We start from the raw sequence: 55,731 nt of genomic DNA, 5'->3' as shown, positions 1-55,731 counted from the left end.
CGGCCGCCGTCCATCACCACCACATGGTCGGCATGCTGGACGGTCGACAGGCGGTGGGCGACGACCAGGACCGCGCGGTCGCGCGCCAGGGTGTCGACGAGGTCGCGCAGGCGCAGTTCGTTGATGCCGTCGAGCTGGGAGGTCGGCTCGTCGAGCAGGATCACCTCGGCGTCGCTCAGCAGGGCCCGGGCCAGGGCGATGCGCTGGCGCTGGCCGCCGGAGACGTCGACCTCACGGCCGAGGGTGGTGTCGAGGCCGTGCGGCAGCGCCGCGATGTCCGCGGTCAGGCCGACGGCGTCCACCGCCGCCCAGAGCGTCTCGTCGGCGACGGGGTGGTCGGCGCCGGCCCCGAGCAGGAGGTTCTCGCGGACGCTGCCCTCGACGAGGGTGAAGGTCTGGTCGACGTACGCCACCCGCCTGCGCAGTTCATCGAGCGGCCAGGCGGCGGCATCGTGGCCGAGCACCGTGACCCGGCCACTCGTCGGACTGACGAACCGTTCGATCAGGGCGAGGGCCGTGGACTTGCCGGCGCCGGAGTGACCGACGAGGGCGGTCAGGCCGCGGCGCGGGGCACGGAAGGTGACCTCGTTCAGCACGCGGCGGCCCGCAAGGTCGACGGGGCCGTCGTACGAGAACGACACGTCCTCGAACGCCACCGCGTTGCCGTCGTCGACCGGCTCGGGGACGCGGGCGGCGAAGTCCGGCTCGACCGGGATCGCCAGCAGTTCCTCGAAGCGGCCCTTGGCGGCCAGGCCCGTCTGGAGCCTGCTCAGGCCGGTGACGACGACGGTGATGGGGGTGACGAGCTGGAGCAGATAGAGCAGGAACGCGACGAAGTCGGCGAGCGTCAGGTCGCCCTGCGTGATCCGCACGCCGCCGACGATGACGATGCCGGCCAGCGCGATCTCCTGGCCGAGGCTCATCACCGGGATCACGGCGGACTGCAGGCGCGCGGCGGCGAGCATCCTGCCGGTGATCTGCGCCGCGTCCTCGGTGAGCGCCTCGGTGGTGTGCCGCTCGGCCCGGTAGGCCTTGATGGTCGTCAGGTTCGTCAGGGTGGTGGTGAAGCGCTGGGCGAGCCCGCCGGTGGCGATCTGGATGGACTCGTAGCCCTGGCGCACCCGGCGCAGCAGCAGCCAGATGACGGCGCCCGCGATCACGAACGCGCCCAGGGTGAGCAGCACCAGCACCCAGTCCAGGTACGCCATGACGCCGATGGTCACCAGCGCGGTCACCACCGCCACCGGCAGCTGGACCACGCCGACGTCGATGACCGAGCGCAGCAGCATGGCGTCCGAGGTGATCCGGGCGACCAGGTTGCCGGGGCCCTGCGCCTTCACGACCTGGAGCGGCAGGCGCAGGGTGTGTTCCATCACCCGGGCCCGCAGCCGCAGCACGAACCGCTCGCCGAGGCGCGCCAGCAGGTACGCCGATGCCGCGGACGCCAGCGCGCTGCCCACCGCCAGCGCCGCCATGAAGGCCACCCGGTGGGCGACGCCCTCGCGCTGGGCGACGGCCTCGATGAGTTCCTTGACCAGCAGGGGCACACCGAGGGTCGCGGCGGTCGCGGCCAGCGCGAGCAGCACGGAGAGCAGGACCTGCGGAAGGTTTCCGCGGACCAGTTCGGGGACGATGCGCAGTCGGTGGGTGGGGCCGGGGGTCTCGCTCATCACGGGGTCCTTGCTCATCACAGGGTCCTTCCGGGCTGTCCGTCGTGCGGCCGGAACGGGGCCGGCTCCCGGACGCCTCGAGGGCGGTCCGGGAGCCGGAGAGGGGTGTCAGCAGTTGCCGGCGACCGTGCCGCCCGCGCTCGCGCTGGTGACGACACCGGCGGAGAAGATGGCGCACTCGACCGACGAGGCGGCGCTGAAGATGCTCACCGGGCTGATGGCCGGAGCATCGGCAGCGGCGCCGGCGCCGATCTCGTCGGAGGTCGTGTAGACGGCGTAGCCGGCCATGAGCTGGTCAGCGGTGTTCATTCATTCCTCCAGGTGGAGTTCCGATCTGGTGAGAAGATTTCTAACACCTCGGAAGCGGGGCAAGGAATGCGTTTCTTTTCCGGTGCGTGGGGTTTCCCCTGGTGCTTTTGGGCGGACGGCCCGTAAATTCAATTTATTGGCGCCGGGCGAAGAGGTCGAAATCTTGGGAAGCCAGGCCTGAGGGGTCGCCGACAATGACACCGGAAAAGCGGGAGGGAGCATAGAACTCCTGGGCGGCCCGCGCCACTTCCCCGAGGGTTACCTCGGCGAGCCGCTGCGGAAACGTGCGCAGCCAGTCCGGGGAGAGGCCGTACTGCAGCAGGTTCATGAGGGCGCCGGCGAGACCGGCCTGGGAGGCGGCGCCGAGGGCCGTCATGCCGGTGAAGAACTCGCGGGCCGCGTCCGTCTCGGCGGCCGACGGCGGCCGCTCGGCCAGCCGCAGCAGCTCGTCGCGAATCTGGCGTACGGCTGCCTCGGTGGCGTCGGTGCGGGTGTCGGCATCCAGGAAGACGAGCTCCTCGTCCAGCAGCTCGTCCAGCACGGCGTCGATGCGGTAGGCGAGCCCGCGCTCCTCGCGGACGGCGACCGTCAGGCGGGAGGAGAAGAACCCGCCCAGCACACAGTTGGCGAGACTGAGCGCCGCGAAGCCCGGATCGTCACGCGGCAACCCGGGCGCGACCAGCATGATCTGCGACTGCACGGCCCCGGGCCGACCGACGACGGCGACACCGGCCGACCGCATCCGGCGTGGGGGTAGCGGGAGTGTCGGCGTGAGTGCAGATGGGGCTGCCGTGCCGGGACTGGACGCGGGCGGGGCGGAGTCCGGGGGCCGGGGGTGTGGGGAGGGCTGGGGGGACGCCAGGGGCTGGGGGGATGCCAGGGGGTGGGGGGATGCCAGGGGGTGGGGGGATGCGGAGGACCCTGCGGACGCGGAGGGCCGGGCGGACGCGGAGGGCCGGGCGGGCGCGGAGGGCTGGGGGGACGCGGAGGGCTGGGGGGACTCCGAGGCCTGAGCGGACACCAACGACCCAGCGGACGCCGAGGGCTGAGCGGACTCCGAGAGCTGAGCGGACACCAACGACCCAGCGGACGCCAAAGACCCAGCGGACGCCGAGGACCCGGCGGACGCGCAGGGCCAGGTGGCTGTCGGCGGCCAGGTGGACAGGGCGGTGGTGGCGTGGTTGACCGCTGCCGTGGGGTCGAGGTCGCCCACGAGGACCACGAGGGCGCCGCGGGGGCGCATGCCCTGGTGGTGCAGCTGTCGTACGCGGTCGGCGGTGACGGCGGCCAGGGTCTGCTCATCGGGGAGGAGGGGCGGGACGTCGGGGCCGTAGCAGTGGCGGCGCAGCGCGTCCTGGGCCAGGATCCGCGGCTGCGCGCGCAGCGGGCCGAGCTGTGCGGTCAGGCGGCGCACGGCGTGCTCGCACGCCCGGTCGGGATGGGCCGCACCGGTCAGCGCCCCGGCCACCAGGTCCAGTACCTCGGGGAAGGCGGCGGCCGTCATCGAGGCCGACACCGACAGCTGACCGCCGTCCACCCCGGCCCCGAGCGTGGCGCCCGCCCGTCCCAGCAGGTCATCGGCGCCTTCCGCGTCCGCGAACAGCGTGTCGGCGAGGACCTGGGCGAGGGCGGGCCCCTCGGCGGCCTCCGGCAACGGGACGCGCATCCACAGCTCCACCATCGGCACGGAGGGCGCCCGAGCGGCGACCACGCGCAGCCCGTTGGGCAATACGGCGTCCACCAGGGGCGGCAGGGGGAAGGCCCGGCCCACCTCCAGGGCGGGCAGCTCACGCACGGGCGGCACAGGGGTCATGGGCGTCCTCGTCAGCAGTCAGGGGGCAGGAAGGCAGGCCACCAGGTCACGGCACGCCTCCCGGGATCAGCGTCAGGACCGCGCGGCCCGCCGTCCGTAGGGTCTTGGCCGCGTGGGCCACCGACTCCGCGGTGACCTGGGGCAGCAGGGTGGGCAGGTCGGTCACCAGGTTCGGGCTGGCGTGGAGCAGTGCGAAGGCGCCTGCGTGGCGGGTGCGGGTCAGGGGTTCGTCGTAGGAGCGGCAGAGCGCGGTGGAGGCGCGGGCGGTGGCGTGGGAGAGCTCGCGGGGGTGGGGGCCGGTGGCCGCCAGGCGGTCCAGTTCCTCGTCCACCGCGGACGGCACCGCCTCGGGGGCGGTGGTGGGCGGGTGGTGGGCGACCAGGAGGAAAGTGTCGGGGTCCCGGGCCTGCAGGGGGCCGAAGAAGCCGCAGCTCGCCCGCACCGACGTGACCGTGCCGTCGTGGACCAGGCGCCGCCGCAGCCGGGCGTCGTCCCCTCCGGCGAGCAGCCGGGCCAGGACCATGTGGGCCAGGTAGTCGCCGAGGTCCGCGGCGGGGTCGGGCATCCGGTACCCGAGGGCGACCGCGGGCAGGGGCGCGTGCGGGTCCCGGTGCTCCCCGCGGCGCTCGCCGCACGGCGGTGGCTCCGCCAGTCGGGGCCGGGGCGCGGCGGGGTGGGCGGGGATGTCGCCGAAGTGGCGGTGGACGAGGGTGAGGGCGTGATCGGGGTCGACGGGACCGCTGATGGTGAGCACCGCGTTCGCCGGGGTGTAGTGCGCCGCGAAGAACGCCTCGCACTCCGCCACCGTGGCCCGCTCCAGTTCGCGCAGGTCGCCGTAGCCGTTGTGGGCGTTGGGGAAGGTCTCGTACAGGACGCCGGGGAGCACCGTCCAGGGGAAGCCGCCGTAGGGGCGGTTGGTGACCTGCAGGCGGATCTCCTCCTGGACCACGGCCACCTGGGTGCGCAGGTTCTCCGCGCTGATCCGCAGCGCGCGCATGCGGTCGGCCTCCAGGAACAGCACGCGCTCCAGGGCGCCCGGCGGGACCAGCTGGTGGTAGTCGGTGTGGTCGTGGTGCGTGGCGGCGTTGGCCGTGCCGCCGGAGGCCTGCACATGGCGGAAGTGCTCGCCGCGGGCCACGTTCTCGCTGCCCTGGAACATCAGGTGCTCGAAGAGGTGGGCGAACCCGGTCCTGCCCTCGGGCTCGGAGCGGAAGCCCACGTCGTAGTGCACGGCGATCCCGGTCACCGGGGAGTTCGGCCGTGGGTCGAGCAGGACCCGCAGCCCGTTGTCCAAGGTCTCCGTCCGCACCCTCTGTTTCCCTTCTCTCCGCTTGCCCTGTTCTCGCTCGACGGGACGCGACGCGGCCCCCGGTGTCTGGCGCCAGACACCGGGGGCCGCGGAATGCCGCTTGACGTCAGCAGCCCGTGCTTCAGCAGCCCTTGGCCGCCGTGACACCGATGCTGGTGCCGATGCCGGCGCCGCAGGCCCAGCCCGACGTGGCGATGAAGGACAGCACGGACGGGGTGGCGCCCGGGGCCTCCTCCGCGTGGGTGGCCTCGATCTCCTGGGCGGAGGTGTAGGCGGTGTAACCGGCGATCAGGTTCTCGGTGGTGTTCACGAGTTTCCTCCCGTTTTCATGGACTCACGATTCGGAATTACGACGCTCCGCAATTCCTGTCGCATTTCTAGCATGCCGGGCACGGAATGAGGCCGAAAAAAGTTTCCTTGCCCATCGAAGGACTCCGGAAAATTGGGCCTCTCAGAGTTCCCGCACATAGCGGGTGGCAAGCTCCAGCGGGGCGCCCGGGAAATCGTCCCGGAGCACCTTGATGGCCTTCACATCGCCGTCCTGCTGCTTCACCCGTCGGATACGGGACTCGTCGACCGCGCGACGGAAATCGTCGTACGACGGGTAACGCTCCTTGAATTCCTGCTTCCGCTTCTGCCAGCCGAACATCAGGCCTCCTCCTGTGCGGTGTCGGTACGGTCCGCGCTCTCGTAGACGGACACATGGCGCAGGCTGGCCGCGGTGTACGGCTGCCTGGTCCAGCTCTCGTAGCGCTCCACGAGCCGCAGCCCGGCCAGCTCCGCGAGCAGGTCGATCTCGAACGGGAACGCGTAGCGCAGGACGTGCTGCTTGGTCTCCGGCGGCCCGCCGTCGACGATCGTGTGCGTGCCGATCATCAGCTGCCGGGAGCGGTCGACGGCGAGCGTGTCGAGCATGATCGCGCCCTCGTTGAGGTAGCGCATCGAGAAGTCCGGCTTCTGCAGGCCGTGGTACGGCGCGGGGTCGAACGCCTCCAGGACGAACCGGCCGCCGGGGGCGAGCTGTTCGCGCGCCAGCCGCAGACAGCCGAGCTGCTGTTCCTTGGTCACGGCGACGAAGAACGTGTTGAGCAGCAGGGTGACGAGGTCGTAGGACTCGCCGGTGCCCGTCTCGGTGAAGTCGCCGAGCCGCGTGGTCACCGCGCCCTTGGCGTCACGTTCCTTCAGCTTCGCGAGCATCGCCTCGGAGCCGTCGATGCCGTGGACCTCGAAGCCGCGCTCGGCCAGCGGGAGGGCGATACGGCCGGTGCCGACGCCGAGTTCGAGGATCCGGCCCTGCGGCGGGGTGAGTCCGGCGAGGAACTCCACCGCGAGGTTGGTGTCGAACTCGATCGGATACATCTGGTCGTAGACGCTCGCGAGCTTCTCGTCGTAGTGGGCGTTGCCCAGGGTCATCCTGTCTCCAGCGTTGTCGGGCGCACCGCGGCGGCGCCGTCGGTGTCGATCAGTTCGGCGATGCAGTCGAGATAGGCCGGGAACTCGTCCGTCCACCCGACGTAGGCGGCGTAGTCGTGGGCGTGGGTGAACACCCGCAGGGCGGCGGCGCGGCCCAGGGCCTGTGGGTCGGTTCCGTGGTCTCCGTAACCGCGCAGGAAGGAGCGGGCGGCCTCGGCGCAGTGCTCCGCGAGGGCGGCGTGTTCGGGTCGGGTGAGGTGGACCAGCCGGAACTCGGCCAGTTCGCCGAGCAGCCAGCCCACGTCGTAGGCGGCCGGGCCGCGGGCCAGTTCCTCACCGGCCAGCAGTACCCCGGCGCCGGGCGCCGCACCGGGCACGAGGGCGCCGCTGCCCACACCGCCCAGCAGGAAGACGTCGCCGTCCCGGCCGGCGGCGAGGTCGTCGCACCAGCCGAGCACGCGCGCGAGCCGGTCCGGTCCGAGCCGCCGGGCGGCGAGCGCGTGGAGGCTCGGCAGGTGTTCGTGCGGGGCGTCGTCGGAAGGCGGCGTGGGCGACGGTGTACGAGACGGCGTGGTCCGCAGCCAGGAGGCCAGTCGGGCGGCGCCGCGCGGCCGTCCCGCGACCAGCCGTGCGGGCACGCCCTCGTGCACGCGGCGCACCGTACGACCCACCTCGTACAGCAGGTGGTGCAGCAGCCCGCGCTGCCGCGCGTCGAGCGCCGAGAGCAACAGGTGTCCGACGGACCGCGCCGCGCCGGCCGGGTAGCGGCGGGCACTGCTCTGGGGAACGCCCAGGACGGGGAGGACGCCCGCGACACCCGGTGCCGACGCGGGCACGGCCGCCGACACGGCGGCGCGCACCTCGTCGGACACGGCCGAGAACGGCTCCCGCCGCAGCTCCCCGGGCGATCGCTCCCACACGAACCCACGCCCGTGCCGCCGGACACGGGTGCGCAGGAAGCCGGTCCCGAACTCGTCGACGATCTCCCCGGGCTCCCTCGACGGGTGGGTGGGTGCGTGGCCCCCGTGTGCCGTGGTCACCGGGCCACCTCGTCGTCCGCCCTCGTCCGCAGGCGTTCCGCCGCCGTCAGGAGTTCCGGCAGCGGGGCTGCCAGGGCCGCGTCCATACGGCCCGTCGTGCTGCTCAGGCCCGGGGTCGGCGGGACCACCGAAACGTTCGGGCGCTCCTCCAGCGCGGCCCGGTGGCGTCGGTACGCCGCCGACCGCAGCGCGCCCGGCGGGAGGGAGGGGGCCAGGACCACGGGGGCCGAGGTGCACTGCAGGGCCAGCATCACCGGGGTGTCGGCGAGGCCCAGGGCGAGGCGGGCCAGGAAGTTCAGGCTCGCCGGGTGTACGACCACGGCCTCGGCCCACTCGGCGAGTTCGACGTGCGGGGCGGCGTGGACGGGGCCGTCCGGCCAGGCGTCGAGCAGGGCCTCGCGGCCCGCCAGCGGGGCCAGCGCGCCGCGGCTGACGAAGCGTTCCGCGCTGCGCGTGATCAGCGGCCGTACCTCGACGTCCGGGTAGCCCTGCCGCAGCCAGTTCAGCCAGAACGGCATGTGCGCGGCGCTCAGCGCGCCCGTGCCCACGTACAGCAGGCGGCGCGCGCCGAAGGCGGGCAGCCCGGCGGCGGTCGGATCACCCACCAGCTCACCCACCGGTTCGCCTACCGGTTCACTCCCCGGCTCAGTTGCCGGTTCACTCACCTTCACTCACCGCCGTCCTCCGCGTGCAGGATGTCGCGCAGGTCCCGCAGCGCCGCCGCCTCGCCCTCCGTGAAGTACACGCCGGAGAGGTTGAGGATCACCTCGTCCACCCCGCTCTCCCGGAACTTCCGCAGCCCCGCGGCGACTTCGTCCGGCGAGCCGGTGACGTACACGCCGGAGTCGATCAGCGCGTCCACGCCCTTGCGCGGGGTCTTCGGGTCGGCGTCGATGCCGGCCTTGCGCAGCATGTCGGTGTAGTGGCCGGTGCTCAGGTGGACCCCGGCCGCGGCGTGCGCGCAGCGGCGCAGGTTGCGGGCCGGGCGGGTGACGGCGGCATGGACCACGGCCGCCACGCGCGGTGCCTTGCGGCCCTCCTGGGCGGCGCCCTCCTCCAGCGCGGGACGCAGCTGCTCGGCCACGTACCAGTGCGGCGTCAGCCAGGTGATCGCCACGTCGGCGACCCGGCCTGCGGTGCGGGCCATGCCGGTGCGCAGCACGCCGAGGCCGACCTCGACCGGCGGCGCGGGCATGGGGATCAGGCTGGAGGTGACGGCGTAGTGCTCGCCCCGGTGGTCGACCAACTCGCCGTCCAGCAGGCGCCGTACGAGCGAGGCGTACTCGTGGACGGCCCGCAGCGGCTTGTCGTAGGGGTCCTTGAGGAACGCCTTCTGGAACTCCGGGGCGCCGGGCCCGTATCCGGCGACGTAGGTCGCGCCGGACAGGGCGCTGAGGCTGCGCGCCTCGACCGCCGCCTCGTACGGGTGCATCAGCGGGGTCAGCGCCACGCTGGACCCGAGCGGCAGGCCCGGCACGTGCGCGGCGAGCGCGGCCATGGCCAGGTGGGACTCGATGCGCAGGGACTGGCCGATCCACAGGCGCCGCGCCCGCTGCTTCCTGGCGAAGCGGCCGAAGTCGACGATCGAGGCGAGGGTGTCCGGCTGCGAGGGGAAGATCAGGGAGGTGGCGCGGGTGTCGTCCGCGGTGCGGGTCATCAGGCTTCGGCCTTCTTCAGACGGCTGCCGGACTCACGGCGGGTCATCCGCCGCAGCAGCCGTGGTGCCAACAGGAATCCGACGACGGCCCAGGCGCCGACGATCATCAAAATCTCGGTGTGCTGCCAGCTCTGCCCGGTCTCCGCGGCCAGCGCCGAGTCCGGAAGCAGGGCGGAGCGCACGCCCTGGGCGATCCACTTCACCGGGAAGACCTCCACGACGGCGCGGGCGCCGTCCGGCAGCGTGGTCACCGGGAAGAACAGGCCGGAGCAGCCCATCAGGAAGAAGATGGGGATCATCGTGAACCCCAGGGCCTCGCGCGGGTTGGGCAGCAGCGCCCCGATCGCGGCCCCCAGCGGCACCACCGCGAGCAGGCCGAGCAGCAGCACCCAGATCAGGGTGAGCCAGTGCGCGGCGTCCCGGGGCAGGTCCGTGCCGGCGAACAGGGCACCGGCCAGCAGCGTCAGCAGCGCGCCGCCGAGCGCGGTGGCGAGCACCACCGCGGTCTTGCCGACCAGGTACGAGGTGATGCCGCCGGGCACGGTCTTCAGCCGCAGCAGCGTGCCGTCCTCCCGCTCGGTGGCCAGCACCTGAGGGAGCGTCATCAGGCCCGTCTGCACGAGCATGGTGGTGATGCCGCCGGCCATCAGCAGATGCGCCATCGGTACGTCGCTGCCCTCGATGTCCTTCTCGATCGTGAGGCTCAGGACGACGAACATCAGCGGCGTGCTCAGCAGGGAGAAGGCCTCGCGGGGGGTGCGCAGCGTCTGCGTCAGTTCCAGCCCGCCGCGGCGCAGCCCGACCGTGAACGCCTTGGTCAGTCCTCGGGACATGTCAGGCCGCCTCCCCCTCGCGGATCATGCGTACGTAGATGTCCTCCAGCGTGGGCCGGTGGACCTGGAGCCCGGGGATCGGCCCCTGGAGCTTGTCGTGCAGTTCCCACACCAGCCGGGAGGGGTCGTCGGTGAGCTGCGTCTGCCGCTCACCGTCCTGGTCCCAGACCACGCGTGCCTCGGCCCGCGCCCGGTCGGCGAGTTCGGCGGGGGTGCCGTTTGCGTGGATGCGGCCGTCGATGAGGACGGCGATCCGGTCGGCGAGCCGCTCCGCCTCGTGCAGGTCGTGCGTGGTGAGCACCATCGTCATGCCGCCGTCGCGCAGCCGCTCCACCATCTCGTGGAACTCGCGGCGGGCGACCGGGTCGAACCCGGTGGTCGGCTCGTCCAGGAACAGCAGCTCGGGGTTGCCGACGATGCCGAGCGCTACGTCGAGCTTGCGGCGCTGGCCGCCCGAGAGCTTCTGGCAGACCTGGCCCGCGTGTTCGGCGAGTCCCAACTCCCGCAGCAGCTCGGCCGGGTCGCGGGGGGCGCGGTAGTACGAGGCGAAGTGCTCCAGCAGTTCACCGACCCGCCAGCGCTGATGGTCGCGCCAGGACTGCAGGACAATACCCACGCGGGCACGCCAATCCTCGTCAACACCGTCCGGGTCCTCCCCCAGGATGCTCACGTCTCCGCCGGTGCGCCGGCGGAAGCCTTCCATGATCTCGATCGTGGTGGTCTTGCCCGCACCGTTCGGCCCCAGCAGGGCCAGGACCTCGCCGCGCCGGACGGTGAGGTCGACGCCCTTCAGGACCTCTTTCTCCCCGTACCGCATGGTGAGGTTCTCGATGGATATCGCCGGGCTCGCCTCGTCACCGGACTTCGGAATCGTTCTGTCCTTCCACTGCGTTGTGCTGACTCAGCCATCGGGTGTAGGTGCGTCGGGGGATTTCCAGAATCAGGCAGAACCTCGAGATGGAAATCCCCAATTCCCGTCTGATCACCTCGAGGTCCGTGAAGGGACCCGGCGGTAGTCCCCGATCTTCCGCCAGGCCATGAGCTCGACGTACGCCTCGCCGAGGGCGACCTTGAGCCGGCGCACCTCGTCGGTGAGGTGCTCCTGGTGGGCGGTGGGCCGTACGGCGGGCGGGCCCGCGAGCCCGGTGCTGCCGCCCTCGATGAACTGCTTGCGCCAGTTCGCGATGGACTGCTCGGAGACCTGCGCCTGGCGTGCCGCCTCGGCCACGGTCTTCTCCTTGGCCAGGACCGACAGCACGATGCGGACCTTGTCCTGCAACGGCAGCGCTGGAGGTCTGGGCATGGATCACACACCTCCGTGTTCGGAATACGGGGTGAAGGCACTGAGTTCGGGCGAGTCGATGTTGCGGGCGGGGTGCAGCGGGTCGATGTTCGCGGCCGTCAGCGCCTCGGCGACGGCGGCCGTACGGTCCCGCCCGTCGGGCGCCTCGGCATGGGCGACCAGTCCCTCGGCGACCGCCAGCGCCCGGTGCTCCCCGAAGCTCATCCCGGCCCGGCCGGGCCGGTCGTCGGCGGGCTCCCACGCGGCACCGACGCCCGCGCCGAGCCGGTGCGTGAACGGCGAGGTCCGCATCCCGACCCCGGCGAGCCCGCGGGTGGCGGCCACCACCGCACCGGCCGCGTGCCAGGTGCCGGGTGCCAGGTAGACGACCAGGGCGTCGTGGCGCGGGTACAGCAGCGGGGACGAGCTGACCTTCGCCCGGTAGGGCACGCCCTCCTGCTCCAGCCGCCCGAGGACCGCGGACCACACGGCGGGGGCGTGGGCGACGTCCTCGATGTGGACGTAGACCCGCAGCAGCGGCCGGCCCGACGGACGGCCCCGTGAGCCGTCGGCGAGGAAGAACCCGGGCGACAGGGCGGGCCGTACGGCGCCGAGCCGTACGACGACCTCGTCGCCGCGCTCCCGCTCGTCGCCGGTGAGGCGGGCGGACGCCGGCACGGCCACCCGTACCCCGTCGACGAGGAGCACGAGCAGTTCGCCGTCCGGGCTCTCGCCCACCTTGCGGGCCACGACCGTGGTGGTCTCGTGCGGGGTGGCGGCGGCGAGCAGCTCCTCCAGCCGCCCGTCGCGCAGGGTGCGCGGCCGCGGGCCGTCGTGCTCCGGGCGGCCGGAGTGGACCTGCTCGTACAGCAGCATGGCCAGGCCGCTCGCCAGGTCGCGGGGTTCGCTCACCTCGACGCTCCGGTCGCCGACCCGGGCCTCGCTCAGGTCCGCGGCGATGTGCACGTCGTCCAGCACGCTCGCCAGGTGAGCGCCGATCAGCTGTGTCGCGGTCGCCGTCATGCCTGTTCCCCCAGTCCCATCGCCGTGACGAACCGCTCCGGGTCCGCCAGCGCGGTCCTTCCGATGCCCATCGCCGCCCGGGTCAGCGCGAGCAGCCGGGTGTTCTTCGCCGCCGACGCCAGCGCCCGGTCGATCAGATGCCAGCCCGCGACCGCGGTGGCCCGTACGGCCAGGCCCTCGTCGACGTCGTCGCGTACGGCGCGGTAGCCGGCCCAGAACGCCTCGATGCGCGGGCGCAGTTCGGCCAGGTTGCGGGAGCCGCGGGCCACGATGTCCTCGTGGGTCGGCTCGGCGCGGATGCCGTCCTGCGCGGCCTGTTCACCCGAGTCGTCCGTGCCCACTCCGGTGATCCCGATGACCGCCTGGTAGAGCCACTCCCCGGCGAAGGCGCCCACGTCACGCGCGGGGTCGGCCAGCCGGAACTCCTCACCGTCCGTCAAGTGCAGGCCGCCGTCCGCGTCCCGCAGGAACTGGTCCAGGCGCAGATCGCAGTGGGCCGGGCGGTGTTCGACGTGCCGCTCGCGCTCGCGCAGGTCCCGCAGCGCGCCGACGAGCACCTCGTCCTGCTGGACGATGCCCCACAGATTCACCTCGGCGAACGTGAGGGACATGAACATGGGCAGCGGCAGCGCCTCGTTCATGGACAGGTCGGGCAGGACGGGCGGCGCCTCGTCCAGGGCCGGCTCGACATCGCCGTACGGGGCACCGTGCAGCAGGCCGATCAACCGCCCTGCGCGGTGCGCGAGTTCGTCGTCGAAGTCCTTGTCGGCGGCCAGCTCGGCGCCGGTCGACACCCCGGTCAGCAGCTCGTGCGCCATCAGGTGGTGCGGCGTGTGGTGCCCGAGCAGCCGGGGCGTGCGCAGCTCGGGTGCCTGGGCACGGCGGATCACCTCGTCCAGGGCGACCGACCGGCGGATGCGGCGCGCGGCCTCCTCGGGGCTCGCCACCACCCGCTTGACGAACACCCCGACGCCGCTGGAGGTGGTGCCCACCCAGTTGTCGTTGCGCCCGAGGTAGGCGGTCACCTCGCTGTCGGTCAGCTTCCCGAGGCCCAACGAGTCCAGGAACTCGTTCACCTCCGGTGCCTGGTCCAGCGAGACCGGCTGATAACTCCTGCGGTCCGAACTCAACTTCCCCCCGTTCGCAGTGCGTCCTACGGCGACGACGGCCGGACGGCCTGGCGGTCACACCAGGCAGTCCGGCGGCGTCGGCGTCGTCGATCCTGCCGCGTTCGGACAGCCGTTCACATCCGCTGGCCGGTGGTTTCGGACCCCGCCGTTCGGGGGTGTGTGAACCGCCGTCCAGGTGGCGAAACCCCTTGTTCAGCCGGGCGGAACCCGCCATTCGAGGGAAGCTCAGATCGACCTCAAACTTTGCACAGGCATTTGACGGGTTCCGCTTCTCGCCAGCAGGATCAAGGGTCATGGAGCCGGGCTGACCTCCGGTTCACAAGCATCAACGGGGAGACAGACCATGATCCGCTTGATCATTGTCGGGGATGACGTACTGTTCCGTGCCGGTCTGCAAAGAATCCTGGAGGACGCCCACGACATACGGGTCCCGGCCGACTGCGACTACGCCGACGCGGTGGAGACGACCACCGCCCACGACCCCGACGTAGTACTGCTCAGTGACGAGCGGCGCAGGAAAGAGACGCTCTCCCTCCTGACGGCCCTGCGGGCGCAGTCCGCACCGCCCGAGGTCGCGGTCCTCACCTCGGCCGCCGACGAACGCTTCGTCGTCGACTCCCTGCTGGCCGGCGCGACCGGCTTCCTGCTCCGTGACACCGTCCCGCACGACCTGGTCAACGCCGTCCGGCTGCTGGCCTCCGGCAGCAGCGCGCTCGCCCCGTCGGCCTCCCGCAGCGTGGTCGGCCACCTCCAGGCCCGGCCGCAGAAGGAGGCCCGCTCCCGGGTGGCCGACCTGTCCGACCGTGAGCTCGACGTGCTGTCCCTGCTGGCAGAGGGGCTGACCAACGCCGAGATCGGGCGGGCCCTGCTGCTCAGCCCCGCCACCGTCAAGGACCACCTCAGCGCCATCTACACCAAGCTCGGCACGACCAACCGGGTCCAGACCGCGGTTCTCGCCCACCGGATGGGCGCCGACCGCGATTCCCGTACGCGCACTTCTCGCGATTCCCGTAAGCGCGCCTCCCGAGCAGTGCCGGCTCAGTCGCTGTCCGAGGGCGCGGAGTTGCGCATTCCCGCCTGACTGGCCGAGGTGGCGAGGTCCTGCAGCGCCGCGAGATGGCGGCTCAGGGCCTCGCGCCCGGCGGGCGTGAGAGCAAGCCAGGTTCGCGGGCGTTTGCCAATGTAACCTTTGCGCGCCTGTACATATCCGGCCACTTCCAGCGCGGAGGTGATCCGGCTGACGCTGGCGTCGGAGACCTGGCAGTAGTCCCGCACGGCCCCGAACTCGGCCTCGGCGCAGCCCGACAGAAACGCCATCAGCGCCAGACGGGTGGGGTGGTGGATCACCTCGTCGAGCTCCGGCAGTCCTCTGTCACTCATCGGACGCACCTGCTCCGCGGCCACCCCGCGCCGCACCGGCGCCGTACCGCGCCGTCATCACGGCCAGCGCGACTGCGCCCAGCAGTCCGGAGACCACGGCACCCACGGTCCGGCCCCCGGGGAGGGCGGCCAGCCATCCGGCGGCGAAGACGGCGAGCGGGACCAGCTGGGCCTTCAGCCGCGCCCTGCGGTCCTGCTCCGGCCACAGCACGACGCCGGAGCGCCGGACCACGAGCAGGTGCAGGACGACGAAGGCGGCGGCGGCCAGGCAACCACCGACGCTCCCCCACAGGCCGTCGGCGGGATCGTCCGGCGCCGAGAAGCCGAACATCCCGATCGTGAATCCCGCGAAGAGCACCCCCTGAAGCGGCGGGAACCATCCGGGCGCCGACTGCGGACGGGCGGCGGCAGCGCGGGCCCGCTCGGCGGTCCGCAGGGCCGCGGCGGCGTCCGCGGCGGGGTTCTGGGCTTGAGACACGACGGAGTCCCCCTCGTTTTTCTGGCGAGCAAGTACACCCACCCTAGCAACTACTTTTGCGGTGCAAAAGTAGTTGCTAGGGCGTGGATGCGCCGGGCTAGTCGGCGAACCCGTCGCGCACGTGGTTGAAGACGGGGCGGTAGGTGTCCCATTCGGCGGTCGGGGCCGACAGGTAGATGTCGTACTCCCGGCCGCCCGCCGTGCCGTATCCGAGGTCGATGGCGCGGAAGGCGCGGGCGCGGCCGTGGAAGGTGAACTCCCACACCGCGGCCGGCTTGTCCTTGAACTTGGTCTTCTGCATCCGCAGCCTGCGGTACGTGGAGTAGTTGACCTTGGTGTTCGCCTCGATGTCCTTGAAGTGCTCGATGGGGTGCGAGCCGGCCGGGTCCACCATGCCGATGGTGATGCCGGCCAGGCCGGTCGGATCGGTGTAGGTGACCTCGTCGGCCTCGCCCTTCTTCCGCGTCCAGCCGTCCGGCACGGGGAAGGAGACGCCGAGCTGCTGGTCGCGGACCAGGTGGTAGCCGTCGGGGACGGGCGAGGGGGCGGTCGACGGGGTGGGCGCGCTGCTGGTCCCGTGCGTGTCGGCCGCGTCGCCGTCGCCCCGCGACGACACGAAGAGCGTGCCGGCCGCGGCGACCGCGGCCAGGACGACAGCGACGGCCACGAGAGTGCGCCGCCCTCGCTTGCGGCCGCCCCGGCCACCCCGGCCGCCCTGCTCCGGCGGCACGGGCGGGGTCGGCCGCGGCGGGGGCGTCCGGGGCGAGGACGTCGGTGCCGTGTCCGGGGTGCCGCGGTGGGTGTCGTGGGCGACCCCGGCCGACAGCGTGGTCGTCGGGCCGCCGGACCAGCTGGCCTGCAGGGCCCGTTCCGTCTGCTCCGCCGTGGGCCGGTCCTCGGGGTTCTTCGACAGCAGGATCTCGATGAGCGGTTCCAGCGGGCCGGCCTGCCGCATCGGCTCCAGTGGGTCCACGGCGATGGCGTACGCCGTCTCCATGGCGGTGTCCCGGCGGTACGGCGGCCTGCCCTCGACCGCCTGGTACAGCGTCGCGCCCAGCGACCACAGGTCGGAGGAGGGGCCGGGCTTCTGGCCGCGGATCCGCTCCGGGGCCATGAAGTCGATGGAGCCGACCATCTCCCCGGTCTGCGTGAGCGTCGAGGCGCCGGCGGTCTGCGCGATGCCGAAGTCGGTCAGGACCACCCGGCCGCCGGCGCCGAGCAGGACGTTGCCGGGCTTGATGTCGCGGTGCAGGACCCCGGCGGCGTGCGCGGCCCGTACGGCGGCGATCATGCCGAGGCCGATGCGGGCGGCCTCCTCGGGCGGCAGGGTGTGTCCGCCCTTGAGGACGTCGCCGAGGGTGGGCGCGGGGACGTACTCCATGACGATGCAGGGCCGGCCGTCGTCCTCGACGACGTCGTGCACGACGACCACGTTGGGATGGACGACCCGGGCGGCGCTGCGCGCCTCGCGGCGGGTGCGCTCGTAGAGCGTGGCGACCTCGCCGTCGGACAGATGCGGCTGCGTGTGGAGCCGCTTGAGCGCGACCCGGCGTGCGAGCACCTCGTCCTCGGCCAGCCACACGGTGCCCATACCGCCGCTGCCGACGGGCTCGACGAGCCGGTAACGCCCGGCGACCAGCCGCCCCTCGTCCGCCACAGCCCTGCCCTCCGCCCGCTCTGCCCCCTTCATGTCACTTCGCCCTGCACAGTAACCGACCTTGCTGAGAGACCCGAGGCCGGGCGACCTCGGCGGGCGCCACCACAACGCCTGCGAACGGACCCGGCGGGGAGGGATGCCGCCTCACCCAGGCGGGCGTATTGTCCGCTTATGGCTCCCCGGATGTCGTCGACGGCAAGGGGTGAGGGCGTGCGGGACACCGCCCGCTCCGTGTCCGGCACGGGCCGCGGGCCGGGGTTGCTGGCGCCCGCCCTGGTGGAGGCGATGCGGGACACGGGCGCCTGTGTGGGCGCGGTGTACCTGCTGCGGCCGGGCGAGCGGGTGCTGAGGCTGGCCCTGTTGAGCGGAGTCCCGTGGGAGATCGCCGCGCCGTGGGCGAGGGCCGCTCTGGGCGCTCCGACACCGGTGGCGGACGCCCTGCGGGAGCACCGCCTGGTGTGGCTCGGCGGTCAGGAGGAGCTGGCCCGCCGCTACCCGCAGCTGGCCCTCGTACTGCCGTACCCCTTCACCCTGGCCGCCGCCGCGATCACCACCGACGGCACCCGGTGGGGCGGACTCGTGCTCCAGTGGCCCGGCTCGCACCCCACGGAGCTGCGCCCACACGAACGCGACGCGATCGGCGACGCCTGCCGGAGCCTGGGCCTGCTGCTGCGGGCCGCCGCCGACAGCGGCCACCCCGTGCTGCCGGAGACCGAACCGCTCCTGGTGCCCCCGCCCGGAGCCGACGCGTCCGAGTCGTCCCCGGCCCAGGTCGCGGCGGCCTTCGCCGCGCGCCTTCCCGGTGGCTGCTGCGCGTTGGACACCGACGGGCGGATCGTCTTCGTCACCGACACCGCCGTCGATCTCCTCGGCGCCGGCACGTCCGAGCTGCTGGGTGCCCGGCCGTGGGAGGTACTGCCCTGGCTGAACGACCCCGTCGCCGAGGACCGCTACCGGGCCGCGGTGCTCAGCCGCCACCCCACGTCCTTCACCGCGCTGCGCCCACCGGACACCTGGCTGTCGTTCAGCCTCTACCCGGACGCCTCGGGCATCAGCGTGCGGATCGTCCCCGCCCCGGCGGGTACCCCGGACAGCCCGCGGGAGCCGGGCCCCGCGCCGCCCGCCGGGATCGGCCGGGCCGCCGCGCTGTACCACTTCATGCACCTGGCGGCGACGCTCACGGAGGCCGTCGGCGTGCAGGACGTCGTCGACCGGGTCGGCGACCAGGTGCCGCACGGCACCGGAGCCCGGGCCCTGGCGCTGATGACCGCGGAAGAGGGCAGGCTGCGGATCATCGGCCACCGCGGCTACACCGCCCAACTCATAAGCCGTCTCGACGCCACGCCGCTGACCTCGCGGACCCCCGCGGTGCACGCCCTGACCAGCGGCGTCCCCAGCTTCTTCGCCACCTTCGCCGACCTGAAACGCGCCTATCCCCCGGCAGTCCGCCAGGACGACATGGCCGCCTGGGCCTTCCTGCCGCTGGTCACCTCCGGACGCCCCGTCGGCTCGCTCGTCCTCGCCTACGACCGCCCGCACCCCTTCGCCCCCGAGGAGCGCGCCGTCCTCACCTCCCTGGCCGACCTGATCGCCCAAGCCCTGGACCGCGCGCGGCTCTACGACGCCAACCACGAACTCGCCCACAGCCTGCAGGCGAGCCTGCTGCCCCACGCCCTGCCCCGCCTGCCCCGGCTGGACGTGGCCGCCCGCTATCTCCCCGCCGGCCGCGGCATGGAGGTCGGCGGTGACTTCTACGACCTCATCCGCCTCGACGACACGACCGCCGCCGCGGCCATCGGTGACGTCCAGGGCCACAACGTGCAGGCCGCCGCGCTCATGGGCCAGGTCCGCACGGCCGTGCACGCCATGGCCGGCTCACCCCCCGGCGAGGTCCTCGCCCGCACCAACCGCCTGCTCACCGACCTCGACCCGGGCCTGTTCACGAGTTGCCTCTACGCCCATCTGGACCTGGCCCAGCACACCGCGTGCCTGGCCAGCGCCGGCCACCCCTGGCCCGTCCTGCGCCACCCCGACGGACACACCGAGGTCCTGCGCCCGGCACCCGGCCTCCTGCTGGGCATCGACCCCACCGCCACCTACCCGGCCACCGAGATCGCCCTGCCGCCGGGCGCCGTCCTCCTGCTGTACACCGACGGCCTGGTCGAGGTCCCCGGCGTCGACCTCGACGAGGTCACCGACGCGCTCGCCGCCCGACTGGCCGGGGCCGGCGACCTGGGGGCGGAAGCCCTCGCCGACATCCTCGTCCACGACGCCCGGGAGTACGCGCACCGCAGCGACGACGTCGCCCTGCTCCTCGTCCGCGTCACCGCCTGAGCCGGCTCAGGCAGCGCGCGCTGTCCCGGAGCCGCTGGTCCCGGCCGGCTCGCCGAACCAGTGGTGCAGCGCTGCGGTGAGCCCGTCGGGATCCGTGCCGCAGGCCCATGCGACGTAGCCGTCGGGCCGGATGAGCAGGGGCGTCGGTATCTCCGGTGACACGGCTCCGGCGGCCACCACGTCGACCCGGTCCCGCCAGCCCTCCGCCAGCCGCGGGAGCTCGCTGTGGTCGGTGGTGTGCACCAGCACGGCACGGCCGGCCCGTTGCAGCGTGGCCAGCCGCACCTGGCCCGCGCCGTCGTACGGCCGCGGACGCTCCAGAAGGAGATCCGGGGCGGCACGGCCGAGGAGATCCGACTCCTCGCTGTCCCCACCGTCCCCGCCGTCCCCGCCCATGGGGTAGATCAGGTCCTTCATCGCGTACACGTCGTGAAGGCGCTGCTTGACCGCGGGATCGGTCATCAGCTCCCGGAAGAACAGCTCGTAGGGGGCGTTGTTGTGCGCGCCGGGGTGCAGCAGCCGGGTCGCGGCCTCCGAGTTGCGCAGTACGCGGGCCGCCACCGGTCGGCGTTCGCTCTCATAGCTGTCGAGCAGCCCCGCCGGAGCGTCACCGCGGACGGCCGCGGCGAGCTTCCAACCGAGGTTGACCGCGTCCTGCAGACCGAGGTTGAGGCCCTGTCCGCCGAAGGGCGGGTGCACATGGGCGGCATCGCCCGCCAGGAACACCCGCCCGCGCCGGTAGCGCTCCGCCAGCCGGCAGTTGCCGGTGAACCGTGCGAGCGAGACCGGGTCGCTCAGGGTGACCTCGACCCCGCTGGTGCGGCGCAGGCTGGCTTCGACCTCGTCGAGGGTCACCTCACGGTGCCGGTCCACGGGCGGGGTGTCGAACTCGACGCTGACGATCCGGCTGGGGCCGAGCGCGTAGGCCGCGATACCGCGGGGGGTTCGGCTCCAGGTCCGCTCCAGGGCGCCCTCGGGCTCGACCGTCACCACCGCCTGATAGCCCGTCACCTCGGGTCCCCCACCGGGAAAGCCGACGCCGAGCGCCTTGCGGACCGCACTGCGGCCGCCGTCGCAGCCCACGACGTACGCGGCGCGGAAAGCGCGGCCGCGGCCGTCGCCGTCGGTGGCGGTCACCACGACAGGCGCGTCGGTCACGTCCGTCGTGTTCGTCGTGTCCGTCGCATCGGTCACGCCGGTCACGCCGGTCACGCTCAGCCCGCGTTCCAGCCTGCCGCCCAGGCGCACCAGGCAGTCGTACAGGACCTCTTCGAGGATCCCGGCGCGGACGGGCAGCATCTCGGGTGCCCTGCCGTGCGGGGCGCGCTCGGTCCGGTACGCCGGTTCGGCCCGGGCGGTGGCCTCCATCAGCGGGTCCAGCAGGCCGCGCCGGTCCAGCGCCTCGATGCTGCGGGCGGTGATGCCGGGTGCGCGCAGCCGCCGGTCGAAGTCGGCCGCCCGCTCGAGAACCAGGACGTCGGTGCCGGCCAGCGCCAGTTCGCAGGCCAGCATCAGCCCCACGGGGCCTGCGCCTACGACGATGACGTCCGCGTCAGGGACGGCGCCTTGGGGTGTGACGGCTTCGGGCATGGTGCGGGGTCTCCTTCCGGCGCGGGAACCGACAGGGACTGGAGCAGCAGGTCGGCCAGGGTCGCGTGGTAGCAGGAACGGAAGAGCGCCGCTTCGTCCGGCCGGGACCGGGAGCGGGTGAGCAGGCGGACCGCCGCCTCGTCCAGGGGGGTGCCGCCGTCGCAGTGGACGGCCAGTTCCTCGCGTCGTACCGCCCATGCGTCCTCGGCGGCCGGGGCGGCGGCCCCGATGCCGCGCAGGGCGATCAGGGTCTCGATCAGCAGGTCCCAGCGGCCGGCGTCCCGGGCGTAGGCACGCAGTCGCTCCAGCAGCGAGACGAACCGGTCCTGTTCGGCGGGGGACAGCGCGAGCGTCGTACGGCCCATGTCGGTGGCGTAGAAGACCGCGTGGGTGACGCGGTAGGCGTCGCGGACGAGGTCCTCGTCCGTCCACTCCCGGCGCAGCACCCGCGTCCGGCACAGCCCCGGCCAGTCCGGCGGCGTGCGCAGCAGACCGGCGGCCTGCAGGGCGTGGAGGACGCCCGGCGAGCCAGGGCGCAGACCGGCGCGAGCCTGGTCGCGCAGGACGCGTTCGCAGTCGTCGTCCCGGTGGCCTGCTGCTCGCAGCCACAGACAGGGCTGCATCAGATAGAGGCCGTCGGCCGGCGCGGCGGTGGCGGCCCTGGCAGCCAGACCGTCGGTGCACGCCGCGACGAGGAACTCCCGCCAGTCGTCGAGTTCCCCGGTCGGGCCGAGCCGTCCGGCGAGATGGAAGTGCACGAGCGCGAGTTCGCTGAGCGGCTTGAGGCGGTCGCGCGAGGCGGTCGGGTCGGACGGCGGGAGGAAGGAGGGCAGCCGGTCACCGACCCATGCCAGTGCGCGGCTCGTCGGACCGGGCCTCACCTACGCTCCTTCCGGGCCCGGCGCACCATGCCGCTCGCAACGAGACGGTCGAGGAGCTGGTGGCGCAGCCGGTGCGCCGTGTCCTCGTCGCCGTCGGGGAGCAGCGGGGCGTACGGGTTCGGGGCGCCCGTCTCCAGTGCGGTCCGCAGGACGTGGCCGGCGCGCTGGGAGAGACGGTGGACGGTGAACTTCCTGGTGTCCAGCAGCACTCCGCAGAAGGGGAGTTCGCGGAAGACGATGTGGTCGGCGAGCCTGAACTCGCGGATCTCGTCGCGTTCTTCGTCGCGTTCCTGGTCGCGTTCCTCGTCACGCATCGTCCAGTCCTTCCAGCCAGCGCTCGATCACGCACAGGCGGGCGATCTCCTCGCCGTTGCGGTGCACCCGGGCCCGGGTGAGGCCGTCGATGAACGTCCGGCTCAGCACGCCCGTCCGGCAGAGCAGGGAGTCGGGGGTCAGCAGCGAACGGCACAGCTCGAAGTTCTGGTTGACGAACACCGCGGACATCGAGTCGATGCGGGCCTGTTGCATGCGATGGCCGATCCCGGCGGGTACCGCCCGGTCGGCGTAGGCGAGCCGCAGGGCGAACTTGTCGACGGTGAGCCCGTGTCCGAAGCCGATGCGGTGCCGGGCGGGCAGGGCCAGGGCGTACTCCACGACGTCCCGGTCCGCGAAGGGCGTACTGATCAACCGGTGTTTGGGCAGGGCGTAGTTGATCCAGGCCGCCTGGAGGTTGGCCGTGCTCAGCGACTGGCCGAGCATGAAGAGCGAGGTGATGCCCTGCGGCAGCCGGCGCGGGGACCAGCCGCCTCGTCGCATCGCCGAGTGCAGGCTGTCGCGGGCCCGGTCGGCGGCGTCGCGCAGCGCCAGGGTGACGCGGGCGCCGGCTTCCTCGGTGAAGCCGACGGGGTGCACGATGGCGTTGCGGTCCGGCAGGGCGGTCGTGGGGTCGCCGCTGAGCAGCCGGTAGAGATAGCGGGCGGTGGCCACGGCCTTGGTGCCCCGCCGAGTGACGCTCCCGGTCGCTTCCGGGGCGCCCGCCGCGAACGACGTCCTCGCGGCGGCCGCGAGCGTCTGCCAGACGGGCTCGCCGGCCACCCGCGGGTCGAGCATCGCGGGGCCCGCCACCGAGAACAGGCCGCGTTGCAGATCATGGGCGAAGATCTGGTCCGCCAGCAGCCCGGACAGGACGAACCGCGCCCCGGCCGCCTCCGCCTGGTCCACGGCCGCCGCGATGCCCTGCAGGGGCACATGGGTCTGCGGCAGCGCGCCGGTGGCGGGGATGTCGACGTAGTCGCCGCCGGCCCGGGTGTGCTTGGACATCTCGTACGGCATCCACGTCAGACCGCAGGCGCGGGCCACCGACTCGGCCGCCTCCCGGTCGGCGTCGAAGCCGGGAAAGCCCTCCAGGGTGAAGTGCAGCCCCATGCCCCGGCCCGGCCCCGAGCCGATCTCGTGGGCGACGGCGGCCGAGTCGATGCCGCCGCTGAGCATGAGCACCGCGTCGGACTCGTGGGCGAGCATCCGGTCGCAGGCCTGGGCGATGCGCTCCCGCAGGCCGTCGGCCGCCTCGTCGATGGTGCGGGGCGGGCTGTCGTACGGCCGGAACTCGTCGAACGTCTCGACCCGGGCGCCCCGGCCGTGCTCCAGTACGAGCGTGCTGCCGGGCGGCAGCCTGCGGACCCCGGCGAACCACGAGCGGTCGTCGGGCATGCCGCGCTCGGCGATGAGCATGGGCAGTACGTCGGTGTCGACGTCGGAGAGCCGGGGCGGGCGGTCGCCCAGCAGTTGGGCCGGGTCGGCGGCCCACAGCAGACTGCCGCCGTCCTGCCGCCAGAACAGCGGCGTCAGGGCGTTCACCGCGCGGTACAGGCTCAACCGCCCGCCGTCCGGGGCGACATGGGCGAGTACGAAGTCACCGCGCAGCCGGCGCACCGCTTCGGGGCCGCGCAGGTCGAGCAACCGCTGCAGCGCGGCGAGGGCGGCACCGGGCTCGCGGTCCGCGTCGAGCAGCAGGAACTCCGGCAGCGCGGAGAGGTCGAGCCAGCCGGTGACCTGCAGCCGGTCGGCGCGCTCCACGCGGGCCGCGTCCAGGGGGGCGCCGTTGTCGTACACGGGGCCCTGGCACAGCAGGGGGCGGCTGTCGGCGGCTGCGGCGCGGACCGTGCCGGGAACGCCGTACGTCGTGGTCGCGTCCAGGAGGGCGCCGCCGGGCACGTGGACCCGGCCCGCCATGCCGAATGCGGTGAGCAGCATGATCAGCCCTCCTGCGGGTAGCGGAGCAGTTCGACGTAGCCGAGGGGCCGCTCCCCGCCGCGGCCGACGAGCGGCAGGTCGCCCAGGGCCGGCCAGGCGTGCAGTTCCTCGCTGCCGTCGGAGTGCTCGATGACCGGGTAGCCGATGACGACCTCCGCGTCGAACCCGAGCCCGCGCAGCGCCGCGCAGACACCGAGCGATTCGTGCAGGCACAGATGGGCTCCCGCGACGGTGCGGGCGAGGCCCTGGATCTGCCAGGCGGCCGCGCGGGCGCAGAAGGCGGTCGCCTCGTCCCGGCCGCCTCGCCACGGCCGGCGCGGGTCGGCCTCGGGCAGCAGCGGCAGGGCGGCCGCCAGGCCACCGCCGCGGAAGGCACGGCCGATCCGCAGGTAGTCCGCGACCGCCCGGGGCAGCTCACGGCCGCGCACCGGAATCTCCGCGGGCACGCGTACGCCACCGAGTGCGGAACGGACCAGGCGACTTCGCAGATCGCGCCGGGTCTCGCGGGGAGATCCGGCGGCCGACCGGAGAGCTGGAATGGCGGAAAGCACGGTCTCCTCTTTCTCGCTCGGCGGGCTGCAATTCGTTTCGCTACAGATGAAACCCGGAAGGGGCCAGGCGTGGCCTTTCCACCGAAGGAAAGGCCACGCCTGGGGTTTCACCGGGACGGAATCACTTCCGCCACCCAAGGAGCGAGGTCGCTCACGGGGTCCAGTCGCCGTCGAACGTGTCGTCGGTCGGACCGCTCCAGCCCATGGTGACCTCGTCGAGCTCGCCGACGAACTCGAAGTCGTCGACCGTGATCTCGATCTTCTCCTGCATGTCGAGCACCTCCTCAATAACTTGTGGACGTGAACATCGGATCCGGACCGGCAGGACCGTTTCCGTGCCTCCACTCTGGCGTACGGAGAGCCGTCGGCGACATTCCGAAGAATCACCAGGTCCCTTTCACCTGGTTTCTTTCCCCTGCTGAATTTCCCTGAGGGGAAATCACCTACAGTCGGATGGCCGCCCCGGCGGTTACTGTGAGCAAAGGAGATGGCGGCCGGGAGGCGGATATGCGTATCACTGACGAGCAGGTGGAAAAACTGCACCGCGACGGCTATGTCCTGGTGGACGACTTCGTTTCCGGGGCGGATCTGGAAAAGGCGCGGGAGGCAACGCTGCGTTATTTCCCGGACAGCGCCGAACGGCTGCGCACGCCCGAGCGGTACGCGACCCTGAAGAGGTCGGCCGGATTCCCGTACGAGCCGCCCGCGCTCAACCACCTGTCGCTCCACCCGGAGTTGATCTCGGGCGTGGAGCGCGTGCTCGGCACCCGGGACGTCCGGCTGGGTGACTCGATCATGCAGGCCAAGTACGGCAGCCGGATCGCGCCCGCCCACACCCAGCAGCTGCACAACGAGGCCTGGGGCCGCAACACGCTGGTCCCGCCCCGGGGGGACGGCGTGTACCAGCGCGTCCTCGCGATCGTCTACCTCTCCGACGTCACCGAGGAGCTCGGGCCCACCTGTGTGGTGCCCAGGAAGCACACCGCCGACGTGCCCCTGCTCTCCTCGGGATACTCCGCCTACAGCCGCGCCGAGTTCCCCTGGCTGTACGAGCTGGAGGAGCCGGTCCCCGCCCGTGCCGGCTCGGTGCTGCTGCTCACGGGGACCACCGTGCACCGGTGCTCCGCGGTGCGCGACGAGAGCGGCCACCGCTTCGCCCTGTACCTCAACTTCCATGCCGCGGACTCGATCTGGCTGGACAAGCAGACCTGGGTGGGCTCCCCCGCCTCGGCCGACGGTCCCGCCCTGTGCCGGTTCATGGCGCAGGCCTCCCCACGCCAGCGTGAGCTGCTGGGCTTCCCCGCGCCCGGCTCGCCGTACTGGAACCGGGAGACCGTGGCCGGGCTGGCGGAGCTGTACCCGGGCATGGACGTCACGCCGTACTCCCGCGCATGAGCGCCACCATGATCGAGGCCCGGCGGGTCGGGCGCACGTTCGGCGAGGTGCGCGCCCTGCACGATGTCAGCCTCCGGGTGCGCGCCGGGTCCGTGCTGGGGCTGCTGGGGCACAACGGTGCGGGCAAGACGACACTGATCAACGTCCTCACCACCGCGCTGCCGCCCACCTCGGGCTCGGCCGTGGTGGCGGGCCACGACGTGGTCCGCCAGGGGCGTCAGGTACGCCGCCGGATCGGTCTGACCGGGCAGTTCGCCGCCGTCGACGACCGGCTGACCGGCCACGCCAACCTGCTGCTCGTGGCACGGCTGCTGGGGGCGAGCCCCCGTGCGGCACGGCGGCGCAGCGAGGAACTCCTCGCCGCCTTCGGGCTCGAGCACGCGGCCCGGCGGCCGGCCCGCACCTACTCCGGCGGTATGCGCCGGCGCCTCGATCTGGCCATCGGGCTGGTGGGCCGGCCGGATGTGCTGTTCCTGGACGAGCCGACCACCGGCCTCGACCCGGCGAGCCGTGTCCAGTTGTGGGAGATCGTCGAGGCACTGGCCGCGGACGGTGTGGCCGTCCTGCTGACGACCCAGTATCTGGAGGAGGCCGACCGGCTCGCGGACAGCATCGTGGTGCTCGACTCCGGTGAGGTGGCCGCGACGGGCACGGCCCGCGAACTCAAGGCGCGCGTCGGCACGCTCACGGTGCAGCTGTCCTTCGCCGGGCCCGGACAGCGGGCGGCCGCCGAGGACGCGCTGCGCCGCTCGGGCCTGCGCCCGGCACCGGGCGCCGACGGGTCGGCCGTCGGCGTACCCGTGGAGTCGTCCGCCGAGGTGCCGGCCGTGGTCCGGGCACTGGACACGGCCGGTGTCGCCCTGGCCGGGCTGGAGTTGAGCTCTCCCACCCTCGACGACGTGTACCTGGCGCTCACCGGGAGCGGGCACCGCTCCTCGGAGGCGGCAGCGCAGGAGCGGCCATGAAGGAGCGTCGATGAAGGAGCGCCCATGAAGGAGCGTCCATGAAGGAGCGCCCATGAAAGCCCTGGTCGACAGCTCGTCGGCGTCGGCGAGTGCCCCCGGCCGCGCCCACGCCGCGGCCGGGCTGCGCGGCTGCGGGGAGCGCTGGCGCGGCAGCGGTCCGGTCACGCAAGTCCTCGTCCTCACCAAGCGCGCGCTGTGGTCCCAGTTCGCCGACCGCCGGGTGCTGGTGATCAAACTCCTCCAGCCGCTGCTGCTGCTCGTGGTGCTCGGCCAGCTCTTCGGCAGCATGGTCGATCCCGCGCTGCTGCCGAGCGGGGTGCCGTACATGGAGTTTCTGCTGCCGGCGTTGCTGGTGACGAGCGGGATCGGTTCGGCGGCCGCCTCGGGTGCCATTCTCAGCCGGGACATGGAGAACGGCGTGATGGCGCGGCTGCGTTCGCTGCCCATCGGCCTGTCCTCGGTCCTGTTCGCCCGCGGCTTCGCCGATCTGCTGCGCTGCTGCGTCCAGATGGTGATCATGACGGTGTTCGCGTGGGCGCTGTTCGGCTACTCGCCGCCCGGCGGGATCCTCGGCACCGCGGCCGCCGTCGCCCTGGCCGGCTTTGTCATCTGGGCGCTGACCTGGGTCTTCCTGGCCCTGAGCTGTTGGCTGCGCAGCCTCGACGCCATGCAGAGCATCGCCGGGGTGGCCACGTTCCCGCTGATGTTCGGGTCGAGCGCGTTCGCCCCGGTGGACGGCATGCCGTTCTGGCTCCAGGTGATCGCCCGTGCCAACCCGCTCAGTTACGCCGTCGACGCCTCGCGAAGCCTCTGCCTGGGCACGCCCGACCTCGGCGGGCTAGGGGGCGCCCTGGCCGCGAGTGCCGGAGTCGCGGCGCTCGGCATCCTGCTGGCGGTGCGGGGGTTCCGGCGGCCGTTGGTGGGCTGACGCGGGGGCCGGCGCATCGGTCTCCTGGGGCAGTACCGAGGGCAGCTCGTGCCGGGACCGGACACCGAGCTTGCGGTACACGTGGCTGAGGTGCCATTCCACGGTCTTGACGGACACGAACAGACCGCGCGCGATCTCCCGGTTGGGCACCCCGGCCCGCGCCAGCTCCGCCACCCGCTGCTCGCTGGGCGTCAGCCGGTTGATGCCGCCGCGCACGGGCCGCGCCCCGAGCACCCGCATCTCCGCCTCGGCCAGCTCCACCAGTGCCCGCGCACCGCACTCCCGGGCGATCTCCCGCCCCTGGGTCAGGGAGCGCCGGGCCGCGGCACGCTGACGCGAGCGGCGCTGCACCGAGCCCAACTGCACCAGGGCAGCCGCCAGTTGGAGCGGCTGCTCGGAGGGCGACAGCAGCGCCACGGCTCGCTGCAGTTCCTCCAGCCCGTGACTGCCGCCGCCGAGCGCGCCGTCCACCCGGTGGACCAGCGCCAACGGCACGGGCGCGCCGAGTTCCTGCGCGGACTCCGTCTCCCGCCGGATCATGGCCCGTGCCTCGTCCTCGCGGCCCGCCACGATCAGGGCCAGCGCGACATGGTGCCACGCTCCGGTCACCCGCAGCCCCAGCCGCCCGTCGGACGTCAGCCAGCGGGCGTGCCGCCAGATGTCCAGCGCCTCGTCGAGCCGCCCCAGTTCGGCACAGAGCCGGGCCCGCGCCTCCCACAGCGGGGCGAAGAGCAGCTGCTCGGGCGGCTTCCCCGACGGCACGCTGTCCCGCAGCACCCGCCCCGCCGCCTCCCGGTCGCCCCGCTCCAGCAGGACGTGCCCCAGCACGGACGCGGCCAGCGGGACCCCCAGTCCGGGCGGCCGGTCATCGGCCCGTAAGTCGAGCACGGCACGGGCGTATCGCTCCGCGTCGTCCAGTTCGCCCAGCCCGTACGCCAGCATGGCCTGCAGCCCCACGGAGTCCGACTGGTGTTCCGCTGCGCGGGTGTCGGTGCTGTGGGGCAGGGTGTCCAGGAGCAGGCCGCGCGCCTCGGAGAGCCGGCCGGTGCACGCCAGGACGCAGACAACGAGGTGGACGGCGGGGAGTCCGGTCAGCCCGTCGGGCGCGAACTCGGTGATCCGCAGCATGCTGTTGATCTGCCGGACCAGGGTGCTCGCGGTGGCTCCGTGGTCCCGGTCGACCACCAGGCGCAGGGCCCGCAGCAGCGTCGCCTCCGGTCCGCCGGCGGTGCGCGCGGGGTACCGGGAGTGGACGAGGGCGCGGGCGTCGGCACGGGTGCCCACGCTGGCCAGCGAGACCAGGGCCGTGATGGCGTCGAGCCGGGTGCGCAGCCGCTCCTCGCCGCTGGGCAGCGAGCACGACAGCTCTCTGAGCAGGGCAAGCGCGGCCGGATGCCGGTGCTCCCGGGTCAGGGCTCGCGCATAGTGCAGGCCCGTGGCCACCCGTGTCGTGGCGGTGGGCGCCTTCTCCATGGCCTGGCGCAGATGGGGGAGCGCCTCGGGGCTCTCGGCGGCCAGTGCCGCGGCTCCGAGTTCGGTGAGCAGGTCGTACTCCCTTGTGGTGGGGGCCTGTTCGCGCAGAGCGCGCCTGAGCAGCTGGACCGACTTGTCCGCGCGGCCGTCCGCCAGGGTCTGGCGCGCGGCGCCGCGCAGCACCGACTCGGCCCACGCGTCGGCCGCGGGCGGGGTGTGCAGGAGGTGCTCGGCGACCGCGGAGACGGGGGCGTTGCGGGCCGCGAGCGCCCCGGCGGCGGCCCGGTGGGCGCGCTCCCGCGAGGCCGGCGAGGTCAGGGCGGCCACCGCGGTGCGCAACAGGGGCTGGGCGAGCCGCAGGTGCTCCCCGTCCCGCAGCAGGCCGGCGGCGACGGCTTCCGTGGCGGCTTCGTGTGCCGCTTCTGCCGTGAGGTCCGCGGCCTGGGCGGCCTCGTCGACGGTGGCGCCGGTCGCGTCGAAGACCGCCACTGCCTCGACCGTGCGGGCCGCCTCCGGGGTGAGGCTCGCCAGTCTGAGCCGGCTCTGCCGTACGACGCTGCGGGGCAGGGTCGTACGGAGGTCGCCGATGCGCGCCGCGTTGGGCCGCAGCCCCTGGTCGACGGCTTCGGCGCACAGTGCGTGGAGCAGGAACGGATTGCCCCCGGTCAGTTCGTGGCAGACGGCCGTGAAGCCGTCCTCCGCCGCCCCGGCCCAGTGGCTGCGCACGACGGCCCCGGTCGCCGCCTCGGTCAGCGGCGCCAGCCACAGCGGGACGGTGGAGCCCAGTCGTGCCAGCAGGTCGGCGGTCCGTCTGGCCGGTCCGTCCTGGTCGGGTGCGGTCGTGGTGACGGCGAGCAGCACGGGCCGGTCGTCCAGGCGGTTGGCGAGGTGGGACAGGAACTGCAGCGAGGGCTCGTCGGCCCACTGCATGTCGTCGACCAGCAGGGCCAGCGGGGCCCGTGCGGCGAGCCGGACCGCGAGCCGGTGCAGTATCCGGGCCATCGCCCGGCCCTCCGCCTGCGTGGGCGGCTTCCTGAGCGGATCGAGCAGGGGCCGGGCCTCGTCGGTTCCCGGCTGCTCGGTCTCGTCGAGCAGCGCCTCGAAGAGCTGCAGGCACAGTCCGTACGGCACACCGCGTTCCTCGGTGCTTCCGCGGGCGGTCAGGACCCGCAGTCCGGCGTCCCGCGCGCTCTCGCCCACGCCGCCGAGCACGGCGGACCGGCCGGATCCGGGTTCTCCCTCGACGAGCAGCACCCGTCCGCGCCCTGACACGACGTCTGCCAGGGCGCTCCGTATCCGTTCTCCTTCCCGTTGTCTCTCCGCAAGGCCGAACCAGCCGCTTTGCACACGCTCCCCCGTTCCGATCCCCGTTCATTGATCATTTCGTGTGTGAGCGCACCACGCACTTCGCCTTTCGTTCACCTGTCACCCGTCGCACTTCATCCTTTTCCGAAGCATTAAATAGCGGTTTATTCACGGCAATTCGACCCCCGGCTTCCCCCCAAAACGCCCCTCGGCGGCCTGGGTCCCCCCGGGACTCCCCCGGCGCGCGACGGCCCGATACACGTCAGGATCTTGTGCGGCCGCAACTTCGCAGTTTGGGCCTTGCATGTGCAGCCCCACCGAAACCGGAGAGGCAGATCACGTTGAGCACGCCAGCAGCACAGCACGGAGGACCTGGCCGGCAGAACGACACCATGCGACTCAGCAGACGGCAGGCCGAGATCGTCGCCCTCGTCGCCGAGGGCTACTCCGGAAAGGAGATCGCCCGGATCCTCCGGATGTCGCCCAAGACTGTGGAATCCCACATGCAGCGTCTCTTCGACCGATACGGCGTCCGCAGCCGCGCGGGCATCGTCGCCAAGTGGCTGACGAACTGCGCGTAGCAGCACCGGCGTCGGCGGGGCGGGCCGTGCCCGTCCCGCCGAGCCCCGTTCAGCTCACGCCCAGCAAGCTCGCCAGCTGCCCGTAGCCCTGGTCCCAGCCCCACTCCTGACGCACCCGTTCGCGCCCCTTGCGGCCCATCTCCTGGGCGAGTGAGGCGTCGTCCAGGAGCGCCGTCAGCCGGTCCGCGAGCACTCGTACGTCATGGCCGTCGACCAGGAACCCCGTCTCCCCGTCCCGCACCGTGTCCGGTGCGCCGCCCGAGTCGCCGACGACGATCGGCAGTCCCGCCGCGGCGGCCTCCAGGAAGACGATCCCGAGACCCTCCACCTCCATGCCCGCCCGGCGGGTACGGCACGGCATGGCGAACACCTGGGCGGCGGCGTAGAAGTCGGGCATCTCCTCGTGCGGATGTCCGCCCGCGAAGAGCACGGAGCCGGTCAGCCCCTGCTCGGCCACGAGCCGGCGCAGGGCACGGTCGTACGGGCCGTCGCCGACCAGGAGCAGGGCCGCGTCGGGGACGGTGCGGTGCACCAGGCGCAGCGCACGTACGAGGGTGTCCTGGCCCTTGCGGGGGATCAGCCGTGCCGCGCACAGCACGACGGGCCGGCTGCCGAGACCGTACGCCTGGCGCACCCGGGCCGCGCCGTCCGCGGAGCCGTGGAAGGCGTCCGGGTCGACGCCGGGGGCCAGTCGCCGCATGCGTGCCGCCGCCTCGGGGCCGACGGCGGCGGCGATCCGCGCCCTGGTGTACGCGCCGAGGTGGGTGACGCAGTCCACCCTGGCACCGATGCGGCGCAGCATCCCCCGGGCGCCGGGTGTGCGCGCCCACCACACCTCGTGCCCGTGTGTCGTGGCGACCAGCCGCTCGACGTCCGTACGGCGGCGCAGCTCGTCGGCCATCAGCCCGAGCGGGGCCGCGGCCCCGAACCAGACGCTGTCGCAGTCGAACTGGCGGGCCAGCCCCACCGCCCGGGTCGTGATCCGCCGGGTCGGCAGCAGCATGCGGGTGCGGTCCCGGATCACGGGGAACGGCAGCCGGGCGTCGTGGGCGAGGTGGCCCGGGGTGGAGGAGGTGTAGACGACGACGCGGTCGGGCGGGAAGCGGACCGTCATGGCGTGGACGAAGGTCTCGATACCGCCCTGGCGGGGTGGGAAGTCGTTGGTGACGACGAGCGTGCGCGGCATGGTCGGTCAGTCCTCCAGCGGCTTCACGGTGAACAGGTAGTTGCGGTGTGCCGTGGTGACCCGGTCCACGGGGCGCCAGTCGCCGTCCCGCCACAGGAACATCGAGTAGCCCGCGCGGCGCAGCTCGTCGGCCAGTGCGTCGGCGTCGGCGCCGTACTTGGCCAGGTGCCGCTGCTCGATCTCCAGCAGCAGCGTGGGACGGTCGCGCAGCAGCGTCCGGGCCGCCCCGGCCAGCACCAGCGGTTCCGCCCCCTCGACGTCCGCCTTGATGAAGTCGACGCGGGGCAGGGCGGCCGCCGTCACCATCGCGTCCACGGTGCTGACGCGCACGTTCAGCCGCCGCTCCCCCGCGAACTCGCTGTTGGGGCCGAGCCCTTGGGCCCCGTCGGTGACGAACGCCCGCCCGTGCACGGGAAGTCCACGGCGGTATGGCAGGCTCATGACCGCCCTGTCCTTCGGGTGGGCGCCGAGCGCGACGCGGTGCGCACGCGCCCGGCCGCGGCTCAGCAGGCGGATACCGGCGCCGAGAACGCGGTACGGGCCGGGCAGCGGCTCGAAGCTGTGCACGCTGCCCTTCGGGCCGGCCACGCACGACAGGGCGTAGGTGTAGAGCCCGTACTCCGCGCCGACGTCGAGGCAGATGTCGCCCTCGCCCACCACCTTGTGGAGACCGTCGATCTCGTCCTCCACGAAGGAGAAGCGGCGGCTGAGGGTGCGCAGCAGGGAGTAGGTCCGGCCTACGCGGCGTTCGGCGGGCCGGGGCGGGGCGAGTCGGGTGGGCATGGCGGCTCCTGACGGGGCCGGGCGCCGGCCGGCCGACACGAGGCGGAACCAGCCGAGCAGCACCAGCGGGTAGACGAGGTATCCGAAGCGGGTCGCCGGGATCAGGCACATGGCGAGACCGAGCCCCAGCGCGAGCCGGTCCGCCGCGGCGACGGTGGTGCGCGGCGGCCGGGTGGCGAGCGACACGGCCACCGCGGCCGCGCTCACCACGAGCGCCACGACCGCGAGGACGAAGCCCCCCGGCACATGACGGGCCAGGAGGTGACCGGGCAGCGGGCTGGTCGCCGGGGAGCCGGTCCCGCCCTCGCCGAGCGGGAACAGGAGCAGATGCTCGGCGAAGGTCCGCGGGTCGGCCAGGGCGATGGGGAGCACCGCGAGCGCGGCCAGCGTCAGTGCCGTCGCGGCGGCGCGCAGCACGGCCCGGCGCCCGGCGGTGACCGCGAGCAGGGCCAGCCCCACGGGCAGCAGCGGCCAGGCGGTCCACTTCAACGCCGCCGCCGCGCCCAGCGCGAGCCCCGCGCCCACCCCCGAGCCACCTCGCCCGGCGAGGGCAAGGGCAAGGCACATCAGCCCGATGACCGGCAGATCAACACCACCGACGGCAAGCGGCAACGCGACCACGGGCGCGGCGGCGAGCCACAGCAGGGCGTTTGCGGCGGGGACGGCGCCTGCGCGCACGCCGCGAGGGCCGAGGGCCACCACGGCGGCGAGCGCCATGGCGCCGAGGAACACGGCGGCGAACCAGAGCCGGGCGTCCCCGAGCGGGCTCTCGCCGAGAACGGCTCGCGGCAGTCCGAAGAGTGCCGTACCGGGCAAGTACGGGTTGTAGTCCCGCAGTTCCGCTGGATCCGGCACGTAAGGGCTGCCGGAGTCCAGCAGCAGGGCGCCGGAGCGTTCGACGACCTCGACCTCCATCTGGCGCGCCCCGTGGGCGACCAGGAACAGCACAGGCACGAGGACCGACCCGGTCACCGCGGCGGCCGCACTCGGCCGGCCCCAGGGTCGCGAGGCCCGATGGGCGACGATCGCGGCCGTGCCGTACCCGACGGCCGCGCAGGCACCCCACACCTGATGGGGAGCCAGGTCCGAGCGCAGCCAGAGCAGCAGCGCGAACCCGCAGCAGAGCGCCCACAAAACCGTCTCCCAGCGGACGGCGGACGCCGATGAGGCCGTTGGGGCCGTTGAGACCGATGGGGCCGACGGGGCAGCAGCCGTGCGTGGCGCCGGCGGAGCCGGTACCGCGGGCCGTACGGACACCGGCAAGGACGCCTGCGACACCACCGTTCCCCGCGACAGCCCGTGCATCCCTACCCCCTGGTCAGCGACGTGTCCTGGCGGTCAAGTCTTCGCAAGGGGCGGCCCGCAATCGTCACACCGGAATGCGATCCTCGGCGTCAACCCGTGGTACTCGTCCGGCCGTTGGGTCAACCCGTACGGTGACGCGGTCCGGGCCGGTCCGGCCGACAATGTGGGGATGCGTCAGTCGTCGCTCCGGCCCACCGCCTGGCCCCGCTCCCCCCGCTACCCGTACGTCAGCGGCGGGCTGCTGGCCCTGCTGGCCGCCGCCGAGGTCCTGAACGGCCGGATCACCTCCGCCACCGTCCTGGCCACGCTGCCCTTCGTGGTGCTGCCGCTGCTGTGGCGGCGGCTGGAACCCCGCACCGGGCTCCTGGTCGTGCCCGCCGCCCTGCTGAACTTCCTCTTCCGCCCGGAACTGCTGCTGGCGGTTGCGGTGGCCGGCGTCATGGGCCTCTACACGCTCGCGCGGCACCGCGTCCTGCATCCCGCCCTGCTCATCACGGCCGGCATCACCGGATCGGTGCTGGTCAACGTGGGCCATGTGGTGACGGGCGTGTACGACCTCGGGGGCAGGGCGCCCGCTGTCGGCGCCGACGGCTCGATGTCGTACTTCACCGAGTCGTTCGTCCTGGCCGTGGGTGTGGTGGCCACCGTCGGCGTGGCGGACGCCTTCCGCAGCCGGGAGGAGACCCTGCAGGCGCGTGAGGCAGCTCAGCGCGAGCTGATCGCCATGGAGCGCCGGCACGCCGCCGCAGCCGAACGGGCCGCCATAGCACGGGAGTTGCACGACGTGGTGGCCCACGCGGTGTCCGTGATCGCCGTCCAGGCGGAGAGCGCGACCTACACCACGCCCGATCTGTCCCCGGCCGCCCGCGAGGGTTTTCAGCAGATCGCCGGGTCCGCCCGGTCGGCGATGGCCGAACTGCGCCAACTGCTCAGCGTGTTGCGCGCGAACGACCCCGGGGGCGAGGAGTCGGCGCCGATCGCGCCGCAGCCGACGCTCGACTCCCTCGACGCCCTGCTGGACGCACACCGCTCCGGGGGCGGCGAGGTCGAACTGCACACCGAGGGGACGCGCCCGGCAGCTCTGCCGCCGTCGGTCGAACTGACCGTGTACCGGATCGTGCAGGAAGCCCTGACCAACGCCCGCCGGCACGCCCCGGGCGCCAAGGTCCGGGTACGGCTGGAATTCAGCCCGTCCCAGGTGCGGTTGCGCGTCGTGGACGACGGACCAGGGCCGGATCCGGAGCCGAAGCCCGCCGAACCGGGCTCCGGGGGGCACGGGTTGAGCGGTATGCGGGAGCGTGCGAGCCTGCTCGGTGGACGGCTGACCTGCGGGGCGGCCGGTCCCGGGGGCGGCTTCCTGGTCGACGCCGAACTCCCGGCACGGGCGAGCGCCAGGAGTCTTGCGGAGGGTGTGGGCGAGTGACGGTGACGGAACCGATCCGGGCGATAGTCGCCGACGACCAGACGGTGGTGCGGACCGCCTTCGTGAACCTGCTGTCCACCCAGGACGACATCGACATCGTCGGCGAGGCGGAGAACGGCGAACAGGCCATCGCCCTGGCCCTGGAACACCGGCCCGACGTGGCGCTGCTGGACATCCGCATGCCGAAGCTGGACGGCATCCAGGCCGCGCGCGCCATCCTCCGGGAGACCGACGGGCGCACCAGGGCGCTGATGCTCACCACCTTCGACCTCGACCGGTACGTCTTCGACGCGCTCGCGGCCGGGGCCAGCGGCTTCCTGCTGAAGGACGCCACCTTTCCGGAACTGCTGCACGCGGTACGGGTCGTGGCGGCCGGTGACGCGATGCTGGCGCCCGGCATCACGCGACGGCTGATCGCCGAGTTCGCCCAGCGGCGCCCGCCCGAGGTGCCCGAGGCGCTCCTCGACCGGCTCACCGCGCGCGAGTCGGAGGTGCTGCTGCTGATCGCCCAGGGGCTGTCCAACACCGACATCGCCGAACGCCTGACCATCACCGACCACACCGTCAAGACCCACATCAACCGGCTCTTCACCAAACTCGGCCTGCGCGACCGCGCCCAGGCGGTGATCGTCGCGTACGAGGCCGGCCTGGTGAAGCCGGGGGACACCGGCTCGGGAGCTGCCTGGTGAGGCTGATTCCGCGAACGGCCGTCACGGCCCGATGACCAGGGCGCGGCACGGCGCCGTGCGGGCCCTGTCCCGGGCGTCGGCCCGCACCGAACGCCAGCCCCAGGCCCGCAAGGCCCGCAGGGTCGCGGTGTCGCCGCGGTCCACCAGCGTGACGCCGAGCACCACGGGACGGCCGGCGAGTCCGGCGGTGCGGTCGGCGAGCAACCGCCGCTGCAGGCGCCGGGCGAGGTTCCACTCACGGCCGGGGTACTGGGTGCGCACGCGGGAGGGGACCAGCAGCCCGGAGATCGCGAAGAGCCTCCCGGCGGCGGCGAGCCGGAGCAGATCCCGCGGGAGATACCCGTCCAGACCTCGCCACCAGGGCCCCTGCGCGGGCACCGGAAAGCCGTAGGCACATCCCGTCAGTACGACGCCCTCCCCACGGCGAGCGAGGTCCTCGGCACCGCCCGCCCCGCCCACCTCGGCCGTCCCCGGCACCTGGAGCACGCCCCGCTCCGCGACCAGCAGGGCGAAACCCGGTCGCTGCACCTCGACCGCGAGTCGGCGCAGGAACAGCTCGCGGGCCTGGTTCCACGCCCGCGGATCGCCCCCGGAGAGCTCCGCGTACAGGTCACCGAGTTCCTTCTGCCGGTCCTCGATCTGCCATCGCGACAGCGGGCGGATACGTTCCCCTTCCAGGGGCGACGGCGCTTGCCTGCCCCTCCGGTCGGGCACGTTCACGGCCATGAGGCGGTTCCTGCCCCGGGTCCGGACAAGGCCGGCCCGGCGTCATGGTTCGCCGAGGACGGCACCGCGGGGCAGCGGGCGCACGAAGAGCCCTCGGCACTTTCACCGTACTCCCGGCCGTTCCCGGGCCCCGCGCAGGAGTAGCGTGGAACGAGAAGTCCAGGACAGGTGAGCACGGACAAGGTGAGCACAGTGCCCGGTACCGATCCCCCCGTCGCCACAGGACTGCTCTCGGACGGCGTCCACGAGTCCATACGCCCCGGGACAGCCCTTCTTCGGCTGGAGACGACACATGACCGCCAGGGCGTCCTCGACGGCGCGTGGTGGCCGCGCTCCCGTGACATCGCCGTCGAACTGCCCGGCCTGGTCGGGGCCCTGACCGAACACCTCGGGCCGATCGCCCGGATCGGCCTGGACTCCGCCTCCTGGGACGGACTGCCGACGCGCCTGGTCGTCGAGGGCCGGGTCGTGCACATCGACGCGTCGTCCGTCGGCGACAACACCGTCCTGGTCACCCGGGGCGATCAGGACCTCTTCTCCCTGCTCGTCGTACCGCCGGACAGCCCGCCCGACGCGGCGCGGGCGGCGATGGCCCAGGCGGTGCGCGCCGACAACCTCAAAGGGGCCGAGCAGATCCTCGTCGACACCTTCAGCAGCCAGGACACGAGGCAGCCATGATCCACGCGGCCGATGTGCGGGAGTGGCGCGAGCACGACGTGGTCGACCCCAAGGGTCACAAGATCGGCACTCTCGAAGCCGTCTACGTGGACACGGCCACGGACGAACCGGCCATGGCCACGGTCCGTACGGGGCTGCCCACCCGTCAGCGTCTGGTCTTCGTCCCGCTCGACGAGGCGGTCCTGGGGCCCGACTACGTGAAGGTCCCCCACGCCAAGGGGACCGTGCGGAAGGCGCCTTCGATCGGGACGGACGACGTGCTGCCCGCCGAGCAGGAGGAGACGATCTTCCGCTACTACGACCTCGCCTACCAGCCGGGTGTCCATGGCGAACGGCAACTCGCGCGCCGCTGACCGCCAGGAGGTGATCGGGTCGATGGTGACGTTTCTGCTGCTCCTGCTGGTGGCCGTGATCCTGGGGATCATCGGTGCGGCGGCGGACGGGCTGGGCTATCTGCTGGCCATCGGTGTGGTGCTCTTCGTGGCCGACGTGGCGTTCTTCGCGGTGGTGGGGTCCCGGCGCGTCCGGCGTCCCCTGCGCTGACCCCGCGGGCCCGCCCCGCACGGTGGGAGAAAGTCTGTCGCAGCGGGACCATATTCTCCGCCCGCCGGAGTTAGGGTTGTCCCGCGTCCGCGAAACGAAGGTGCCATGCCCGCTGAGAACGCCCCCGCCGCCGGGAACCTCGACGACGACGACTATCCCGCCTACACCATGGGACGAGCGGCCGATGTCCTCGGCATCACCCCCGCCTTCCTCAGGGCCATCGGCGAAGCCGCGCTGATCACTCCCCTGCGTTCGGAGGGCGGCCACCGCCGGTACTCCCGCCGCCAGTTGCGCACCGCCGCCCGCGCCCGTGAGCTCGTCGACCAGGGCACCCCCGTCGAGGCCGCCTGCCGCATCGTCTCGCTCGAGGACCAGCTCGAGGACGCCCTCCGCCGGAACCGGGAAATGCGCCGGGAGCTGGACGAGCACGGCGCGGATACCTAGTCCCGCCGGTACAGAATTACCTACCGCGGCGGGATAAGAATTCCTGTACGGGGCCGAAAAAACGTGGGAGTTTCGGCCCGACCCGTGTTAGCGTGATACCAGTTGCAGTTTTGGTTGCCAGAGACTTGTTTCTTTGCAGAGCTTTCCGGATTCTTCCGGAGGGGTGATCATCGCGGCGACTCGGATCCGTAAAGTGCGGACTCCGGCACTGCCCCCCAAGGGAGATTCAATATGGCATCTGGCACCGTGAAGTGGTTCAACGCGGAAAAGGGCTTCGGCTTCATCGAGCAGGACGGCGGCGGCGCTGACGTGTTCGCCCACTACTCGAACATCGCCACCAGCGGCTTCCGCGAGCTTCAGGAAGGCCAGAAGGTTACCTTCGACGTCACGCAGGGCCAGAAGGGCCCGCAGGCCGAGAACATCGTTCCCGCCTGACGCTGACACGAACCATGTGGCTGGGGCCCGCACTCTTGGGGTGCGGGCCCCAGCTCTTGTGTTCCCCCAGTTCCACGAACCCCCTGCGTCTCCCGAGTTCCCGGATTGTTGACCGCCTCGGATTCAGCGCCGAGAGGCCGGGATTTTCGAATTGTCTTCGGCTCATTCTCGCGTCTGTGGAGGCATCCATGCGCTGTGTCATCGCCCGATTCCCCTTCGACCTGACCAAGAGTGAGGTCGAGCACTCGATGAGCGGCATCACGCCCGAACCCGTCACCGGCGTGGCCGTGACCATCGACCACCGCGTCTACCCCGTCATGCAGGTCGGGGAAGTGATCACCAGGCAGAACCGCCGCGACTTCACCACGGGTGAGATGCGCCGGGCGCTGACCCGACTCGGCTTCACCTGCCACGACGCGCCCCCCGCCAGGCCGGCCCAGGACGTGCGGGCTGACGAAGGTGCGCTCGGCTGGTGACGTCTCGGTTCCCGGCACGCCGCGGCGCCCGTGGTCGGGCTAGGCTCCTGAGGCATGACGCACCCTGACGACCTGCTCGTCGCGATCGCCGCGATGGTGGAGTCGCGGCACAGCAGCCAGATGTCCCTCACCGTGGTGATTCCGGGAGCCGTCATCACGGGACGGCTGGCCCCGGAAGCCCTGTGGAAGGAGCGGGTGGCCGAAGTCCTGCAGGACTCCGAGCACCTGGGGCGGTTCGCCGCCGCGTTCACCTCGCTCCAGGCAGGCGGCGACCACCGGCCGGAGCACGGTGACAGGCCCACCCACCTGCACTTCCACGTCGCCCGGATTCTCCAGGGCAGCTTCGGCATCCCCGACACGGGAGGCATGTACCGCGTCGCGCTGGAGGACGTGAGCGCCTGGACCATCGGGGACATCGGCTACTCGGACCAGTGAAAGCCCCCGGCCCCTCCTCCTTCTACGCGTGGGGAGGGGCCGGGGGCTGACTGACGCGCTACTCGCTACTCGGTTCGCGCGGCGTCGTCACCCGTCACATCGGTCACCGTCCAGCGCTGGTTGGCGCCGGAGTTCGCGAGCCACACGCCGACGGAGGCACCGTCGTTCGTGGACTGGCCCCCGACGTCCGCGAGCCGGCCGGTGGCGGCGTTGACGAGGGTCCAGGTGCCGTCCCCGGTCGACGACATGATCCACTGGGCGGCGCTGTCGCAGGTGCCCTCGTCGGGCTCCGCCACCAGGGCGCCGTCGCGCACCGCCAGGCGCTTTCCAGCGGTCGCCTCGGTGAAGGCGTAGCGCTTGCGGTTGTCGGTGCCGCTGATCTGCTCGAGGCGCCACTGCTGACCGCTCGGGTCGGCGGCGTCGGCGCTTTTGATGACCAGGCCGGTGCCGTTGTCGGCGATGGTGAGGTCCTTGCCGCTCTGGGCGCCGGTCAGCCGGTAGGTGTGGCCCTTCTGCAGCTCGGCCGCGTCCTCGGCGACGCCGGTCACGCCCTTGACCAGGAAGGACGTCACGGACTGGGCCGGCACGGTGATCGTGGCCTGCTTGCCGGTGACCCGGACCGCCTTCTGCCGCTCCAGCTTGCCGCCGGCGCTGGTCACCACCGGGGTGACGGTGGCGCGGGAGGAGATGCGGCCGAACTTCGACAGGTCGAGGGTGACCTCGCGTGCCTCGGTGGCGCTGTTGACGTGGACGACGGTCGCCGCGTCGCCCTTGCGGGAGACCGCCGCGGTGCTGGCGGTGTCGTTCGTCTTGATCAGCCGGTCGCCGGGCTTGATGTAGTGGGTGAAGTTCCGGGCGGTGTCGAACTTCGTGTTGGTGTAGATCGGGCAGCTCTCGAGCGTGTCCTTCGAGGTGCAGCTGAAGGAGAGCTGGATCTCGCCCCAGTTGCCGCCCTTCGCGGACTCGCCGCCCGGCTTCATGTTGTCGTAGTCCTCGACGGGCTGCCAGAACACCCAGGCCTTGGGCTCCAGTTCGCGCAGGTCGTCGACCATGCGCTGGGCGAGACCCAGACCGGGCCGCATGTCCGTGAAGCTCTGGCCGTCGCCCCAGTCGCCCTCGACCTCGCTCATCCACAGCGGCTTGTCCGCCGCCTTGGCCAGGTCGCGCACGGTGGTGCGCTGGCTGGTGCCGTAGGTGTGGACGTTCATCTGGCCGACGAGGTCGCGGACGTCCTGCGGGTAGGAGTTCCAGTTGGTGGCGAAGGTGCCGGGGTTGGTCTCGTCCATCGCGGAGATCTCCGCGCCGGTCCTGGACTTCTCCAGGGTCGGGGCCAGCGCGCGGATCACCTTCTGCTGGAGTTCGGGGCCGATGTGGGCCCCCTCCTGACGGCCGCCTACGGGCTCGCCGTCCGCGCCGAGCTTGGTGCCCCAGTAGTTGGTGTTCGGCTCGTTGAACGGGTCCAGGGTGTCGACCTTGATGCCGTGCGCCTTCTCCAGGCGTTCGGTGGCCCCCACCAGGTACTTGGCGAAGTCGTCCACGGACTCGGTCTTGAGCTGGTCCTTGCCGGCGTCGAAGTTGCCGGAGACGTAGCCGCTCTCGGTCATGAACCACGGCGGGGAGTTGCTGAAGGTCTCCCAGTGGGTGATGTCCTTCTTGATGCGGTCGACCCACCAGCGCTGCGTCTTGTCGGCCTTGTTGTTCCAGTCGGCGGGGTCGTCGGCGTCCCACCAGTCGACGTCCTCGCGGGTGGTGCCCGCCGGGGCCTTCCACCAGCCCTCGACCGCGCCGCCGGCGCGCAGGTAGTCCTTGACGTCCGGGGCGTTGCCGCCGCCGATGTTGTAGCGGGCGATGTTCAGGGCGAGGCCGTCGTCCCCGAAGAGGAGCTCCGCGAGCTTCTCGCGTATCGCGGGCGGGTAGTCGCCGGTGGCGTTGGCGAACCAGACCAGGCTGGTGCCCCAGCCCTCGAACTTCTCGTGCTTGTAGGAGGGGTCGGGCTGGACGGTGACCGCAGTGGTCGCGGTCGTGTCCGCGGGCGCGGCGGGCAGTGCGGTGGCGGCCAGAACGGTCCCGGTCGCGAGGGCCGTGACGCCGATCCCCAGGAGGCTTCTCTTACGGGTGCGGTGTGCCATCTCGAGTACTCCAGCTCTTCGGGACCGCAGGGGTGCGGTTCGGTGCGATTCGGTGCGTTCTCGTATGGTTCTGGCTCGTAATGTTTACGTAAACATGCACTGGCGGGATGTCTACACTGTCCGAATCTCAGGGGTCAAGGAGTCGTTCCGGGCCGAAAGTTGCGCGGCCCGGGGAGCGAGGGGACGAAGTGGGCACTGCGGACGGTGACAGCACAGCGGTGGGCGCGAGAAAACGTGCCGCCCGCCCCCGCCAGGGCGCCTCCATGGCCGACGTCGCGCGGATCGCCGGCGTCTCCTCCCAGACGGTCTCCCGCGTCTCCAACGGCTTCCCGGGCGTGAACGAGGAGACCCGCCGACAGGTCCTCGCCGCCATGCGGGAGCTGGGCTACCGGCCCAACAGCGCCGCGCGGGCGCTGCGCCGCGGTGAGTTCCGCACCCTCGGCGTGATCACCTTCTCCCTCTCCACCATGGGCAACATCCGCACCCTGGAAGCGATCGCTACCTCCGCCGCGCAGCACGGTTACGCCGTCACGCTGCTGCCCGTCGCCGTCCCCACCCAGGACGAGGTGAACGGCGCCTTCTCCCGGCTCGGGGAACTCGCCGTGGACGCGGTCATCGTCATCATGGAGATCCATCTGCTCGACGCGGCGACGGTCTCGCTGCCGCCCGGCGTCCAGGTCGTGGTGGCCGACTCGGACGCCGGCGACCGCTACACCGTGGTCGACACCGACCAGGCGGGCGGCGCCCGCGACGCCGTACGGCATCTGCTGGACCTCGGCCATGACACGGTGTGGCACCTGGCCGGGCCGGAGGACTCCTTCGCCGCCCAGCGCCGTGCCAACGCCTGGCGCTCCACCCTCACGGAGGCAGGCGCGGTCCCGCCGCCCCTGGTGCGCGGCGACTGGTCGGCGGAGTCCGGTTATCTGGCCGGTCTGCGGCTCGCCGAGGAGCGGGACTGCACGGCGGTGTTCGCCGCCAACGACCAGATGGCCCTGGGCCTGCTGCGCGCCCTGCACGAACGCGGCCGCAAGGTGCCCGACGACGTCAGCGTCATCGGCTTCGACGACATCCCCGAGTCCGCGTCCTTCCTGCCCCCGCTCACCACCATCCACCAGGACTTCGCCGAAGTGGGCCGCCTCTGCGTCGAGGGCGTCATCGGCAAGATGCGGCACGACCACACACCCCACGACACCGCACACGGCACCACCCTCGTCCCGACCCGGCTCGTGCCACGCCGGAGCACGGCACCGCGGCCCGAGCGCCCGGGCGGCTAGGACGCCTCGCGTTCACCTACCCGCAGGCTTGGCTCGGGGGACGATCACCGCAACCGCACCACCCGGCCGGTCGTCGATCGGTGATCGGTGATCGGTGATCGGGTGGCTGGAACTTCGGCGGGCTCGCAGGAGTTGGCAGGGGGACGCGCGGAACTCACGCGGACGACCGGAACGACACGGCTGAAGCCGAGGTGGCACGGATGGCGATGTGGGATCGGATCAAGGACCAGGCCAAGGGTCTGCAGCAGCAGGCACAGGGGGCGCGCGGCGCATCCGCCGGTGGACCCGGCCGGCCGCGTTCGGGGTCCTCCGGCGGATCGAAGGCGCAGCTGGTGAACACGCTCAAGTCCCAGCTCACCTCGCTGAAGACGGAGCTGAAGAGCGGTGCCTACCGCGACGCCAGCATGGCCATGTGCGCCCTGGTCGCCGCGGCCGACGGGCATGTCGACCCGGCCGAGCGGCAGCATGTGGAGTCGCTGATCCTGAACAACGACGTCCTGCAGAACTTCCCGTCCGAACAGCTGCGCCAGCGCTTCAACAAGCACGTCGACCAGCTGGCGTTCAACTTCCAGCAGGGCAAGGCCGAGGCGCTGCAGGAGATCGCCAAGGCCGCGAAGAAGCCGACGGAGGCCAGGGCGGTCGTACAGACCGGGTTCGTCGTCGCGGGTGCGGACGGGTACGTCGCGCCGGCGGAGGAGCAGGTCCTGCGCGAGGCGTGCTCGGTGCTCAACCTGTCCCCCCAGGAGTTCGGCCTCTGACCACCCGAGTTCCCCGCTCTTCGCCGGAGCCTGATCACCGCCGAGAAGCTGTGGCGTCGTTCAGCTCGGCCCAGACCGTCTTGCCGTGCCGGGCGTGGCGTGTGCCCCACGGATGACGTCGTACCAGTCACCGCCCACACCGGCCCCGGCGCCGGCGGGCAGGTAGCGGCAGGCGACCTCGGCGGCCGACTGCTCCGGCGTGTTCCGCGGGAGCAGGCTGCGCTGCAGGGCCAGGGCGGTGGCGCGGGCGTGCGTGTAGCGGCGGGCGTTGTCCACGGCCACGGCCGCCCGGGCGGCGATCTCCTGGGCGAGGAGCAGATCCTCGTCGTCGAAGGGATCGCGGCCCCGGTGCCGGAAGAACTGCGCGACGCCCAGGGTGGCGCCACGGGCACGCAGCGGTACGACCAGCGAGTGCAGCGAGTGCTCCGGGGAGCGGGCCGCGTCGGCCCGGTGCCGGGAAGCCTGCCCGAGGGTCAGGGCGCGCTCCGGTGGAGAGCCGGCCGGGTAGGTGTGGAGGTGCTGCGTCTCGATCGTCGGTTCCGGGGTCTGCTCGCCCACCGAGCGCTGGGCGATCCGGCGCAGCACGAGCGGGCTCTCGGCCGCGGTGCCGGGTTCGTGGAACGCGGAGTCGAGCAGGTCGACGGTGACCCGGTCGGCGCAGTGCTCGGTGGCCAGGTCCGCCAGCTCCTGGGTGGTGCGGGCGATGTCCAGGGTGGTCCCGATGCGCATGCCCGCCTCGTTCACCACGGACAGCCGCCACCGCAGCCTGCGGTCCCGTTCCTCCTGGAACGCCAGGACGGCCTGCTCCGAGGTGCGGTCCACGTACTCGATCACCGCCGCGATCAGCTTGCGGGCCGCCGCGCCGACCAGTGCGGCATCGCTGGTGAGCCGGGGCATCTCCTCGAGCATCCGGTCGAGGATCACCCCCTGCCCGAGGCGGAAGGCCCGCAGCAGATCGCTGACGGGCTTCCCGCGCCGGGCCAGCCGACGGGCGCGCTCCACGTCGGCGGGCGGCGGTTCGATCAGGCTCGGCTCGATTCCCTGCTCAAGGCCGAACAGGCCGGCCATGACGTGCTCGGTGATGTTGTCCAACGCCATCTGCGCGAGGCCCGGGTCGTCCCACAGCTCGGGAACCTCACGCCGCAGGCACCGCTCCACGTCGTGGATCAGCTGGTCGCTCTCGGGCCGGGCTCATGTGCGGCACGGGACACCAGGGTGTCCGCGGTGAACTCCACACCACCGACGGTACGCCCCTGGAAGTCCCGTTCACGCCCGCGGCCGGGCGGTCAGCGGCGCTGCGCGCGGCGCGCCTCGCCGAGGCGGGCGTAGTGGTCGATCAGGCCGGGATTGTCCACGACGGCGGGGTTCACAACCTGCTCGACGGGGGCGCCCTGGAGCAGCCGTTTGACCGGGACTTCGAGCTTCTTGCCGGTGCGGGTGTGCGGGACGGCCGGCACTTCGATGATCTCGTCGGGGACGTGGCGGGGTGAGGCGCCGGTGCGGACGGCCTCGCGGATGCGGTCGCGCAGCGCGTCGTCCAGCTCGACGCCGGCCGCGAGGACCACGAACAGCGGCATCCAGTAGCCGCCGTCCGGCTCCTCCGCCCCGATGACCAGGGCCTCCGTGATCTCCGGGAGGCGTTCGACCACGTCGTGGATGTCGGCGCTGCCCAGCCGTACGCCGTTGCGGTTCAGCGTGCTGTCGGAGCGGCCGTGCACGATCACCGAGCCGTGCCCCGTGACCGTGATCCAGTCGCCGTGCCGCCACACGCCGGGGTACGCCGAGAAGTAGGCGGCGCGGTAGCGGCTGCCGTCGGGGTCGTTCCAGAAGTACAGCGGCATGGAGGGCATGGGCCGGGTGACGACCAGCTCGCCCACCTGGTCGGTGACCGGGAAGCCCTCCTCGTCGTACGCGGCCAGCGCCACGCCCAGGTAGGGGGCGGACAGCTCGCCGGCCCGCACGGGCACGGTGGGTGCGCCGCCGGCGAAGCCGGAGACGACGTCGGTGCCGCCGCTGATGGAGGCGAGCTGGACGTGTGCGCCGAGGTGCTCGCCGACCCAGGGGTAGGCGGAGGCGGGCAGGGCGGAGCCGGTGCAGCCGACCGCGCGGATCGAGGACAGGTCGTGCACCGACGGGTCGATGCCGAACTTGGCCATGCCCAGCAGGTACTGGGGGCTGGTGCCGAACAGGGTGACGCGGTGCCGGGCCGCCAGTTCCCAGAGGATGTCGGGTTGGGTGAGCAGGGCCGGGCTGCCGTCGTAGGTGCAGGTGGTGGCGCCGGTCAGGAGGGTGGAGACGACCAGGTTCCACATCATCCAGTGGGTGGTGGTGTACCACAGGAGGCGGTCGCCGGGGCCCAGGTCGGACTGGAGACCGAGGGTCTTGAGGTGCTCCAGCAGGACGCCGCCGTGGCCGTGCACGATGCCCTTGGGCAGGCCGGTGGTGCCGGAGGAGAAGACGACCCACAGGGGGTGGTCGAACGGCACGGGCGCGCAGGTGAGTTCCTCGGTGCGGGTCGCCGCGTCCTCCCAGGTGAGGACCAGCGACGGGTGGTTCGGCCCGAGCCCGGGCAGGCCCACGTGGTCCACGAGCACGGTGGCCTTCAACGTCGGCAGCGCGCGGGCCAGTTCGAGGACGGCCTCGCGGCGGTCGTGGGTGGCGCCGTTGAAGAGGTAGCCGTCGGCGGCGACCAGGACCGTGGGTTCCAGCTGGGCGAACCGGTCGGCGGCGGCCTTCGGGGCGTAGTCCTGCCCGCACACCGACCACACGGCCCCCAGGCTCGCCGCGGCGAGGAACGCGACGATCGCGTGCGGCGTGTTGGGCAGGTAGCCGACGACACGGTCGCCCTCCCCGACGCCCAGGTCGCGCAGGGTCGCGGCGACGGAGGCGACCTGGGCGCGCAGCCGGCCGCCGGTCAATTCGTAGCCGGGGCCGGTCTCGTCCAGGGCGATGATCGCCGGGTCGTCGTCGGTGAGGTTGCGCAGGGCGTGGTGGGTGTAGTTGAGGGTGGCTCCGGTGAACCAGCGGGCCCCTGGCATGGTCTCCTCGGCGAGCACCTTCTCGTACGGGGTCTGCGCGTCGACGTCGAAGTACTCCCACACCGCGCTCCAGAAGCCCGCCAGGTCGGTGACCGACCAGCGGTGCAGGACGTCGTAGTCGGCGTCCGCCGCCACTCCCCGGTGTTGTGCGGCCCAGCGGCCGAAGTCGGCGATCCGGCTGCGCGCGGCGGACTCCGGGTCCGGGGTCCAGAAGGGGTCTGCGTACGGCGTGGTCATCGCGCGGAACTCCTCGACAGGGGCAGTGCGGATACGGGCTGTTCGGCGGGCCGACGGGTGGTGCAGAGCAGGGGCGCCCAGGCGGCGGTGTCGGTGAAGTCGGTGCCGCCCGCCGGCACGACGTCCAGGACGACGCGGTCGGGGCGCAGCAGGACGGCGTCGGCACGGCCGGCGCGCAGCCAGGCGGCGAGGGTGCCGTCGTCGCCGGACTCGTGTACGTCGACGACCCGGGCGCCCAGTCCGTCGGTGAGCGCGCGCAGCGAGGGCGGCAGGGGCACCGCGGTCAGCACGGCGAAGGAGTCCCCGAGGAGGTCGTCGAGGCGGACCTGTTGTCCGTCCTCGCTCGTCACCCGGGGTTGCGGGCAGTAGGTGCCGCCGAGTCGACTGCGGCGTATCAGCGGACCGGCGGGCAGCGGGCGGCTGAGGTCCCGGCCGGCCCTGCTGGTCACCCCGGGGACACGGCAGGCCGCGGCGACGGCGGTGCGGCGCAGTGCGGCCGCGCGGTCCTGGCCGCCGGTCATGGCCCAGCCGGTGGCGACCGCCAGGCGGATGACATGGCGGGCGTGCGGCTTGCGCTCCCGCTCATAGGTGTCCAACAGGCCTTCGTCACCGCCCTGTTGAAGGACGCGGGCGAGCTTCCAGGTCAGGTTGTAGGCGTCCCGCAGGCCCGAGCACAGGCCCTGCCCGACGAACGGCGGGGTGAGGTGGGCGGCGTCCCCGAGCAGGAAGACCCGGCCCCGGCGCCAGCGGTCGGCGATCCGCGCCCGGAAGGTGTACTGCGCCTGCCGGATGACGTGGAAATCGTCGATGCGGGAGATGTCCACCCAGGGGGCGACCAGCTCTCGTAGCCGCTCGGCGTCGAGGACCTCCCCCTCACGCAGCCGGAACTCCCAGCGGTAGCGGTCCTCACCGATGCGCATGAAGGTCGCCGGACGGTGCGGGTCGCAGACCTGGTCGACGCCCTCCCAGCAGCGGACGGCGGCCTTCGTCGTCACGTCGATGACGGTCCAGTGCTCCTCGAAGCGCAGGTCCTCCCAACCCGCCCCGATGGCGTCGCGGGTGAGGCTGCCCGCGCCGTCGCAGCCGAGCACGGCCTCGGCGAGCAGCACGTGTTCGCCCTCGTCGTCGCGGTAGGTCACACGGGCCGGGCCGTCCGCGTCCTGCTCGACCGCTGTCACCTCCGCCCCGCCCCGCAGCTCGCACTCCGCATGGCGGGCCAGCGCGGCCCGCAGCAGCCGTTCCAGTTCGGGCTGGTCGAACATGCTGGTCTGCGGGAAGCCGTGGTGGCCTTGCGGTGAGCGCCGGAATTCGGCGATCACGCGGTGGCGGGCGTCCAGCAGCCGCAGTCCGCGCGCGGGGCGGGCGACGGCGGCGAACTCCTGGTGGATACCCGCGGCCTGGAGGATCCGGCGGACCTCGTCGTCGGTGGCGACGGCACGGGGCAGGGGGTAGACGTCGTGGTGGCGTTCGAGGACGACGGTCCTCACCCCACGCCGGGCCAGCAGCAGGGCGGCGGTCACGCCCACGGGGCCGGCGCCGACGATCACCACGGGAACGTCGGCCGAGTCGTGCTCGACTGTCATGTGCGGCTCACTTCGGTCTCAGTGGTCGTCGGCCACGGGCGTGCGCTGCTCGCCCAGATCGATCCGGCCGTCCGGGGTGGCGATGGCGGCCGTGACGACGTCGCCGTGGTGCAGGTAGTGGGGGTTCTTGGCCTGCGACTTGAAGAACGCCTTCCACTTCACCGCCGGCGGCAGCAGCGTGCCGATCTTCTCGATGGCCTTGGGAGGGGCCTTGAGCGCCGTGCCGCCGGGGGTACCGGTCAGCAAGAGGTCTCCGGGGTCGAGGGTCTGGAAGCGGGCCAGCAGTGTGAGGGCCTGTGCCGGGCGGACGATCATGTCGGCGAGGGTGCGGTCCTGACGCAGATCACCGTTGACGCTCAACTTCAGCCGCAGGTCGAGGAGATGGACGAAGTCCTCCGGCTCCAGCAGCGCCAGGTAGGGGCCGGTCGGTGTGAAGGTCGGGTACGACTTGCTCTCGTAGAACTGTGTCTTGGTCAGCTGTACCTCGCGGGCACTGACGTCGTTGGTGATCACGAGCCCGGCGACGTACGACGGCAGGTCCCGCTCCTCGACCACGGTGCCCACCGGCAGCGGTGCCCCCATGACCAGGCCGAGCTCGACCTCGTAGTCCAGGAATCGCACGTGCGAGGGCCGGACGATGGCCTCGCCCGGGCCGCTGACCGAGCCGGACGCCTTGCGGAAGAAGGCGGGCGGGATGTCGCCGGTGAAGCCCGAATCACGGGCGTGGCTGCGGTAGTTGACCATCTGGGCGACCACCCGGCAGGGGGTGGTGACCGGGGAGAGCGCCACCAGGTCGGCGACGGGCGTGCCCGCCTCGCCTGAATGAGCTGCCTCTCGCACGGCGGCCCGGTCAGCCAGCAGCTCGGCGGTGGTGACGGCCTTGGTGTCGACGCGGACGGCGCGGTCGCCGAGGACGGCCCACCAACCGTCGGCGGTGCGCAGGACGTTGGTGCTCATGAGTTCATCGCTTTCATCAGGCCCAGCAGACGCGCGGGGTCGAGTTCGTTGTCACCGCGCAGGGCATGCAGCACCTCGCGGACCTTGGCGGGGGACGGGCTCGCGCCCAGGAAGTCCCGGGTGACCGGCGGCCCCCACTGGGCCAGCCCGCTCGCCGACATGGGCGCCCAGCCGGGCTCGACGTCGCAGGAGAACAGGTCGCCGTCGGCGAAGTGCTCCAGCATGAAGTGGTCGGGGTCGCGCCAGTAGTCGAAGAGCTGGCTGCCCTGGATGTGCCGTCCGATGCCCCAACTGCGCCGGTAGCCACGCTCGTTCAGGTACTCGCCGCCCGCCGCGATCGAGTCCAGGTCGGTGACCTGGTAGGCGGAGTGGACGTACCCCGTCCCCGGCCCCAGGTGCATGGCCAGCGTGTGATGGTCGGCCGGCACGCTGCCCAGGTCACAGCGGATGAAGGCCATCGTCGGGCCGCGTCCGCGCTGCCCGTCCAGGAACAGGAAGTCGGACACGATCATCCCGAGGGTGTCCAGGTACCAGTCCAGGGCACGGGCGAACACCCGTGTCTCCAGGACGACATGGCCCAGGCGCTGGATGCGGGACGGCTCGCGGGGCGGGCGCTGCGTGGCGTTCGTACGCCGGTGCTCGGCGCCGAAGTTGAGGAGCAGCGGCCGCTGTCCCGGCAGCTCGGGGAGTGGTTCGGCGCAGTGCACGACCCGCACCGGGACGCCGGACGGGTCGAGCAGGTTCACGGCCTTGCCGCCGCCGGGCACGTCCGCGTCCCGCACGGCCGCCCCGGTCGCCCGCGCCAGCCGGTCCAGGTCGGCCCGCTCGGCCGCGCGGAACGCCGGTCCGATGAAACGGGACGTACGACCGCGCCGGATCACCATGCAGGGCGAGCCGGAGAAGGTGCCCCGCAGCCACAGCTCGCCCGCGGTGCGCGCGGCGATCTGGAAGCCGAAGTCACGGGCGAAGACCTCGGCCCGGTCCAGGTCCGGCTTCTCGAACTCCAGCCAGGCCAGGTCCGCCACCTTGATCACGGGGTTCCGGGAGCGGCCGGGGTGTTCGCCGCGCAGGGCGCCCTGCTCGCTGTGAAGGTCCTGGTGGGGAGTCGCGACGGCGGCTCCGGCCACGTGGGTTTCAGACATGGTGCCCTCCGAGCAACATCGCCGTAATGAGGAAATCATCAGCTTTGATGGAAGCCTCGTCAATATGCCGGCCACCTTAAAATGAGGAATCCATCAAAATTGCGATGACCTTCGTCCGCGCGGTTAGACTCGGCCCATGCCTACGTCAGCCCCGCCCAGCAACCGGTTCGAGCGGCGCCGTGCCGAGACCCGCCGGGCGCTCGTCCGCGCGGCCCGGCAGATACTCGCCGAGACCGGGGACACCAGCGCCAGCATCCAGGCGATCGCCGAGCGCGCGGACGTCGGCTTCGGGTCCTTCTACAACCACTTCGAGTCGAAGACCGAGCTGTTCGAGGCGGCCGTGGTGGACGCGCTGGAGGAGTTCGGCCAGACCTTCGACGAGCGGCTGACCGGGATCGACGACCCCGCGGAACTCGTCGCGGCCGGCTTCCGGCTCAGCGCCCGGATGGCCGAGTCCCACCCGGAGCTCATGCAGGTCCTGCGCCGCCGTGGCCTCGGCCACCTCCACTCGGACAACGGCCTGGTCGTCCGGGCCCTGCGCGACCTCCAGGTCGGCATCGCCTCCGGCCGCTTCAGCGCCATGGAGCCGGTCGTCGCCCTGTCCGCGCTGGGCGGCACCCTGCTGTCCCTGGTGGAGCTGCGGTTCGCCCGCCCCGACCTGGACGGCGACGAGGCTGCCACGAACCTGGCCGAGATGGTCCTGCGCATGCTGGGCGTCCCACCGGACGACGCCCGCGAGGTGGCCCGGCGGCCGTTGCCCGACCTGAACTGACCAGCAGTACGCCAGGTTTCACGCGCCCTCGGACCCGCGCTCGGACCCGCCGTCGGACCCGCCGTCGGGCCGGAAGGTGACCGACCGGCCCGAGAAACGGGCGGTGAGGCCGTCGGCCGTGGTGGCGACCGAGCGCAGCTGCAGGCCGTCGGGGATGTTCCGCAACTGGATCGGCCGCTCGAAGACCTTGTCGAGCAGCATGTTCCCCGCGCCGGGCAGCGCACCACCCGTGACCTGGAAGTCCTTGAACGCGATGCGGTTGCCGGAGGCCGCCGAGACGGTCGTCGTCACGGTGGCCTCCTTCCCCAGAGGCAGCAGGACGGCCGCGCTCACCTGACCCGGGCGGCCACCCTGGGAGATCTCCAGACCGAGGGCGTTCGACACGTCCTCGTACGACAGGAAGGCGGTCGCCTCCGCGCTGCGGGCCCGCGCCTCGCTGTCGTCGTCGGACTTCGTCAACCCGTGGAGCCGCAGGGAGAGTTCGCTCACCGGCAGCGGGCGGGTGGTGCCACGGGCCGGTATGTCGTGCGCGGTGATGTCCACCTGACGCAAGGGGCCGGAGGCCGCCTGGGTCACTACGGGGAAGCCGCGGACGTGGACCTCCGGCGGCAGCGGTGTGCCCATGCCCTCCTGGAATGCCTTGGCCGTGCGTGACTCGATGCGGGCCGCGACGGCCCGGTCGACCGCCACGGGCAGGAGGACCAGCGCGACCAGGGCGGCGGCGACGGCCATACGTCGTCGCCTGGTCCGGCGGGGCTCGTATGGCGAGTCGTCGTCGCACCCGTGCTGGGACTGGTGCTCGGACTGGTGCTGGTACTGGGTCTGGCGCATGGGCGGGGCCCTCCTTCAGTGGGGCCGGTGGGGTCGGTCAGTGGGGCCGGTGGGGTCGGTGGGTCCGGTCGGGCGACGGGAGCCGCTCGGCGCCGTGCAGACGGCGGACCGTGGCAGCGGCGGTGTCGCCGTCGACTCCGGCGGCGATCAGGGCGGCGGTGGCGGCGCCGGTGCCGTCGTCGGCCCAGATCCCGGAGTTGACGGCGGCGAGGAGTGTCAGCAGGTGGGCCTCGATGGCGCCGCTGAGGGGGCCGGGCGGGACGGCGGCGTGGAAGACGCCCTGGCGCTGGCCCTCGGCGAGGATGCCGGCCACCGTCTCGCGGGCCGGGGCGAGGACTTCGCGCACCTGGCCGGGGCCGAGATCCCGGCCGGCCAGGTCGATCAGGGTGCGGTAGCAGTCGCCGACCGGCCAGAGGGTGAGAACGAACCGCGCAAGGGCACTCGCGGGGCCGGGGCCCGAGCTGCTCACCGGGCCGGGGCCCGAGGTGCTCGTGGCGGCGATGGCGAGGCGCACCGCCTCCGCTGCCTCCTCGGCGAGGCCCTCCACCAGCGCCGCGCGGCCGGCGAAGTGCGTGTAGAGCGTGCGCCGTGCCACGCCGGCGGCTTCGGCGATGTCGCCGAGGCTGCTGTCGGGGTTGCGGCCCAGTTCCCGTCGGGCCGCTCGCAGGATGCGGGCGCGCGTGGCACGCGTCGCACGGCGCTGCCGTCCGGGTGGTGGGGCTGTCTGGCTGCTCACGTCGGCACCTCGGTGCGGGGGATTTGAGGCCTGGGGGATGGGGCGAGGGATGGGGTCCCCTCGATATTTGCACATCGACGGGCAAGAACCTAGCCTGCTCACCAGTGTGCAAATAACTCGTCCCCTGCCCCTGGGAGTCCTCGTGCCCTTCCTTGCCAACACACCCGTGGAGAAGATGACCGGGCCGTACGCACGGCGTTGGTGGGCGCTGCTCGTGCTCTGCCTGAGCCTGCTGATCGTCGTCATGGCGAACACGTCGCTGATCGTGGCCGCGCCGGACATGACCCGGGATCTGGAGCTCAGCAGCAGCGACCTGCAGTGGGTCATCGACGGCTACACCGTCCCGTACGCCGCGCTGATGCTCGTCCTGGGCGCGATCGGCGACAAGTACAGCCGCCGCGGCGCCCTCGTCGCCGGCCTGCTGATCTTCGCGGCCGGGTCGGTGACGGGCAGCCTGGTCGACCGGACCGAGCTCGTCATCGCGGCCCGCGCGATCATGGGCGTCGGTGCCGCCGTTGTCATGCCGGCCACCCTGTCCCTGCTGGTCGCGACCTTCCCGAAGGCCGAGCGCGGCAAGGCCATCACCGCCTGGAGCGCCACCTCCGGCCTCGCCATCGCCGTCGGCCCGCTGGTCGCCGGCTGGCTGCTGGAGGACCACGCCTGGGGCTCGACCTTCCTGATCAACGTGCCCATCGCCGCCCTCGCCGTGGTCGGCGCGCTCGCCCTCGTACCGCCGTCCAGGGCGGAGGGCATGGGCCGGATCGACTACGTCGGCGGACTGCTGTCGATCGCCTCCATCGGCTCCCTGGTCTACGCGACCATCGAGGGCCCGCACTTCGGGTGGGGCACCGGCCCGATCGCCGCGGCCGTCGTCGCGGGTGTCGGTCTCGTGGCCTTCGTGGCCTGGGAACTGAGGCACCCGCACCCGATGCTGGACGTGCGCAAGTTCAAGCTGCGCCCCTTCACGGGCTCGATGATCGCGGTGCTGTTCTTCTTCTTCGGCACCTTCGGCGCGATCTACTACTCCACCCAGTTCCTGCAGTTCGTCCTCGGCTACGACGCCCTGGAGACCGGCATACGGCTGCTGCCGCTGGCCGGAGCGGTCTTCCTCGGTGCCGCGGTCACCGGGAAGCTGACCCCGAGGCTCGGGGTGAAGGCGATGGTGGTGGCCGGCATGGTCATCGGTACCGCCGGCGTCTTCCTGCTCACCCAGATCGACAAGGGCTCGGCGTACACCGGCTTCCTGGCCCCCATGATGATGCTGGGCTTCGCGATCGGCCTGAGCGTCTCCCCGGCCACCGACACCGTGATGGGCTCCTTCCCCGAGTCCGAGCTGGGCGTCGGCGGCGGCGCCAACGACACCTCGATGGAGCTGGGCGGCTCCCTCGGCATCGCGCTGCTGGGCTCCCTGCTCGGCACGACGTACCGGGACGAGCTGACCGACCTGATCGGCGGCCACCTCCCGGCCGCCGCGCTGGAGACGGCCAAGGACTCGGTGGGCGGCGGACTCGCGGTCGCCGAGGAGGTCGCGAAGAACCCCGCCGGCGGGGCGCAGCAGGCACAGGCCCTGGTCGACGCCGTCCACGAGGCGTTCGCCCAGAGCATCGCCCACACCAGCCTGATCGGCGGCATCATCATGGCCGCCGGAACGCTGATCGTCCTCGCGGTCCTGCCCGGCCGGCGCAAGACCGAACAGCCCCGCCAGGAGGACGCACGGGAGACCGGGCAGCCGCAGGAGAAGCCCGCGGGCGTCGCCTGAGCGGCCGCCCCCCGACGGTGACATCGGACCAGGTCAGCTGTCACACGGAACGAGCGGCCCTGTCTTCACAGCCGTCCCGCCCAGCACTAATGTTTCGTCGCTGCCGTGTGGATGAGTGATGACGCCGTCCGTTCACCTCGGG

At 72.4% G+C, this 55,731-nt stretch carries 54 protein-coding genes (1 of these 54 only partly in view); 19 read left to right on the top strand and 35 right to left on the bottom strand.

Annotated features, from left to right (window positions below; genetic code table 11):
- The 15 genes from PBV52_RS25125 to lxmK all read right to left on the bottom strand — a co-directional run.
- Positions 1-1,688 carry the 5' portion of an ABC transporter ATP-binding protein gene (locus PBV52_RS25125; protein WP_274241256.1) on the bottom strand. It extends 112 nt beyond the left edge of the window, so 1,688 of the gene's 1,800 nt are visible here — the first part of the coding sequence; the start codon lies at positions 1,686-1,688; its stop codon lies off the left edge, out of view.
- A gap of 90 nt (positions 1,689-1,778) precedes the next feature.
- Complete coding sequence (locus PBV52_RS25120) at positions 1,779-1,979, bottom strand: LxmA leader domain family RiPP (RefSeq protein WP_128433855.1); 201 nt, start codon at positions 1,977-1,979, stop codon at positions 1,779-1,781.
- Positions 1,980-2,112: 133 nt separating this feature from the next.
- A complete protein-coding gene (locus PBV52_RS25115) occupies positions 2,113-3,792 on the bottom strand; it encodes a pitrilysin family protein (RefSeq protein ID WP_274241254.1) in 1,680 nt (559 codons plus the stop codon).
- A gap of 46 nt (positions 3,793-3,838) precedes the next feature.
- Entirely contained in the window at positions 3,839-5,101 is a 1,263-nt protein-coding gene (locus tag PBV52_RS25110; RefSeq protein ID WP_274241253.1) for a pitrilysin family protein, read from the bottom strand.
- A 121-nt stretch (positions 5,102-5,222) separates the two neighbouring features.
- Complete coding sequence (locus PBV52_RS25105; protein ID WP_128433858.1) at positions 5,223-5,411, bottom strand: LxmA leader domain family RiPP; 189 nt, start codon at positions 5,409-5,411, stop codon at positions 5,223-5,225.
- Between the two features lie 141 nt (positions 5,412-5,552).
- Positions 5,553-5,750, bottom strand: a complete 198-nt coding sequence (locus tag PBV52_RS25100) for a hypothetical protein (protein ID WP_128433859.1) — start codon at positions 5,748-5,750, stop codon at positions 5,553-5,555.
- Positions 5,750-6,514, bottom strand: a complete 765-nt coding sequence (locus PBV52_RS25095) for a bifunctional 2-polyprenyl-6-hydroxyphenol methylase/3-demethylubiquinol 3-O-methyltransferase UbiG (protein ID WP_274241252.1) — start codon at positions 6,512-6,514, stop codon at positions 5,750-5,752. The genes PBV52_RS25100 and PBV52_RS25095 overlap by 1 nt, the downstream gene beginning before the upstream one ends.
- Positions 6,511-7,554, bottom strand: coding sequence for a hypothetical protein (locus PBV52_RS25090; protein WP_274241251.1), 1,044 nt, complete (start codon positions 7,552-7,554; stop codon positions 6,511-6,513). The genes PBV52_RS25095 and PBV52_RS25090 overlap by 4 nt, the downstream gene beginning before the upstream one ends.
- A complete protein-coding gene (locus tag PBV52_RS25085) occupies positions 7,551-8,171 on the bottom strand; it encodes a flavoprotein (protein WP_274241250.1) in 621 nt (206 codons plus the stop codon). Before PBV52_RS25085 ends, PBV52_RS25090 begins: the two co-directional genes overlap by 4 nt.
- A 50-nt stretch (positions 8,172-8,221) precedes the next feature.
- Positions 8,222-9,211: an LLM class flavin-dependent oxidoreductase gene (locus tag PBV52_RS25080; protein WP_274241248.1), complete on the bottom strand. Its 990-nt coding sequence runs from the start codon at positions 9,209-9,211 to the stop codon at positions 8,222-8,224.
- Entirely contained in the window at positions 9,211-10,044 is an 834-nt protein-coding gene (locus PBV52_RS25075; RefSeq protein WP_274241247.1) for an ABC transporter permease, read from the bottom strand. The genes PBV52_RS25080 and PBV52_RS25075 overlap by 1 nt, the downstream gene beginning before the upstream one ends.
- 1 nt (position 10,045) lies before the next feature.
- Positions 10,046-10,861, bottom strand: a complete 816-nt coding sequence (locus PBV52_RS25070) for an ABC transporter ATP-binding protein (RefSeq protein ID WP_274241246.1) — start codon at positions 10,859-10,861, stop codon at positions 10,046-10,048.
- Positions 10,862-11,026: 165 nt separating this feature from the next.
- A complete protein-coding gene (locus tag PBV52_RS25065) occupies positions 11,027-11,347 on the bottom strand; it encodes a transposase (protein ID WP_128433865.1) in 321 nt (106 codons plus the stop codon).
- Between the two features lie 3 nt (positions 11,348-11,350).
- Positions 11,351-12,349, bottom strand: a complete 999-nt coding sequence (locus PBV52_RS25060; RefSeq protein WP_274241245.1) for a T3SS effector HopA1 family protein — start codon at positions 12,347-12,349, stop codon at positions 11,351-11,353.
- On the bottom strand, positions 12,346-13,479 hold the full coding sequence (lxmK, locus tag PBV52_RS25055; protein WP_274241244.1) for a class V lanthionine synthetase subunit LxmK: 1,134 nt from the start codon (positions 13,477-13,479) through the stop codon (positions 12,346-12,348). Before lxmK ends, PBV52_RS25060 begins: the two co-directional genes overlap by 4 nt.
- Positions 13,480-13,822: 343 nt before the next feature.
- Between lxmK and PBV52_RS25050 the strand changes: the two genes are divergently transcribed.
- Positions 13,823-14,560, top strand: coding sequence for a response regulator transcription factor (locus tag PBV52_RS25050; RefSeq protein ID WP_274241243.1), 738 nt, complete (start codon positions 13,823-13,825; stop codon positions 14,558-14,560).
- Here the strand turns inward: PBV52_RS25050 and PBV52_RS25045 are convergent.
- From PBV52_RS25045 to PBV52_RS25035, 3 genes are all read right to left on the bottom strand, one after another.
- Positions 14,518-14,859, bottom strand: a complete 342-nt coding sequence (locus tag PBV52_RS25045; protein WP_274241242.1) for a transcriptional regulator — start codon at positions 14,857-14,859, stop codon at positions 14,518-14,520. The two genes, PBV52_RS25050 and PBV52_RS25045, sit on opposite strands and share 43 nt — an antisense overlap.
- Positions 14,852-15,337: a hypothetical protein gene (locus PBV52_RS25040; protein ID WP_274241241.1), complete on the bottom strand. Its 486-nt coding sequence runs from the start codon at positions 15,335-15,337 to the stop codon at positions 14,852-14,854. The genes PBV52_RS25045 and PBV52_RS25040 overlap by 8 nt, the downstream gene beginning before the upstream one ends.
- Positions 15,338-15,434: 97 nt before the next feature.
- Complete coding sequence (locus PBV52_RS25035; RefSeq protein WP_274241240.1) at positions 15,435-17,027, bottom strand: serine/threonine-protein kinase; 1,593 nt, start codon at positions 17,025-17,027, stop codon at positions 15,435-15,437.
- A gap of 150 nt (positions 17,028-17,177) precedes the next feature.
- Between PBV52_RS25035 and PBV52_RS25030 the strand changes: the two genes are divergently transcribed.
- Positions 17,178-19,328 (top strand): SpoIIE family protein phosphatase, encoded by a 2,151-nt coding sequence (locus PBV52_RS25030; protein ID WP_373922024.1) that lies wholly within the window; start codon positions 17,178-17,180, stop codon positions 19,326-19,328.
- Between the two features lie 6 nt (positions 19,329-19,334).
- On the opposite strand, the gene PBV52_RS25025 is transcribed toward PBV52_RS25030, so the two are convergent.
- The 5 genes from PBV52_RS25025 to PBV52_RS25005 are packed head-to-tail and all read right to left on the bottom strand — an operon-like array spanning position 19,335 to position 24,498.
- A complete protein-coding gene (locus PBV52_RS25025; protein WP_274241237.1) occupies positions 19,335-20,918 on the bottom strand; it encodes an FAD-dependent monooxygenase in 1,584 nt (527 codons plus the stop codon).
- On the bottom strand, positions 20,861-21,799 hold the full coding sequence (locus tag PBV52_RS25020) for a hypothetical protein (protein WP_274241234.1): 939 nt from the start codon (positions 21,797-21,799) through the stop codon (positions 20,861-20,863). Before PBV52_RS25020 ends, PBV52_RS25025 begins: the two co-directional genes overlap by 58 nt.
- Entirely contained in the window at positions 21,796-22,113 is a 318-nt protein-coding gene (gene adfB, locus PBV52_RS25015) for an actinodefensin-associated protein B (RefSeq protein WP_274241233.1), read from the bottom strand. Before adfB ends, PBV52_RS25020 begins: the two co-directional genes overlap by 4 nt.
- Complete coding sequence (locus PBV52_RS25010) at positions 22,106-24,052, bottom strand: asparagine synthase-related protein (RefSeq protein ID WP_274241232.1); 1,947 nt, start codon at positions 24,050-24,052, stop codon at positions 22,106-22,108. Before PBV52_RS25010 ends, adfB begins: the two co-directional genes overlap by 8 nt.
- Positions 24,053-24,054: 2 nt before the next feature.
- Positions 24,055-24,498, bottom strand: coding sequence for a lasso peptide biosynthesis protein (locus PBV52_RS25005; protein ID WP_274241231.1), 444 nt, complete (start codon positions 24,496-24,498; stop codon positions 24,055-24,057).
- 612 nt (positions 24,499-25,110) lie between these two features.
- On the opposite strand from PBV52_RS25005, the gene PBV52_RS25000 reads away from it, so the two are divergent.
- Genes PBV52_RS25000 through PBV52_RS24990 form a run of 3 tightly spaced genes read left to right on the top strand, consistent with a single transcriptional unit; the run spans position 25,111 to position 27,891 of the window.
- On the top strand, positions 25,111-25,998 hold the full coding sequence (locus PBV52_RS25000; RefSeq protein WP_274241230.1) for a phytanoyl-CoA dioxygenase family protein: 888 nt from the start codon (positions 25,111-25,113) through the stop codon (positions 25,996-25,998).
- Positions 25,995-26,963 carry an ATP-binding cassette domain-containing protein gene (locus tag PBV52_RS24995; RefSeq protein WP_274241229.1) on the top strand — a complete coding sequence of 323 codons (969 nt, stop codon included), beginning with the start codon at positions 25,995-25,997 and terminating at the stop codon, positions 26,961-26,963. Before PBV52_RS25000 ends, PBV52_RS24995 begins: the two co-directional genes overlap by 4 nt.
- A gap of 52 nt (positions 26,964-27,015) precedes the next feature.
- Positions 27,016-27,891, top strand: coding sequence for an ABC transporter permease (locus PBV52_RS24990; RefSeq protein ID WP_274241228.1), 876 nt, complete (start codon positions 27,016-27,018; stop codon positions 27,889-27,891).
- Here PBV52_RS24990 and PBV52_RS24985 read toward each other — a convergent pair.
- The gene (locus PBV52_RS24985) at positions 27,802-30,711 is read right to left on the bottom strand and encodes an AAA family ATPase (protein ID WP_274241227.1); all 2,910 of its coding nucleotides are present in this window, start codon (positions 30,709-30,711) and stop codon (positions 27,802-27,804) included. The genes PBV52_RS24990 and PBV52_RS24985 overlap by 90 nt on opposite strands.
- Before the next feature lie 350 nt (positions 30,712-31,061).
- On the opposite strand from PBV52_RS24985, the gene PBV52_RS24980 reads away from it, so the two are divergent.
- On the top strand, positions 31,062-31,250 hold the full coding sequence (locus PBV52_RS24980; RefSeq protein WP_274241226.1) for a response regulator transcription factor: 189 nt from the start codon (positions 31,062-31,064) through the stop codon (positions 31,248-31,250).
- A gap of 49 nt (positions 31,251-31,299) precedes the next feature.
- Here PBV52_RS24980 and PBV52_RS24975 read toward each other — a convergent pair whose 3' ends face one another.
- Together PBV52_RS24975 and PBV52_RS51790 are read right to left on the bottom strand one after the other, a co-directional pair.
- The gene (locus PBV52_RS24975) at positions 31,300-32,436 is read right to left on the bottom strand and encodes a glycosyltransferase family 4 protein (protein ID WP_274241225.1); all 1,137 of its coding nucleotides are present in this window, start codon (positions 32,434-32,436) and stop codon (positions 31,300-31,302) included.
- 6 nt (positions 32,437-32,442) lie between these two features.
- On the bottom strand, positions 32,443-34,353 hold the full coding sequence (locus PBV52_RS51790) for an FkbM family methyltransferase (protein ID WP_373921901.1): 1,911 nt from the start codon (positions 34,351-34,353) through the stop codon (positions 32,443-32,445).
- Between the two features lie 340 nt (positions 34,354-34,693).
- On the opposite strand from PBV52_RS51790, the gene PBV52_RS24960 reads away from it, so the two are divergent.
- Together PBV52_RS24960 and PBV52_RS24955 are read left to right on the top strand one after the other, a co-directional pair.
- On the top strand, positions 34,694-35,947 hold the full coding sequence (locus tag PBV52_RS24960; RefSeq protein WP_274241223.1) for a sensor histidine kinase: 1,254 nt from the start codon (positions 34,694-34,696) through the stop codon (positions 35,945-35,947).
- A complete protein-coding gene (locus tag PBV52_RS24955; protein WP_274241222.1) occupies positions 35,944-36,636 on the top strand; it encodes a response regulator transcription factor in 693 nt (230 codons plus the stop codon). The genes PBV52_RS24960 and PBV52_RS24955 overlap by 4 nt, the downstream gene beginning before the upstream one ends.
- 21 nt (positions 36,637-36,657) lie before the next feature.
- On the opposite strand, the gene PBV52_RS24950 is transcribed toward PBV52_RS24955, so the two are convergent.
- Positions 36,658-37,362, bottom strand: coding sequence for a hypothetical protein (locus PBV52_RS24950; protein WP_274241221.1), 705 nt, complete (start codon positions 37,360-37,362; stop codon positions 36,658-36,660).
- A 192-nt stretch (positions 37,363-37,554) separates the two neighbouring features.
- On the opposite strand from PBV52_RS24950, the gene PBV52_RS24945 reads away from it, so the two are divergent.
- From PBV52_RS24945 to PBV52_RS24915, 7 genes are all read left to right on the top strand, one after another.
- Positions 37,555-38,040 carry a DUF5994 family protein gene (locus tag PBV52_RS24945; RefSeq protein WP_274249556.1) on the top strand — a complete coding sequence of 162 codons (486 nt, stop codon included), beginning with the start codon at positions 37,555-37,557 and terminating at the stop codon, positions 38,038-38,040.
- On the top strand, positions 38,037-38,393 hold the full coding sequence (locus tag PBV52_RS24940) for a PRC-barrel domain-containing protein (RefSeq protein ID WP_274241220.1): 357 nt from the start codon (positions 38,037-38,039) through the stop codon (positions 38,391-38,393). Before PBV52_RS24945 ends, PBV52_RS24940 begins: the two co-directional genes overlap by 4 nt.
- Positions 38,365-38,583, top strand: a complete 219-nt coding sequence (locus PBV52_RS24935) for a hypothetical protein (RefSeq protein ID WP_274250024.1) — start codon at positions 38,365-38,367, stop codon at positions 38,581-38,583. The genes PBV52_RS24940 and PBV52_RS24935 overlap by 29 nt, the downstream gene beginning before the upstream one ends.
- 105 nt (positions 38,584-38,688) lie before the next feature.
- Positions 38,689-39,027 carry a MerR family transcriptional regulator gene (locus tag PBV52_RS24930; RefSeq protein ID WP_274241219.1) on the top strand — a complete coding sequence of 113 codons (339 nt, stop codon included), beginning with the start codon at positions 38,689-38,691 and terminating at the stop codon, positions 39,025-39,027.
- Positions 39,028-39,258: 231 nt separating this feature from the next.
- A complete protein-coding gene (locus PBV52_RS24925; protein ID WP_007383480.1) occupies positions 39,259-39,462 on the top strand; it encodes a cold-shock protein in 204 nt (67 codons plus the stop codon).
- A 188-nt stretch (positions 39,463-39,650) separates the two neighbouring features.
- Positions 39,651-39,938, top strand: a complete 288-nt coding sequence (locus tag PBV52_RS24920; RefSeq protein ID WP_274241213.1) for an SCO5918 family protein — start codon at positions 39,651-39,653, stop codon at positions 39,936-39,938.
- Positions 39,939-39,992: 54 nt separating this feature from the next.
- The gene (locus tag PBV52_RS24915; RefSeq protein ID WP_274241211.1) at positions 39,993-40,373 is read left to right on the top strand and encodes a hypothetical protein; all 381 of its coding nucleotides are present in this window, start codon (positions 39,993-39,995) and stop codon (positions 40,371-40,373) included.
- Between the two features lie 65 nt (positions 40,374-40,438).
- On the opposite strand, the gene PBV52_RS24910 is transcribed toward PBV52_RS24915, so the two are convergent.
- On the bottom strand, positions 40,439-42,502 hold the full coding sequence (locus PBV52_RS24910) for a glycoside hydrolase (RefSeq protein WP_274241210.1): 2,064 nt from the start codon (positions 42,500-42,502) through the stop codon (positions 40,439-40,441).
- Positions 42,503-42,765: 263 nt separating this feature from the next.
- On the opposite strand from PBV52_RS24910, the gene PBV52_RS24905 reads away from it, so the two are divergent.
- On the top strand, positions 42,766-43,776 hold the full coding sequence (locus PBV52_RS24905; RefSeq protein ID WP_373922023.1) for a LacI family DNA-binding transcriptional regulator: 1,011 nt from the start codon (positions 42,766-42,768) through the stop codon (positions 43,774-43,776).
- 200 nt (positions 43,777-43,976) lie between these two features.
- Positions 43,977-44,534, top strand: coding sequence for a tellurite resistance TerB family protein (locus tag PBV52_RS24900; RefSeq protein WP_274241209.1), 558 nt, complete (start codon positions 43,977-43,979; stop codon positions 44,532-44,534).
- A gap of 60 nt (positions 44,535-44,594) precedes the next feature.
- Here the strand turns inward: PBV52_RS24900 and PBV52_RS24895 are convergent, their stop codons facing one another.
- The 5 genes from PBV52_RS24895 to PBV52_RS24875 form a co-directional block, all read right to left on the bottom strand.
- Positions 44,595-45,692, bottom strand: coding sequence for a GAF domain-containing protein (locus PBV52_RS24895; protein ID WP_274241208.1), 1,098 nt, complete (start codon positions 45,690-45,692; stop codon positions 44,595-44,597).
- A gap of 128 nt (positions 45,693-45,820) precedes the next feature.
- The gene (locus PBV52_RS24890) at positions 45,821-47,809 is read right to left on the bottom strand and encodes an acetoacetate--CoA ligase (protein WP_274241206.1); all 1,989 of its coding nucleotides are present in this window, start codon (positions 47,807-47,809) and stop codon (positions 45,821-45,823) included.
- Complete coding sequence (locus PBV52_RS24885; protein ID WP_274241204.1) at positions 47,806-49,392, bottom strand: bifunctional 3-(3-hydroxy-phenyl)propionate/3-hydroxycinnamic acid hydroxylase; 1,587 nt, start codon at positions 49,390-49,392, stop codon at positions 47,806-47,808. Before PBV52_RS24885 ends, PBV52_RS24890 begins: the two co-directional genes overlap by 4 nt.
- An 18-nt stretch (positions 49,393-49,410) precedes the next feature.
- Positions 49,411-50,349, bottom strand: a complete 939-nt coding sequence (locus PBV52_RS24880; RefSeq protein WP_274241202.1) for a fumarylacetoacetate hydrolase family protein — start codon at positions 50,347-50,349, stop codon at positions 49,411-49,413.
- Positions 50,346-51,491, bottom strand: coding sequence for a VOC family protein (locus PBV52_RS24875; protein WP_274241201.1), 1,146 nt, complete (start codon positions 51,489-51,491; stop codon positions 50,346-50,348). Before PBV52_RS24875 ends, PBV52_RS24880 begins: the two co-directional genes overlap by 4 nt.
- 136 nt (positions 51,492-51,627) lie before the next feature.
- Between PBV52_RS24875 and PBV52_RS24870 the strand changes: the two genes are divergently transcribed.
- Positions 51,628-52,263, top strand: coding sequence for a TetR/AcrR family transcriptional regulator (locus PBV52_RS24870; RefSeq protein ID WP_274241200.1), 636 nt, complete (start codon positions 51,628-51,630; stop codon positions 52,261-52,263).
- Positions 52,264-52,281: 18 nt separating this feature from the next.
- Here PBV52_RS24870 and PBV52_RS24865 read toward each other — a convergent pair whose 3' ends face one another.
- On the bottom strand, positions 52,282-53,094 hold the full coding sequence (locus PBV52_RS24865) for a DUF2993 domain-containing protein (RefSeq protein WP_306801446.1): 813 nt from the start codon (positions 53,092-53,094) through the stop codon (positions 52,282-52,284).
- Positions 53,095-53,131: 37 nt separating this feature from the next.
- A complete protein-coding gene (locus PBV52_RS24860) occupies positions 53,132-53,830 on the bottom strand; it encodes a TetR/AcrR family transcriptional regulator (RefSeq protein WP_274241199.1) in 699 nt (232 codons plus the stop codon).
- Positions 53,831-53,972: 142 nt separating this feature from the next.
- Here PBV52_RS24860 and PBV52_RS24855 point away from each other — a divergent pair, with 142 nt between their 5' ends.
- Positions 53,973-55,589: an MFS transporter gene (locus PBV52_RS24855; RefSeq protein WP_274241198.1), complete on the top strand. Its 1,617-nt coding sequence runs from the start codon at positions 53,973-53,975 to the stop codon at positions 55,587-55,589.
- The last annotated feature ends 142 nt before the right edge of the window (positions 55,590-55,731 follow it).

It is taken from the genome of Streptomyces sp. T12, from assembly GCF_028736035.1.
Lineage (GTDB): Bacteria > Actinomycetota > Actinomycetes > Streptomycetales > Streptomycetaceae > Streptomyces.
Note: the sequence above shows the minus strand (reverse complement) of the source record. Positions and strands in the feature narration are given on the sequence as shown.

Excerpts from the sequence above, each read along its gene's own strand:
- PBV52_RS24870 (WP_274241200.1), top strand. The coding sequence starts at position 51,628 with ATGCCTACGTCAGCCCCGCCCAGCAACCGGTTCGAGCGGCGCCGTGCC.
- PBV52_RS24915 (WP_274241211.1), top strand. The coding sequence starts at position 39,993 with ATGACGCACCCTGACGACCTGCTCGTCGCGATCGCCGCGATGGTGGAG.
- PBV52_RS25060 (WP_274241245.1), bottom strand. The coding sequence starts at position 12,349 with ATGACGGCGACCGCGACACAGCTGATCGGCGCTCACCTGGCGAGCGTG.
- PBV52_RS25075 (WP_274241247.1), bottom strand. The coding sequence starts at position 10,044 with ATGTCCCGAGGACTGACCAAGGCGTTCACGGTCGGGCTGCGCCGCGGC.
- PBV52_RS25080 (WP_274241248.1), bottom strand. The coding sequence starts at position 9,211 with ATGACCCGCACCGCGGACGACACCCGCGCCACCTCCCTGATCTTCCCC.
- PBV52_RS24935 (WP_274250024.1), top strand. The coding sequence starts at position 38,365 with ATGGCGAACGGCAACTCGCGCGCCGCTGACCGCCAGGAGGTGATCGGG.
- PBV52_RS24925 (WP_007383480.1), top strand. The coding sequence starts at position 39,259 with ATGGCATCTGGCACCGTGAAGTGGTTCAACGCGGAAAAGGGCTTCGGC.
- PBV52_RS24910 (WP_274241210.1), bottom strand. The coding sequence starts at position 42,502 with ATGGCACACCGCACCCGTAAGAGAAGCCTCCTGGGGATCGGCGTCACG.
- PBV52_RS25000 (WP_274241230.1), top strand. The coding sequence starts at position 25,111 with ATGCGTATCACTGACGAGCAGGTGGAAAAACTGCACCGCGACGGCTAT.
- PBV52_RS25095 (WP_274241252.1), bottom strand. The coding sequence starts at position 6,514 with ATGACCCTGGGCAACGCCCACTACGACGAGAAGCTCGCGAGCGTCTAC.
- PBV52_RS24995 (WP_274241229.1), top strand. The coding sequence starts at position 25,995 with ATGAGCGCCACCATGATCGAGGCCCGGCGGGTCGGGCGCACGTTCGGC.
- PBV52_RS24940 (WP_274241220.1), top strand. The coding sequence starts at position 38,037 with ATGATCCACGCGGCCGATGTGCGGGAGTGGCGCGAGCACGACGTGGTC.
- PBV52_RS24865 (WP_306801446.1), bottom strand. The coding sequence starts at position 53,094 with ATGCGCCAGACCCAGTACCAGCACCAGTCCGAGCACCAGTCCCAGCAC.
- PBV52_RS25010 (WP_274241232.1), bottom strand. The coding sequence starts at position 24,052 with ATGCTGCTCACCGCATTCGGCATGGCGGGCCGGGTCCACGTGCCCGGC.
- PBV52_RS24930 (WP_274241219.1), top strand. The coding sequence starts at position 38,689 with ATGCCCGCTGAGAACGCCCCCGCCGCCGGGAACCTCGACGACGACGAC.
- PBV52_RS24880 (WP_274241202.1), bottom strand. The coding sequence starts at position 50,349 with ATGAGCACCAACGTCCTGCGCACCGCCGACGGTTGGTGGGCCGTCCTC.
- PBV52_RS24950 (WP_274241221.1), bottom strand. The coding sequence starts at position 37,362 with ATGGCCGTGAACGTGCCCGACCGGAGGGGCAGGCAAGCGCCGTCGCCC.
- adfB (WP_274241233.1), bottom strand. The coding sequence starts at position 22,113 with ATGCGTGACGAGGAACGCGACCAGGAACGCGACGAAGAACGCGACGAG.
- PBV52_RS24980 (WP_274241226.1), top strand. The coding sequence starts at position 31,062 with ATGCGACTCAGCAGACGGCAGGCCGAGATCGTCGCCCTCGTCGCCGAG.
- PBV52_RS25115 (WP_274241254.1), bottom strand. The coding sequence starts at position 3,792 with ATGACCCCTGTGCCGCCCGTGCGTGAGCTGCCCGCCCTGGAGGTGGGC.
- PBV52_RS24990 (WP_274241228.1), top strand. The coding sequence starts at position 27,016 with ATGAAAGCCCTGGTCGACAGCTCGTCGGCGTCGGCGAGTGCCCCCGGC.
- PBV52_RS25100 (WP_128433859.1), bottom strand. The coding sequence starts at position 5,750 with ATGTTCGGCTGGCAGAAGCGGAAGCAGGAATTCAAGGAGCGTTACCCG.
- PBV52_RS25035 (WP_274241240.1), bottom strand. The coding sequence starts at position 17,027 with ATGAAGGGGGCAGAGCGGGCGGAGGGCAGGGCTGTGGCGGACGAGGGG.
- PBV52_RS25030 (WP_373922024.1), top strand. The coding sequence starts at position 17,178 with ATGTCGTCGACGGCAAGGGGTGAGGGCGTGCGGGACACCGCCCGCTCC.
- PBV52_RS25025 (WP_274241237.1), bottom strand. The coding sequence starts at position 20,918 with ATGCCCGAAGCCGTCACACCCCAAGGCGCCGTCCCTGACGCGGACGTC.
- PBV52_RS24975 (WP_274241225.1), bottom strand. The coding sequence starts at position 32,436 with ATGCCGCGCACGCTCGTCGTCACCAACGACTTCCCACCCCGCCAGGGC.
- PBV52_RS24920 (WP_274241213.1), top strand. The coding sequence starts at position 39,651 with ATGCGCTGTGTCATCGCCCGATTCCCCTTCGACCTGACCAAGAGTGAG.
- PBV52_RS24885 (WP_274241204.1), bottom strand. The coding sequence starts at position 49,392 with ATGACAGTCGAGCACGACTCGGCCGACGTTCCCGTGGTGATCGTCGGC.
- PBV52_RS25120 (WP_128433855.1), bottom strand. The coding sequence starts at position 1,979 with ATGAACACCGCTGACCAGCTCATGGCCGGCTACGCCGTCTACACGACC.
- PBV52_RS24900 (WP_274241209.1), top strand. The coding sequence starts at position 43,977 with ATGGCGATGTGGGATCGGATCAAGGACCAGGCCAAGGGTCTGCAGCAG.
- PBV52_RS24905 (WP_373922023.1), top strand. The coding sequence starts at position 42,766 with ATGGCCGACGTCGCGCGGATCGCCGGCGTCTCCTCCCAGACGGTCTCC.
- PBV52_RS25045 (WP_274241242.1), bottom strand. The coding sequence starts at position 14,859 with ATGAGTGACAGAGGACTGCCGGAGCTCGACGAGGTGATCCACCACCCC.
- PBV52_RS25050 (WP_274241243.1), top strand. The coding sequence starts at position 13,823 with ATGATCCGCTTGATCATTGTCGGGGATGACGTACTGTTCCGTGCCGGT.
- PBV52_RS24960 (WP_274241223.1), top strand. The coding sequence starts at position 34,694 with ATGCGTCAGTCGTCGCTCCGGCCCACCGCCTGGCCCCGCTCCCCCCGC.
- PBV52_RS24890 (WP_274241206.1), bottom strand. The coding sequence starts at position 47,809 with ATGACCACGCCGTACGCAGACCCCTTCTGGACCCCGGACCCGGAGTCC.
- PBV52_RS25065 (WP_128433865.1), bottom strand. The coding sequence starts at position 11,347 with ATGCCCAGACCTCCAGCGCTGCCGTTGCAGGACAAGGTCCGCATCGTG.
- PBV52_RS25070 (WP_274241246.1), bottom strand. The coding sequence starts at position 10,861 with ATGCGGTACGGGGAGAAAGAGGTCCTGAAGGGCGTCGACCTCACCGTC.
- PBV52_RS24875 (WP_274241201.1), bottom strand. The coding sequence starts at position 51,491 with ATGTCTGAAACCCACGTGGCCGGAGCCGCCGTCGCGACTCCCCACCAG.